This window comes from Arthrobacter mobilis, from assembly GCF_012395835.1.
GTDB lineage: Bacteria > Actinomycetota > Actinomycetes > Actinomycetales > Micrococcaceae > Crystallibacter > Crystallibacter mobilis.
Genome location: NZ_JAAZSQ010000004.1, coordinates 76,212 through 132,131 on the forward strand (window position 1 = coordinate 76,212; position 55,920 = coordinate 132,131).

At 68.7% G+C, this 55,920-nt stretch carries 51 protein-coding genes and 1 riboswitch (1 of these 52 cut by a window edge); of the genes, 23 read left to right on the plus strand and 28 right to left on the minus strand.

The window, feature by feature from the left end:
• Both HGG74_RS06390 and HGG74_RS06395 read right to left on the minus strand, forming a co-directional pair.
• Positions 1-456: ferritin family protein (locus tag HGG74_RS06390; protein WP_246262702.1), on the minus strand; the 456-nt coding region annotated here is incomplete at its 3' end.
• Positions 457-616: 160 nt separating this feature from the next.
• Positions 617-853 (minus strand): SCO4226 family nickel-binding protein, encoded by a 237-nt coding sequence (locus tag HGG74_RS06395; RefSeq protein WP_205761495.1) that lies wholly within the window; start codon positions 851-853, stop codon positions 617-619.
• Positions 854-1,002: 149 nt separating this feature from the next.
• Here HGG74_RS06395 and HGG74_RS06400 point away from each other — a divergent pair, with 149 nt between their 5' ends.
• Positions 1,003-2,241 carry an MFS transporter gene (locus HGG74_RS06400; protein ID WP_168485650.1) on the plus strand — a complete coding sequence of 413 codons (1,239 nt, stop codon included), beginning with the start codon at positions 1,003-1,005 and terminating at the stop codon, positions 2,239-2,241.
• Between the two features lie 21 nt (positions 2,242-2,262).
• Here the strand turns inward: HGG74_RS06400 and HGG74_RS06405 are convergent, their stop codons facing one another.
• Positions 2,263-3,036: a zinc metalloprotease gene (locus HGG74_RS06405; RefSeq protein WP_168485524.1), complete on the minus strand. Its 774-nt coding sequence runs from the start codon at positions 3,034-3,036 to the stop codon at positions 2,263-2,265.
• A gap of 373 nt (positions 3,037-3,409) precedes the next feature.
• Positions 3,410-3,525, plus strand: a riboswitch (SAM riboswitch).
• A gap of 58 nt (positions 3,526-3,583) precedes the next feature.
• Here HGG74_RS06405 and HGG74_RS06410 point away from each other — a divergent pair.
• The 4 genes from HGG74_RS06410 (at position 3,584) to HGG74_RS06425 (ending at position 6,963) form a co-directional block, all read left to right on the plus strand.
• Positions 3,584-4,090 (plus strand): flavin reductase family protein, encoded by a 507-nt coding sequence (locus tag HGG74_RS06410; RefSeq protein ID WP_168485525.1) that lies wholly within the window; start codon positions 3,584-3,586, stop codon positions 4,088-4,090.
• 127 nt (positions 4,091-4,217) lie between these two features.
• The gene (locus HGG74_RS06415) at positions 4,218-5,279 is read left to right on the plus strand and encodes a methionine ABC transporter ATP-binding protein (protein ID WP_168485526.1); all 1,062 of its coding nucleotides are present in this window, start codon (positions 4,218-4,220) and stop codon (positions 5,277-5,279) included.
• Positions 5,276-5,995, plus strand: a complete 720-nt coding sequence (locus HGG74_RS06420) for a methionine ABC transporter permease (protein WP_168485527.1) — start codon at positions 5,276-5,278, stop codon at positions 5,993-5,995. The genes HGG74_RS06415 and HGG74_RS06420 overlap by 4 nt, the downstream gene beginning before the upstream one ends.
• 56 nt (positions 5,996-6,051) lie before the next feature.
• Positions 6,052-6,963, plus strand: coding sequence for a MetQ/NlpA family ABC transporter substrate-binding protein (locus HGG74_RS06425; protein WP_168485528.1), 912 nt, complete (start codon positions 6,052-6,054; stop codon positions 6,961-6,963).
• Positions 6,964-7,043: 80 nt separating this feature from the next.
• Here the strand turns inward: HGG74_RS06425 and HGG74_RS06430 are convergent, their stop codons facing one another.
• The 3 genes from HGG74_RS06430 to HGG74_RS06440 form a co-directional block, all read right to left on the minus strand.
• Positions 7,044-8,495: a DUF2254 family protein gene (locus tag HGG74_RS06430; RefSeq protein WP_312856773.1), complete on the minus strand. Its 1,452-nt coding sequence runs from the start codon at positions 8,493-8,495 to the stop codon at positions 7,044-7,046.
• Between the two features lie 168 nt (positions 8,496-8,663).
• Positions 8,664-9,290 carry a hypothetical protein gene (locus tag HGG74_RS06435; protein ID WP_168485530.1) on the minus strand — a complete coding sequence of 209 codons (627 nt, stop codon included), beginning with the start codon at positions 9,288-9,290 and terminating at the stop codon, positions 8,664-8,666.
• A 107-nt stretch (positions 9,291-9,397) separates the two neighbouring features.
• Entirely contained in the window at positions 9,398-9,949 is a 552-nt protein-coding gene (locus tag HGG74_RS06440) for a TetR family transcriptional regulator (protein ID WP_168485651.1), read from the minus strand.
• Positions 9,950-10,025: 76 nt separating this feature from the next.
• Between HGG74_RS06440 and bioB the strand changes: the two genes are divergently transcribed.
• Genes bioB through HGG74_RS06475 form a run of 7 tightly spaced genes read left to right on the plus strand, consistent with a single transcriptional unit; the run spans position 10,026 to position 17,146 of the window.
• Positions 10,026-11,108, plus strand: coding sequence for a biotin synthase BioB (bioB, locus tag HGG74_RS06445; protein WP_168485531.1), 1,083 nt, complete (start codon positions 10,026-10,028; stop codon positions 11,106-11,108).
• The gene (locus tag HGG74_RS06450) at positions 11,101-12,471 is read left to right on the plus strand and encodes an adenosylmethionine--8-amino-7-oxononanoate transaminase (protein WP_168485532.1); all 1,371 of its coding nucleotides are present in this window, start codon (positions 11,101-11,103) and stop codon (positions 12,469-12,471) included. The genes bioB and HGG74_RS06450 overlap by 8 nt, the downstream gene beginning before the upstream one ends.
• On the plus strand, positions 12,471-13,619 hold the full coding sequence (locus tag HGG74_RS06455; protein WP_312856766.1) for an 8-amino-7-oxononanoate synthase: 1,149 nt from the start codon (positions 12,471-12,473) through the stop codon (positions 13,617-13,619). Before HGG74_RS06450 ends, HGG74_RS06455 begins: the two co-directional genes overlap by 1 nt.
• Positions 13,604-14,668, plus strand: coding sequence for a cytochrome P450 family protein (locus HGG74_RS06460; RefSeq protein WP_168485533.1), 1,065 nt, complete (start codon positions 13,604-13,606; stop codon positions 14,666-14,668). Before HGG74_RS06455 ends, HGG74_RS06460 begins: the two co-directional genes overlap by 16 nt.
• Entirely contained in the window at positions 14,665-15,423 is a 759-nt protein-coding gene (gene bioD / locus HGG74_RS06465; protein ID WP_168485534.1) for a dethiobiotin synthase, read from the plus strand. Before HGG74_RS06460 ends, bioD begins: the two co-directional genes overlap by 4 nt.
• 42 nt (positions 15,424-15,465) lie before the next feature.
• Complete coding sequence (locus HGG74_RS06470) at positions 15,466-15,888, plus strand: YciI family protein (RefSeq protein WP_168485535.1); 423 nt, start codon at positions 15,466-15,468, stop codon at positions 15,886-15,888.
• 31 nt (positions 15,889-15,919) lie between these two features.
• Positions 15,920-17,146 (plus strand): RNA polymerase sigma factor, encoded by a 1,227-nt coding sequence (locus HGG74_RS06475; protein ID WP_168485536.1) that lies wholly within the window; start codon positions 15,920-15,922, stop codon positions 17,144-17,146.
• Positions 17,147-17,177: 31 nt separating this feature from the next.
• Here the strand turns inward: HGG74_RS06475 and xdhC are convergent, their stop codons facing one another.
• From xdhC to HGG74_RS06490, 3 genes are read right to left on the minus strand one after another with little or no spacing between them, the layout of a single operon-like run.
• Positions 17,178-17,987, minus strand: a complete 810-nt coding sequence (xdhC, locus tag HGG74_RS06480; RefSeq protein WP_168485537.1) for a xanthine dehydrogenase accessory protein XdhC — start codon at positions 17,985-17,987, stop codon at positions 17,178-17,180.
• A gap of 1 nt (position 17,988) precedes the next feature.
• Positions 17,989-20,391: a xanthine dehydrogenase molybdopterin binding subunit gene (gene xdhB / locus HGG74_RS06485; RefSeq protein ID WP_168485538.1), complete on the minus strand. Its 2,403-nt coding sequence runs from the start codon at positions 20,389-20,391 to the stop codon at positions 17,989-17,991.
• On the minus strand, positions 20,392-21,906 hold the full coding sequence (locus HGG74_RS06490; protein ID WP_168485539.1) for a xanthine dehydrogenase small subunit: 1,515 nt from the start codon (positions 21,904-21,906) through the stop codon (positions 20,392-20,394).
• Positions 21,907-22,166: 260 nt separating this feature from the next.
• Between HGG74_RS06490 and HGG74_RS06495 the strand changes: the two genes are divergently transcribed.
• Positions 22,167-22,628 carry a hypothetical protein gene (locus tag HGG74_RS06495; RefSeq protein ID WP_168485540.1) on the plus strand — a complete coding sequence of 154 codons (462 nt, stop codon included), beginning with the start codon at positions 22,167-22,169 and terminating at the stop codon, positions 22,626-22,628.
• Positions 22,629-22,684: 56 nt separating this feature from the next.
• Here HGG74_RS06495 and HGG74_RS06500 read toward each other — a convergent pair whose 3' ends face one another.
• Complete coding sequence (locus tag HGG74_RS06500; RefSeq protein ID WP_168485541.1) at positions 22,685-23,074, minus strand: winged helix-turn-helix transcriptional regulator; 390 nt, start codon at positions 23,072-23,074, stop codon at positions 22,685-22,687.
• A gap of 93 nt (positions 23,075-23,167) precedes the next feature.
• Between HGG74_RS06500 and HGG74_RS06505 the strand changes: the two genes are divergently transcribed.
• Entirely contained in the window at positions 23,168-23,770 is a 603-nt protein-coding gene (locus HGG74_RS06505; protein ID WP_168485542.1) for an NAD(P)-dependent oxidoreductase, read from the plus strand.
• A gap of 57 nt (positions 23,771-23,827) precedes the next feature.
• Here HGG74_RS06505 and HGG74_RS06510 read toward each other — a convergent pair whose 3' ends face one another.
• Positions 23,828-24,223, minus strand: a complete 396-nt coding sequence (locus HGG74_RS06510; RefSeq protein ID WP_312856767.1) for a nuclear transport factor 2 family protein — start codon at positions 24,221-24,223, stop codon at positions 23,828-23,830.
• A gap of 137 nt (positions 24,224-24,360) precedes the next feature.
• Here HGG74_RS06510 and HGG74_RS06515 point away from each other — a divergent pair, with 137 nt between their 5' ends.
• Together HGG74_RS06515 and HGG74_RS06520 are read left to right on the plus strand one after the other, a co-directional pair.
• A complete protein-coding gene (locus HGG74_RS06515; RefSeq protein ID WP_168485544.1) occupies positions 24,361-25,215 on the plus strand; it encodes a fumarylacetoacetate hydrolase family protein in 855 nt (284 codons plus the stop codon).
• A gap of 34 nt (positions 25,216-25,249) precedes the next feature.
• A complete protein-coding gene (locus HGG74_RS06520; protein ID WP_168485545.1) occupies positions 25,250-26,836 on the plus strand; it encodes an FAD-dependent monooxygenase in 1,587 nt (528 codons plus the stop codon).
• A 523-nt stretch (positions 26,837-27,359) separates the two neighbouring features.
• Here HGG74_RS06520 and HGG74_RS06525 read toward each other — a convergent pair.
• The 4 genes from HGG74_RS06525 to HGG74_RS06540 form a co-directional block, all read right to left on the minus strand.
• Positions 27,360-28,505, minus strand: a complete 1,146-nt coding sequence (locus HGG74_RS06525; RefSeq protein WP_168485546.1) for a flavin reductase — start codon at positions 28,503-28,505, stop codon at positions 27,360-27,362.
• 9 nt (positions 28,506-28,514) lie between these two features.
• Positions 28,515-29,924, minus strand: coding sequence for an MmgE/PrpD family protein (locus HGG74_RS06530; protein ID WP_168485547.1), 1,410 nt, complete (start codon positions 29,922-29,924; stop codon positions 28,515-28,517).
• 9 nt (positions 29,925-29,933) lie between these two features.
• Positions 29,934-31,433 carry a 4-hydroxyphenylacetate 3-hydroxylase N-terminal domain-containing protein gene (locus HGG74_RS22105; protein WP_168485548.1) on the minus strand — a complete coding sequence of 500 codons (1,500 nt, stop codon included), beginning with the start codon at positions 31,431-31,433 and terminating at the stop codon, positions 29,934-29,936.
• A gap of 143 nt (positions 31,434-31,576) precedes the next feature.
• Complete coding sequence (locus HGG74_RS06540) at positions 31,577-32,668, minus strand: zinc-binding dehydrogenase (RefSeq protein WP_168485549.1); 1,092 nt, start codon at positions 32,666-32,668, stop codon at positions 31,577-31,579.
• 114 nt (positions 32,669-32,782) lie between these two features.
• Here HGG74_RS06540 and HGG74_RS06545 point away from each other — a divergent pair, with 114 nt between their 5' ends.
• On the plus strand, positions 32,783-33,874 hold the full coding sequence (locus tag HGG74_RS06545) for an alcohol dehydrogenase catalytic domain-containing protein (RefSeq protein ID WP_168485550.1): 1,092 nt from the start codon (positions 32,783-32,785) through the stop codon (positions 33,872-33,874).
• A gap of 80 nt (positions 33,875-33,954) precedes the next feature.
• Here HGG74_RS06545 and HGG74_RS06550 read toward each other — a convergent pair whose 3' ends face one another.
• Positions 33,955-35,460 carry a carboxylesterase family protein gene (locus HGG74_RS06550; RefSeq protein WP_168485551.1) on the minus strand — a complete coding sequence of 502 codons (1,506 nt, stop codon included), beginning with the start codon at positions 35,458-35,460 and terminating at the stop codon, positions 33,955-33,957.
• Positions 35,457-37,439: a flavin-containing monooxygenase gene (locus tag HGG74_RS06555; RefSeq protein WP_205761499.1), complete on the minus strand. Its 1,983-nt coding sequence runs from the start codon at positions 37,437-37,439 to the stop codon at positions 35,457-35,459. Before HGG74_RS06555 ends, HGG74_RS06550 begins: the two co-directional genes overlap by 4 nt.
• Positions 37,440-37,622: 183 nt before the next feature.
• Between HGG74_RS06555 and HGG74_RS06560 the strand changes: the two genes are divergently transcribed.
• On the plus strand, positions 37,623-38,336 hold the full coding sequence (locus tag HGG74_RS06560) for a GntR family transcriptional regulator (protein WP_168485552.1): 714 nt from the start codon (positions 37,623-37,625) through the stop codon (positions 38,334-38,336).
• 135 nt (positions 38,337-38,471) lie between these two features.
• On the opposite strand, the gene HGG74_RS06565 is transcribed toward HGG74_RS06560, so the two are convergent.
• From HGG74_RS06565 to HGG74_RS06580, 4 genes are read right to left on the minus strand one after another with little or no spacing between them, the layout of a single operon-like run.
• Entirely contained in the window at positions 38,472-39,278 is an 807-nt protein-coding gene (locus HGG74_RS06565; RefSeq protein ID WP_168485553.1) for an ABC transporter ATP-binding protein, read from the minus strand.
• A 59-nt stretch (positions 39,279-39,337) separates the two neighbouring features.
• Positions 39,338-40,168 (minus strand): ABC transporter permease, encoded by an 831-nt coding sequence (locus HGG74_RS06570; protein WP_168485554.1) that lies wholly within the window; start codon positions 40,166-40,168, stop codon positions 39,338-39,340.
• A complete protein-coding gene (locus tag HGG74_RS06575; protein ID WP_168485555.1) occupies positions 40,161-40,940 on the minus strand; it encodes an ABC transporter permease in 780 nt (259 codons plus the stop codon). The genes HGG74_RS06570 and HGG74_RS06575 overlap by 8 nt, the downstream gene beginning before the upstream one ends.
• A 42-nt stretch (positions 40,941-40,982) precedes the next feature.
• Positions 40,983-41,999 (minus strand): ABC transporter substrate-binding protein, encoded by a 1,017-nt coding sequence (locus HGG74_RS06580; protein ID WP_168485556.1) that lies wholly within the window; start codon positions 41,997-41,999, stop codon positions 40,983-40,985.
• A gap of 124 nt (positions 42,000-42,123) precedes the next feature.
• Here HGG74_RS06580 and HGG74_RS06585 point away from each other — a divergent pair, with 124 nt between their 5' ends.
• Genes HGG74_RS06585 through HGG74_RS06595 form a run of 3 tightly spaced genes read left to right on the plus strand, consistent with a single transcriptional unit; the run spans position 42,124 to position 45,270 of the window.
• A complete protein-coding gene (locus tag HGG74_RS06585) occupies positions 42,124-43,626 on the plus strand; it encodes an aldehyde dehydrogenase family protein (protein ID WP_168485557.1) in 1,503 nt (500 codons plus the stop codon).
• A 10-nt stretch (positions 43,627-43,636) separates the two neighbouring features.
• Positions 43,637-44,407, plus strand: a complete 771-nt coding sequence (locus HGG74_RS06590; RefSeq protein ID WP_168485558.1) for an SDR family NAD(P)-dependent oxidoreductase — start codon at positions 43,637-43,639, stop codon at positions 44,405-44,407.
• A gap of 44 nt (positions 44,408-44,451) precedes the next feature.
• Entirely contained in the window at positions 44,452-45,270 is an 819-nt protein-coding gene (locus HGG74_RS06595; RefSeq protein WP_205761501.1) for an SDR family NAD(P)-dependent oxidoreductase, read from the plus strand.
• A gap of 166 nt (positions 45,271-45,436) precedes the next feature.
• Here the strand turns inward: HGG74_RS06595 and HGG74_RS06600 are convergent, their stop codons facing one another.
• Positions 45,437-47,032, minus strand: a complete 1,596-nt coding sequence (locus tag HGG74_RS06600; RefSeq protein ID WP_168485560.1) for an FAD-binding oxidoreductase — start codon at positions 47,030-47,032, stop codon at positions 45,437-45,439.
• Between the two features lie 148 nt (positions 47,033-47,180).
• On the opposite strand from HGG74_RS06600, the gene HGG74_RS06605 reads away from it, so the two are divergent.
• Complete coding sequence (locus HGG74_RS06605; RefSeq protein WP_168485561.1) at positions 47,181-48,125, plus strand: LysR family transcriptional regulator; 945 nt, start codon at positions 47,181-47,183, stop codon at positions 48,123-48,125.
• 88 nt (positions 48,126-48,213) lie between these two features.
• Here HGG74_RS06605 and HGG74_RS06610 read toward each other — a convergent pair whose 3' ends face one another.
• The 3 genes from HGG74_RS06610 to HGG74_RS06620 all read right to left on the minus strand — a co-directional run bounded on the left by HGG74_RS06610 (position 48,214) and on the right by HGG74_RS06620 (position 52,346).
• Entirely contained in the window at positions 48,214-49,566 is a 1,353-nt protein-coding gene (locus HGG74_RS06610; protein WP_168485562.1) for an LLM class flavin-dependent oxidoreductase, read from the minus strand.
• Between the two features lie 217 nt (positions 49,567-49,783).
• The gene (locus tag HGG74_RS06615) at positions 49,784-51,061 is read right to left on the minus strand and encodes an MFS transporter (RefSeq protein ID WP_246262703.1); all 1,278 of its coding nucleotides are present in this window, start codon (positions 51,059-51,061) and stop codon (positions 49,784-49,786) included.
• Between the two features lie 415 nt (positions 51,062-51,476).
• Complete coding sequence (locus tag HGG74_RS06620) at positions 51,477-52,346, minus strand: VOC family protein (RefSeq protein WP_205761502.1); 870 nt, start codon at positions 52,344-52,346, stop codon at positions 51,477-51,479.
• 211 nt (positions 52,347-52,557) lie between these two features.
• Here HGG74_RS06620 and HGG74_RS06625 point away from each other — a divergent pair, with 211 nt between their 5' ends.
• Positions 52,558-53,343 (plus strand): ankyrin repeat domain-containing protein, encoded by a 786-nt coding sequence (locus tag HGG74_RS06625; protein WP_168485564.1) that lies wholly within the window; start codon positions 52,558-52,560, stop codon positions 53,341-53,343.
• A 5-nt stretch (positions 53,344-53,348) separates the two neighbouring features.
• Here the strand turns inward: HGG74_RS06625 and HGG74_RS06630 are convergent, their stop codons facing one another.
• From HGG74_RS06630 to HGG74_RS06640, 3 genes are all read right to left on the minus strand, one after another.
• Entirely contained in the window at positions 53,349-54,050 is a 702-nt protein-coding gene (locus tag HGG74_RS06630) for a FadR/GntR family transcriptional regulator (protein WP_168485565.1), read from the minus strand.
• The gene (locus HGG74_RS06635; RefSeq protein WP_168485566.1) at positions 54,047-55,327 is read right to left on the minus strand and encodes an MFS transporter; all 1,281 of its coding nucleotides are present in this window, start codon (positions 55,325-55,327) and stop codon (positions 54,047-54,049) included. The genes HGG74_RS06630 and HGG74_RS06635 overlap by 4 nt, the downstream gene beginning before the upstream one ends.
• Positions 55,328-55,526: 199 nt before the next feature.
• Positions 55,527-55,920, minus strand: partial view of an AraC-like ligand-binding domain-containing protein gene (locus HGG74_RS06640; protein WP_168485567.1) — the 3' end only. 593 nt of this gene lie beyond the right edge of the window; only the last 394 of its 987 coding nucleotides appear in the window; its start codon lies off the right edge, out of view; its stop codon occupies positions 55,527-55,529.

Here is a 55,920-nt window from a genome sequence, read left to right on the forward strand (position 1 = left end):
GCCGTCGTGGTGGTGGTGGCCGCCATGCTGCTTCCCGCCGCCGTGCCCGCCATCGTGGTGGTGCCCGCCGCCTTCGTGGTGGTGGTGGCCGCCGTGATGGTGGCCGCGCTGCTGCTCCCCGCCGCCGCGCTGCCCGCCCTCCGAACCGGCTGCGGACTCGGCTGCCGTCCCGTTGGCCACAATGTCGCCATCCTGGAAGAGGATGCCGCGGGCGATCTCCCGCCACTTGGGCTTGGCCCGGAACAGGTACTCCAGCTCCATGCTGAAATGCTTGTATTCTTCGGCCAGCGAATCCAGCATGATGGCCCGGGCCGCCGGATCCCGTTCCAGCGAAATGCGCTGTTCATACCAGCCGATCGCCTCGGCTTCCTCGGTCAGGTTCGCGCACATCCGGGCGAAGGTCCGCGTCTCTGCGGATAGTTCGCCGGCCGGTTCGTGGTATTGCTCAAAGCCCATCTGAAGACCTCCGATGGCGTCACCCGGAACTCGAAAAATACCTTCCGCCAGCGTATAGCGGCGGCCCGGTCAAGGCTACCCCCGGGGCCCGCGGCCGGGAAGAGCGCTGCGGCCCGGGCCGCCGGCAGCGGCCGGCCCGGGCCACAGTTGCGGAGGACGGTCAGACGACCAGCGGGACAGGATGGATTTCGTCCGCGGGATGTCCGGTGCGCTCGTGGACCCGCTTGACAGCGTCCGCGTCCGGCGCCTCGGAGAGGCAATAGACCACACCGGACTCCGGATCCGCCCATGCCTGCTTGAAATTAACGCCCTCCTCGCCCTGGACGGCCAGATCTGCCGCGTGGGCAGCCTTCAGATCCTCCTTGGTGATGCCCACCATGTTGTGATGTACATCCATGAATTCCGGCATTGCACTCACACCCATCTGGTTGATGCGGAATGGATAGGGATATAAAAAACGCTACGCGCGTAGCGGGCCGATAGAAAGGGCATCCTGCACCGGCCTGCTCCCGGCCGGCAGGTACCGGGCGGTAGGCTCATTGCGTGATGCAGCCTGCCGATTCCGGCGCTCCTGTTTCCGGCCCGGTTCCCCACTGGCCGCTGCCCCCGTGGCGGGCGATCATCGCCTTTGGCCTGGTCAGCCTGACCGCGGACATGGTCTACGAGGGTGCCCGCTCGATCACCGGCCCGCTGCTGGCCGGGCTCGGGGCCACCGCGTTGGTGGTAGGGCTCGTCACGGGCGCCGGCGAAGGCATCGCGCTGGTCTTCCGGCTGCTCTTCGGCCCGCTGGCAGACCGCACCCGCCGGTACTGGACGCTGACCATCGCCGGCTATGCGATGACCGCCGTCTGCGTACCGCTGCTGGCCGTGGCGCCGTTCGCCGGCGGCGCCGGCCTGGCCCTGGCCGTGCTGCTGATCCTGGCCGAACGTGCCGGCAAGGCGGTGCGCTCGCCGGCCAAATCCGCCCTGCTGGCCTATGCGGCGGGGGCGGTGGGCCGGGGCAAGGGCATGGCCGTGCACAAGCTGCTGGACCAGCTCGGCGCGTTCGCCGGGCCGCTGCTGGTCGCTGCCGCCGTCGCAGCGACCTCCGCCATCTGGCCGGCCATGGCCCTGCTCGCCCTGCCCGGGGCGGTGGCCATGGCCCTGCTGGTCTGGCTGCGCCGGCGCGTTCCCGACCCGGGCGTCTACGAAACCGGCGGAACGACGGCGGCACCGTCCGCCGCTCCGTCCGCGATGCGGCTGCCCCGGAACTTCTACCTGTTCGCCGCCTCCGCCGGGGCCACCAGCGCAGGCCTGGTCACGTTCGGGGTGATCGCCTTCCATCTCACCGAAGCCGGCCTGGTGCCGCTCGCGGCGGTGCCGCTGGTGTACGCGGGGGCGATGCTGGCCGAGGCAGCCGCCGCCCTGGCCACGGGCTGGGCCTATGACCGGCGCGGGGCAGGCGTGCTGCTGGCGCTGCCGGTCCTGGTCGCGCTCGTGCCGGGGCTCGCCTTCTCCCCCGGCCTCTGGGCGGTGCTGGCCGGCGTCGCAGTCTGGGGCATTGCCACCGGCATCCAGGATTCGACGGTGAAGGCGCTGGTGGCGGACCTCGTCCCAGCGGAGCAGCGGGCCACCGCCTACGGCGTCTTCGCCGCCATCCAGGGCGGTGCGGCACTGGCCGGCGGCGCGCTGGCCGGCGGGCTCTACGGCCGTACGCCCGTCCTGGTTGCCGCGGTCGGGGCCCTCCAGCTGACGGCGCTGGTGCTGCTGGCCGTGGCACTGCGGACACGGACGACGCCGCGCTGAGAACGCTCCGGCGCGGGCCGGTCAGATCCGGGGCGCGCAGGGGCCGGTGCCCAGGGCGGCCAGGCCCACCAGGTCCCCGGCGCCGAACTCGGTCTGTCCGGTGCTGGTCGCGGCCATCAGCTGCGAGGCGTCCGAGGTGTGGCCCAGCCCGACAATATGCCCCAGCTCATGCTGGATGGTGGCCCGGACCGCCGCGGCACCGCCGGGATCGCGCAGCCTGGCCCCCAGCGCGGTGGCGTTGAGCCGCACCTGCCCGGTCACCAGGACGTCCGCGGAGCCTTCCCGGGAGACCGGAAGGGCCCGGGCGTCCCCCAGCCGCGTCGTGCCGCCGTGGGCCTCGGCCAGCGCGAACACCGGCTCCTCGGCGGTCGTCACCCAGTCGATCAGCACCGGTGCCCACCGGTCCCCGTAGCGCTCCGGCTGGTACGGTTCCCGGTCCGCCGAAGCCCGTTCCGACGTCGTGCCGTCGGCCACGAAGCGCAGCCCGGTCGCCTTGGAAATGCGGGACACCGCGTCACTGACCAACTGCCCGCCGCCGGGCGGCTGGTGGCGGTTATTGACCACGTAGTGGACCGGGCGGCACGGGCTGAAGGCGACAAACGGCCGGTCGCCCACGCCTGCGTAGTTGAAGGTGTAGGAGCCGCTGGACATCGTAGGCGGCGCGGGTGCACCCAGCGGCCGGGCTGCTTCCTCGTAGCCGGCGAGCGGGTGCTCCCGCAAGGCCGGCGGCGTGAGCAGGTCCACGGGCACGAACCGGGTCCACAGATCCCCGCCCACGACAAGCGCCAGGACCACCGCCACGGCAATGATGCGGCCGCTGGACCGGCTCCGCCCGCGCCGCACACGAGGCATCCGCCGCCGCGTCCGCCTGCCGGCCACGCTGAAACTGCCCCCGTGCCTGCCCTGCTGTGGGCGCGCGCCGGCGCCCGTCCCCCAATGATCGGTCATCCCCCAATGGCCTTTCAGCGATATTCATCTGTGCCGGGAACACCGGTGCAGCCAGACGGTGTTTCCTTTGCGTTCCCCTGTTTGCCTGATGTTCCCTGCTGGATCATTCCATACGGCAGGGACAGTGGGAAGGGCGGGACAGGTGCGCTCCTGCCGCGAACTTTACGAACTGTTGCCGGAAATTGACCGCAGCGCCCTCCAGCTTCTAGCTTTGTTACGGAATCAAGAGTGCCAACGCGAAGCCCTGGCTTGTTGGCCGGCAACCCTCCCGCAGTAGCGGGGTGCTCCAGGTGAAGATTCGGCCCGCCGGAACAACCGGCGCGGCAAGTACCGCGCTTCGGCGGCCCTGCACGGACACGGGCTGCCGATCGCCTGACGGCAAAGGAACACCCCCATGCCCCTCAGCGATGACCTGCAGCCTGACTCGCTCCGCCAGGCCTTCGGACGTTTCCCTTCCGGCATCGCTGCCCTCTGTTCCCTGGTCGACGGCGCCCCGCAGGGCATCGTCGCCTCCTCGTTCACGGTGGGTGTCTCCATGGACCCGCCGCTGGTGATGTTCGCCGTCCAGAACACCTCCCGCACCTGGCCGCTCGTCCGCCGTTCCGGACGCATCGGCGTCTCGGTCCTGGGCACCGGGCACGACGGCGTGTGCCGCCAGATCGCGTCCAAGACCGGGGACCGTTTCGCCGGCCTGCGCCTGCACACCACCGACGGCGGGGCCATCCTGCTGGGCGAGGCCGCCCTGTGGCTGGAGTGTTCGGTGGAACAGGAAATCCCGGCCGGCGACCACCATGTGGTCCTGCTGCGGGTCCACCGGCTCGACCGGCACCAGGACGCACACGAGCCGCTGATCTTCCACGCTTCCGGCTTCACGCGGCTCGAACAGCCCTCCTACGTCTAGCGGCTTCCTGCCGTACCGCTGACGACGCCGCGGAATCTTCGCGCGGCGCCGCCACCTTGCCTTCACCCTGCTTTACCCTGCCCTGCCCCTTCCGTTCTGCCTCCCGGCACTACAGAAAAGAACCGACATGATCCGTCTCGATCAGCTGACCAAGGTCTACGGCCACGGCGCCAACGCCGTCACGGTCCTGGACAAGCTGGACTTCGCCGTGGACAGCGGCGAGATCTTCGCCGTCGTGGGCCCCAGCGGCGCCGGCAAGAGCACCCTGGCCCAGTGCATCAACCTGCTGGAGCGGCCCACCTCCGGCTCCGTCGTCGTCAACGGCGAGGACCTGAGCAGCCTGCCGGAAAAGCGCCTGCGCGAAGCGCGCCGGCGCATCGGCACCGTCTTCCAGTCCGCGAGCCTGTTCAGCCGCCGCACCGCCGCCGGGAACATCGCCATGCCGCTGGAATACCTCGGCGTCGAACCCCGGGAAATCAAGGCCCGGGTAGGCGAGCTGCTCGAGCGCGTCGGCCTGGCGCACCGCGCCAACCACTACCCCTTCCAGCTCTCCGGCGGCCAGCGCCAGCGGGTGGGCATCGCCCGGGCCCTGGCCCTGCGGCCCTCGGTGCTGCTCTCGGACGAGGCCACCTCGGGGCTGGACCCGGACACCACCCGGTCCGTGGTGTCCCTGCTGCGCGAGCTGCGGGACGACCTGGACCTGGCGGTCGTGTTCATCACCCATGAGATGGACACCGTGCTGCAGGTGGCCGATTCGGTGGCCAGGCTCGAGCACGGCCGGATCATCGAGTCCGGCCGCGTGGTGGACCTGCTCACCGACCACGACTCCGCGCTCGGCCGGGCCCTGCAGCCACACCTGACCCCGGCGGTGCCGGAGGAGGGCGCGCGGCTGTGGGAGGTCACCTACGACTCCCACGACGTCCCCCATGACTGGCTCCAGCGGATTTCGCAGGAGCTGGGCGAACCGGCCTCGCTGCTGGCAGCCACCATCCAAACCATCAACGGCGTCGGCACCGGCCGGGCCACGGTCGGGCTGCGCAGCGGCTCCCCGGCGCTGGTCCAGGACGCCTTCGCCCGGCTCGGCCTGCGGGCCGAGCCCGGCACCCTGGCCGGCACTGGCGGACACGACACAGTCCGGAACGACACCGCGCGCGAGGACGCGCCTGCACCCTTGGAGCACGCACAATGAACCTTCCCCTTGCCACCGCCGTCATCGTGCCCCGCGCCGGGGACACCGCCCTGGCGGATCTGCCCGGGCTGCTGGTCCCGGCCTACGGCGAGACCCTGACCATGGTCGGCATCGTCATGGCCATCGTGGTGCTGGCCGGCACGCCGCTGGGCGTGGCCCTGCACAACATGGCCCCGGGCGGACTGTTCGAGAACCGCGCCGTCTACGCCGTGCTCAGCTGGGTGGTGAACATCGGCAGGTCCCTGCCGTTCCTGATCCTGATGGCCGCCATCGTGCCGTTCACCCGGTTCGTGACCGGCACCAACATCGGCATCCCGGCCGCCGTGGTGCCGATGTCCCTGGCCGGCATCCCGTTCTTCGCCCGGCTGGTGGAGAACTGCCTGCGGGACGTGCCGCGGACGGTCACCCAGGCCGCCCGTGCCTCGGGCGCCTCCCCGCTGCAGATCATCCGGACCGCCCAGCTGGGCGAGGCGGTGCCGGCGATCATCGGCGGCCTGACCATCAACACCATCGCCATGATCGAATATTCGGCGATCGCCGGCACCATCGGCGCCGGCGGCATCGGCTACGTGGCCGTTACCTACGGCTACCAGCGCTTCGACCAGACGGTCATGCTCGCCACGATCGTCATCCTGATCCTCACCGTTGCCCTGGTGCAGCTGCTCGGGGACCGGCTGGTCCGGTTCACCACCCCGGCCCTGCGCCTGCACCGCTGACCCCTGTACTGCTTGTTCCCCTCCCCTCCCCCACTGCAAGAGATAAGGCAATTCACATGACCATCACCGAAGACAAGACCGGCTCCTCGCCGCAGGACCACGGCTTCACCGTCCGCAAGCGCCGCAAGCTGCCCTGGCTGCTCGGCGCCGGCGCCGCCGTCGTCGCGGCCGGTGCGCTGATCGGCACCAACGTGCTCGGCGGATCCAAGTCCCCCAACGAAATCCCCGGCGCCACGCTCACCGTGGTCACCGCCGAAGGCAACCACGCCGAGCAGGAACTGGTGGAGTTCGTGGCCGAGGAAGTGGCTCCGAAGTACGGCATCAAGGTGGCGTTCAAGGGCCTGAGCGACAGCAACACGCTCAACCGCGCCGTGAGCACCGGCGAAGTCGCCGCCACCGTCTACCAGCACAAGCTGTGGCTGGCCCAGGTCCTCGAGGCCAACCCGGACTTCAAGGAAACCGCCGCGACGCCGGTGTTCCGCTGGGGCTTCGGCGTCTGGTCCGCCAAGCACAAGTCCATCGAGGAGCTGCCCGAGGGCGCCGTCGTCTCGCTCTACTCCGATCCTGCCAACGAGGCCCAGGGCCTGTGGCTGCTCGAGCGGGCCGGCCTGATCAAGCTCAAGGACGGCATCAACAAGTGGCAGGCGACGCAGAAGGACATCGTCGAGAACCCGAAGAACCTCGAGTTCAAGCTGCTGGACTTCGCCGCCCAGTCCCGCGCGCTGCCTGACCTGGACGCCGCCGTGGGCTACACCGAGTACTATGTCGCCGCCAAGGTCCCGCTCGAGCAGCAGATCTACGCCCCGCCGGCGCCGGACGAGTTCGCCGGCCAGCTGACGGTGGGCAGCGACTACCTGGACACGGAGAACATCCAGAACCTGATCAAGGCGTTCAAGGACCCGGCCGTGCAGGACTTCCTGCGGACCGATCCGGACGTCAAGGGGCTGCTGCTGCCGGTGGACAACTGATCCAAGTCCGTCGCCGGACCCGCTGTGCGTGGATCCCGCGTCCCCTTCCGGGGCGCGGGATCCACGCGTGTCCGGCCGCCCTAGTCGGGGTGGACTGCCTCGGGTTCGTCGGACGGCTTGGGCATGAGGCGCCGGCTCGCTTCAGCGAGCAGGCCGCGTGTCTCCGCCAGCCGGGCAACGTCGTGACCGGCCTGTTCCAGGACCTCCTCCAGGTCCCGCAGCGAATCGCGCAGCACAGGCAGTTCGGCGTGCTGGATCAATGCGGGCAGCGCGGAGTCGAGGACCTCCTCGAACACCGCCTTGTCCTCCTCGCGCAGGCGCGGAGCGATCCGGGCGAAGGCCCGGATGATTTCCGCGCAGGTTTTGGCCTGGCGTGATTCCGCGCTGCCCACCACCAAGGTGGCCAGCGCCCGGATGCCCTGCTCCACGGCCCCGTCCAGGTAGACCACCGGCAGCTCCTCGGGCTGCTCCGCCCGGTCCGAACGGTCCCGCTCACCGGCGATCAGCCAGCGGCCGAGCAGGTCGCTCAGGGCACGCACGGCGACGGCGGCCGTCTGCGGGCTCTGGGCCGCGCTCGTGGCGGTTTCCCAAGCGATGTTCTCCAGCTGGTCGATGGCGTACCCCGACTCGATGGTGACGTCCCTGAAGTCGTCCATGCCGAATGCGGCCAACACCTCTTCGTCCCGGGAGTCATCGTCCGGGTCGACCCCGACCAGCCGGGCGACCACGTCGCCGAACACCAGGTACTTTCCCAGCTGCCCCTCGACCAGGACCTCGACCCCGTTCCCGGCAGAGGCAGCGATGTCGGCAAGCTTGTCCACATGGACGGTTACGACATAGCCGCTGTCCAGCACGCATACCCGGCGTTCCGGAGTACCTTCGGGAGTGGTCCGCTTCATCCGTGTCCGGCCCAGGAGCACCAGCTCGCGTTCCCGGGCACGCAATGCCAGTTCGTGGATGGACCTGACTACCGACTCGGGGCGCATCTGGTCAATGCTGCTGTGGATCAGCAGCAGCAGCACCACCAGCGCGGTGATGGCCAGCAGCAGTGTCAGCGCGGCACCATGGACCGGCGCGGGTTCCTCGCGGGCCAGTCCCAGGATGATGAAAGTGAAGGCGGACGCCCCGACAAAGAAACCGAAATAGGCCTGGTTGGCACGGCGGCGCAGGAACTGGTCGAATACCACCGCGGTCAGCGAGCTTGCGGTCTGCTGCACGGCGAGCAGCAGCACGGAGAACGTTATGGAGGTCACCGTCAGCAGGCTGGTGGCGACGGCGGTAATAAATTCCACTGAGCCTCCGTCTGGCACTACGGCTGCCGCCAGCCGCCGCGAGGGGGCCGCGCCCTCAGCGGCGTCCAGGACGGACACCAGCACCGCGGCCGCGCAGAAAACGGCGGTGATCACCAGGGGGAGCCGGAGGAATTCGGCAACGCCGCGGCGGAAGCGGCCCGCCTCGTGCAGTCCGCCCGAGCTGCGCAGCGGGTCCCTGAATACCGCATCCTGCAGCGTGGGCTTTTCCCGCCGCGCTATACCTTCCCCCTCCGCTCCGTCCCTCCGGTGGGCCGGCCTGCGCCGGACCCGCCGGTCCTACCCAGACTGGGGACCCGGATGGCCGCCGTCAAGCCCGGGAGCGCCTTTTGCTTTTCGGGCGGCCCTGCGCCGGTCGGCCGGTCCGGCTGAACCGGTTCAACAACATCCCTAGCGCGGAGACAGGGCCACCGGCACGCTGCGCTCGCCCTCGAGGAACTTGATCCGCAGCACCGCCTCGCGGGTGGAGTCCGGTACCCTGAAGGCGACCTCGCCGGTTTTGGTCGAATCGCCCGCGACCAGTTCGTTCAGTCCGGAAACCGGTGCGATGCTGTCCCCGCCGATCTGGAGCCGGAAGGTCGAGTCCCAGAAGTTCAGGTCGTAGCGGTCGTGGTTGATGCACTTGATCGTGAAGGCCACCGCCAGGTAGCCGTCCGCATCCGGGCGCACCTGCGCCCCGGTCACGACATATTCCACGGTGCCGGAACGGATGGGTTCCCCGGTGGGCACGGTCGCTTCCCATCCCCCGCTGCCCGCCGGCTTATCCGGACCGGACGCGCCGTCCCGGCCGGACGTTCCCGCAGGGGTTTCGGCGGGGCCGGGCGCTGCCGGCGACGACGCCGCGGGCCCCGGTTCCGGCCCCGGCCTGCCCAGCAGCCCGGCCTGGGCCAGCCCCACCACCAGGCCGGTCACGGCGGTGATCAGGGCCGCGGCCGCGGTCAGTATGCCGGGCATGGTCGTCCACCAGCTGGCCGGCTTCCCGCCGCCCGTCGTGTCCCCTGTGTTGTCCTCGGCCATGCCGGCCACCCCGGATCGGTCCGTGCTGACGCCTGACGCTTCGAATTCTACGCCGCCTGCCCCGGCAGCTGCCGGAAAACCGCGGCCGGGCCCTCCCGGGTCCGGCCTCAGCGCGCTTCGGGCAGCAGCCCCGCCAGCAGCGTATCCACCCCGAACAGGAACGCCTCGGCGTCGTCCTGCCCGCCGGGCGGCAGCAGCCCGGCGCCGGCCAGTTCGGCATGCGTCTGCTCCTCGGCCACCGCGCCGAGGATGTAGTGGATCAGCGTCCGGGCGCCCCAGCGCGCCTGCTGGACGGTGAGCGGCCCGGCGGCCAGCAGCGCCTCGAGTTCGCGCAGCGGCAGCAGCAGCTCGGGCCGGAGCACCTGCGCCAGGGAGACGACGTCGGCCGCCCCGCGCACGGCCAGCAGCGCGGCGCGGATGTCCTGGGCCGCCTGCCGGACGCCGGCGCGCGCGTCCGCCGCCGAATCCACCGACACCGGGGCCAGGATGCGCTCGGCCAGCACGGTGAGCAGGTCCTGCTTGTTCTTCACATGCCAGTACAGGGCGCCGGGCTGGACCTCCAGCTCCTTGGCCAGCCGGCGCATCGACAGGTCGGCAAAACCGTAGCTGTTCAGGATCGACAGCGCGGCCTCGACGATCTGCTCGCGCGACAGGGCCATCGCCACTCCCCCTTCAGGTCCGGACTCCATCATGCAACACGTTGACAACCCTGCCCGCGCCGCACACCATTGAACGGTGTTCAATTCCTTTCACGACCTGGCCGACCAGCAGCTCGCCGGCGGCACCCTGACCCGCGGGCAGGCCCGCACCATCCTCGACTCCGGCGACGACGAACTGCTGGACCTGGTCGCCGCCGCGGCCAGGCTGCGCCGTGCCCACTTCGCCGACACCGTCAAGGTCAACTACCTCGTCAACCTCAAGTCCGGCCTCTGTCCCGAGGACTGCACCTACTGCTCGCAGCGGCTCGGCTCGGCCGCCGAAATCCTCAAGTACACCTGGCTCAAGCCCGAGGAGGCCGCCGAGCAGGCCGCCAGCGGCATCCGCGCCGGCGCGTCCCGGGTCTGCCTGGTGGCCAGCGGCAAAGGCCCCACCGACCGGGACGTGGACCGGGTGGCCACCATGGTGGCCGGGCTCAAGCAGGAGCACCCCCAGGTGGAGGTCTGCGCGTGCCTGGGCCTCCTCAAGGACGGGCAGGCGGACCGGCTCAAGGCCGCCGGGGTGGATGCCTACAACCACAACCTCAACACCAGCGAATCCAACTATGCCGACATCTGCACCACCCACGACTACGCGGACCGGGTGCGCACCGTGGGCAAGGCCAAGGACGCCGGCCTGTCCCCCTGCTCCGGCCTGATCGTGGGCATGGGCGAGACCGGCGAGGAGCTGATCGACGCGGTCTTCGCCCTGCGCGAGCTGGATGCGGACTCGATCCCGGTCAACTTCCTGATGCCCTTCGAGGGCACCCCGCTGGAGGGCACCTGGCTGCTTACGCCCGCGCACTGCCTGCGGATCCTGGCCCTGGTCCGCTTCGCCTGCCCGGACACCGAGCTGCGCATGGCCGGCGGCCGCGAGATGCACCTGCGCTCGCTGCAGCCGCTGGCCCTGCACGTGGCCAATTCGCTTTTCCTGGGCGACTACCTGACCAGCGAGGGCCAGGCCGCCCAGGCGGACCTGGACATGATCGCCGACGCCGGCTTCGTGGTGCTGGCCCCGGCCGGACCGGTCCCGGCCGCGTCCGGAAACGACGGCGGCGCCGCCGGCGCCGGGATTGCCATCCGGCGCCGCGGCGCCGGCACGGAGCTTGCCCCCAATGCCTGAGGCGGTACCGGCCGGCACCGGGCTGGTTGATGCTTCGCTCGCCGCCCGCGACCGCGGCCTGCTCTGGCACCCCTATGCCCCGCTGGACGGGCCCGCCCCGTATGCGGTCACCGGGGCGGAGGGCGTCCGGCTGCAGCTGGAGTCCGCCGCCGGGGAGCGGTTCGAGGCGGTGGACGCGATGAGTTCCTGGTGGGCCGCGATCCACGGCTACCGGCACCCGGTGCTGGATGCGGCGGTGCGGGACCAGACCGGGAAGTTCAGCCACGTGATGTTCGGCGGACTCACCCACGAGCCCGCCGTCCGGCTGGCCGAACAACTGGTGGAGCTGGCCCCGGCGCCGCTGCGGCACGTGTTCCTCGCCGACTCCGGCTCGGTCTCGGTGGAGGTGGCGCTGAAGCTGGCCATCCAGTACCAGGCGGCTGCCGGGCGCCGGGGGCGGCACCGGTTCCTGGCCCTGCGCGGCGGCTACCACGGGGACACCTTCGGCGCGATGAGCGTGTGCGACCCGGTGGACGGCATGCACTCGGCCTTCCCCTCCCTGCCGGCACAGCACTTCCTGCCGAAGCCCCCGGCGGCGCGGTGGTCCGCCGGACAAACCTCCGGCGGCGAGCTGCGGGCCGATCCGGCGGCCGTCGCCGCCTGGACCGCCGGGCTGGAGTCCGCGGTGGAGCAGCACGGCCGGGAGCTGGCCGGGATCATCGTGGAACCGGTGCTGCAGGGTGCCGGCGGGATGCACGTCTACGCACCCGAATGCCTGCAGGCGCTCCGCCGGACCGCCGACGAGCACGGGCTGCTGCTGATCTTCGACGAAATCGCCACCGGCTTCGGCCGCACCGGCAGGTTCTTCGGCAGCGAGTGGGCCGGCGTCGTGCCGGATGTGATGTGCGTGGGCAAGGCCCTGACCGGCGGGTACCTGACGCTGGCCGCGGTGCTGTGCTCGGCCGACGCCGGGGCGGTGATTACTGCCTCGGCCTCCGCGGCGGGCCGTGCCCTGCTGCATGGGCCCACCTTCATGGCCAACCCGCTGGCCTGCGCCGTGGCCTCCGCCTCGCTGGACGTGCTGGCCGGCGCCGGCTGGCAGCAGCAGGTCCGGCGCATCGAAGCCGGCCTCCGGGAGTCCCTGGCCCCGGCCGCGGGCCTGGCCTCGGTCCGGGACGTGCGCGTCCTCGGGGCGGTCGGCGTCGTCGAACTGGCCGGACCGGTGGACGTCCAGGCGGTCACGCGCGCCGCGCTGGAACACGGGGTGTGGGTGCGGCCGTTCCGCAACCTCGTCTACACCATGCCGCCGTACATCTGCTCCGGCGCGGACGTGGCCGCCGTCGGGGCAGGGATCACCGCCGCCGTCCGGCAGGTGCACGGCTGATGGGCAGCATGCAGGACTGGCTCGCCGCCCAGGCCCGGGTGCGCCGCCGGCGTGGCGTCCTCCGGCAGGCCATCCCGCGCACCGCGGGACGTGCGGTGCTGGACCTGGCGTCCAACGACTATCTGGGCCTGGCCGCCGATCCGCGGCTGCAGGCTGCCGGCATTGCCGCCGTCGAACGCTACGGCACCGGAGCGCGGGCCTCCCGCGTGGTCACCGGCACCCAGCCGGTGCACGAAGAGCTCGAGGCCGCACTTTGTGCACTCACGGGCCAGCCCGCGGCGCTGGCGTTCTCCAGCGGCTACACCGCGAACCTGGGCATCCTCACCGCCCTGGGCGGCCCCGGCACGCTGATCCTCGCCGATGAGCACATCCACGCTTCGCTGATCGACGCCGCGCGGCTGTCCCGTTCCCCCGTCGGAATGTTTCCCCATGCGGACCTGGATACGCTGGCGAAGCTGCTGGCCGCGCGCACCCAGCCGCGCGCCGTCGTCGTGATCGAATCCATCTATTCGGTGCTCGGTGACGCCGCCGACCTGGCCGCCACCGCCGCACTCTGCGCCGGGCACGATGCGCTGCTGGTGGTGGACGAGGCCCACGGGATCGGCGTCGCCGGAGCGGGACGCGGCGCCGTGCACGCCGCCGGGCTGGCCGGGGCCGGGCATGTGGCAGTCACCGCCACGCTCTCCAAGGCCCTCGGCGCCCAGGGCGGGGCCGTGCTCGGCTCCGCCGCGCTGCGCGAGCACCTGGTCAATACCGCACGGACCTTCATCTTCGACACCGGCCTGGCCCCGTGCTCCGCGGCAGCAGCTGCCGAGGCCTGCCGGATCATCGCCGCCGAACCGGACCGGGTGGCAGCCGTCGGACGCAATGCGGCGCTGCTCGCCGCCGGGTGCGGGATCGAGCAGGCGGCCGGCGCCGTGCAGCCGGTGCCCGTGGGCCCGGCGCAGCGCGCCGCAGAACTGGCCGCCCGGCTGGAAGAGGCGGGGGTCCTGGCCGGCTGCTTCCGCCCGCCGAGTGTGCCCGACGGGATCTCGCGCCTGCGGCTGACCGCCCGTGCGGACCTGGCCCCGGAACAGCTCCGCTGGGCCACGGGCCTGCTCAGGTCCCTGCTGTCACCCACGGAGGCCGCCGCATGGGCTACCACGTAGTCCAGGATCCGGAGCAGGTCCGCGAGGTCCTGCGCCGGGTCGATGATTTCCTGCCCACCAATGCGCTGACCTCGGTGGTGCCGCTGAGCCCGGCAGCGCTGCGGATCCTCAGCCGGGCCCGCTTCGCCCTGCCGCCGGTGCTGGCCTCGGCCACCGGTCAGCTGCACCGGCAGGTGCGCTCCGTGGTGGCCGGCTTCTTCACCCCCGCCAGGGTTGCCGCCACCGGTCCGCGGGTGCGCGAGCTGGCCCGCCAGCACGCCGGGGCCGCAGCGGCGGAGCTGGCGCACGGGCCGGTGGACCTGGCCAGCGCCGTCGCGGCGCACATCCCGCCGGTGATCATGCAGGAGCTGACCGGCTTCCCGCTGCCGGAGGCCCAGGTGCTCAAACGCTGGAGCCGGGACTCGCTGGAGCTGTTCTGGGGCTGGCCGGACGAGGACCGCCAGCTTGAACTGGCCGGAACCGCCGCCGAGTTCTACAGCTGGCTGCGCGCGGAAGTCATCGCCAGCCGCGGCGGCGACAACCTCTTCGGCGCCCTGTATGCGGCCGGCCTGGGCACCGCCGAGGTCTGCTCGCTCGGTTACTTCCTGCTGATCGCCGGACAGGAAACCACGGCGCTGCTGATTAGCACCGCGCTCTACCGTGCGCTGGAGGATGCCCGCCGCTGGCGTGCCCTGGCCGAGGGCGGTTCCGGGGCCGCACTGGTCCGCACGGTGCTGGCCGAGGAGCCCTCGGTGCACACCTGGCGCCGGGCCTGTCCCCGGGACACGGAGCTGGGCGGCACCACGCTGCCGGCCGGCGCCGAGATCCTGCTGGAACTGGCCGGGCACCACGGCCAGGATGCCGGACCCACCGCCTATTCGCTGTCCTTCGGCTACGGCCTGCACCGCTGCCTGGGCGCGAAGCTGGCCGAACTCGAAACCGTCCTGGCCCTGGAGGAGACCGCCCGTACCCTGCCGGACGTACGGCTGTGCGGGCCGGAGCCGGGCTGGCTGCGGCTGCTCTCCTTCCAGGCCCCGCTGGCCGTCACCGTCGAACGGGAAAACCCATGACCCTTGACCTTGCATCCCTGCCGCCGCTGCTGTTCGTGACCGGAACGGACACCGGCGTCGGCAAGACCGTCACGACGGCGGCCCTGGCCGCCGCCCTGTCCCGGGCCACCCGGCCCCGGGCCGGCTCCCGGGGCCGGGTGGCCGTCTACAAGCCCACCCAGACCGGGGTCCTTGGCCACGAACCCGGCGACGTGGACGAAGTGCAGCGGCTGGCCGGCACCGGCGCCGTCTTCGAGGGCATCCGGCTCCAGGCCCCGATGGCTCCGCCGCCCGCCGCGGTGCTGGAGGGCGCGCAGCTGCCGCCCCTGGCCGGGCACATCGGGCGGATCAGCACGCTCGCGCGCAGCTACGGCCACGTGCTCATCGAAGGCGCCGGCGGGCTGCTGGTGGAACTGGACGCCGCCGGGCATACCCTGGCCGACCTCGCCGCCGCCTTCCCCGGCCGCGCCGGCACGGTGGTGGTCTGCCGCAGCGGACTCGGCACCCTCAACCACACCCAGCTGACCCTGGAGGCTCTGGCCCGCCGGGGGCTGCCGGTGGCCGGGCTGGTCATCGGCTCCTGGCCGAAGGACCCGGACGAGGTGGAACTGTCCAACCTGGAGTACCTGCGCGCGCTGCCCGTCCCGTTCCTCGGGAAAATCCCCGCCGGCGCCCCGGCCCTGGCACCGGAGGAGTTCGCGGCCGGTGCCCGGGGATGGCTCGGAAATTTTTTCGGCAGCGATGTCGATCCGGCGCTCTCCCGCTCGACGCGTTAGTGTAAGGACGCACCCGGCGGCCTGGCAACGAAGGAGAACACCGTGAAGTACATGCTGATCATGCGCACCACCGACGCCGCGCTCGAGGCCATGAAGGAGGCCGACTTCGAGCAGATCATCAACGCCATGGGCGAGTACAACGAGGCACTGGCCAAGGCGGGGGTGCTGCTCGCCGGCGAGGGGCTCGCCGGCGCGGACGAGGGCTTCGTCGTGGACTTCGACTCGGAGAAGCCGATCGTCACCGACGGCCCCTACGGTGAGACCCACGAACTGTTCAACGGCTTCTGGATCATCCAGACCGCCAGCAAGGAAGAGGCCATCGAGTGGGCGAGCCGCTGCCCGCTGGGCCCCGGCAACAAGCTCGAGGTGCGCCGCGTCACCGACATGAGCGATTTCGAGGATTTCGCCGACAACGAGCACATCCAGAAGGAAGCGGCCTGGCGGGCCGAGCACGACCAGGTCTGAGCGTCCGCGGCCTGCGCATCCGGTGACCCCCGTGACGGACATCCGGCGCACTGTCGACGCCGTCTGGCGGATCGAAAGCGCGCGCATCGTCGCGACGCTCGCCAAGATGACCGGCGACGTCGGCCTCGCGGAGGACCTGGCCCAGGAAGCCCTCGTCGACGCGCTCACGCAGTGGCCGGAGTCAGGCGTCCCGCGGAACGCGGGCGCCTGGCTCACGGCCGTGGCCAAGCGGAAGGCGATCGACCACTGGCGCCGGCAGGAGCGGCTCGACGCGCGCTACCGCACGCTGGCGCACGACCTCGAGGAGGCCCGCGACGACGAGTGGCAGCCGATCGACGACGACGTGCTCCGGCTGGTCTTCACCGCCTGCCACCCCGTGCTCTCGCGCGAGGCGCAGGTCGCCCTGACCCTGCGCATCGTCGGCGGCCTGACCACCGAGGAGATTGCGCGGATGCTGCTGGTGCCGGTCGCGACCGTGCAGCAGCGCATCGTGCGGGCCAAGAAGACGCTCTCGGCCGCGCGGGTGCCGTTCGAGGCGCCGGACCCGAATGAATGGGGCGCCCGGCTGGGTGCGGTGCTCGGGGTGGTGTACCTGATCTTCACCGAAGGGTACGCTGCGACATCGGGTGACCGGTGGATCCGCACCGAGCTGGCGCATGAGGCGCTGCGGCTCGGCCGTGTCCTTGCCGGGCTGCTGCCGCGCGAGCCGGAGGTGCACGGGCTCGTGGCCCTGATGGAATTCCAGTCATCGCGCTTCGCCGCGCGGGTCGCGCGCGACGGCACCCCTGTCCTCCTGGCCGACCAGGACCGTTCGCGCTGGGACCGCTCCGCCATCTCCCGGGGCCGCGCGGCGCTCGAGCGGGCGGATGCGGCGGGCCGCGGACGGGGCAGCTACGGCCTGCAGGCGGCCATTGCCGAGTGCCATGCGGCCGCCCCGAGCATCGATGAGACCGACTGGGACCGCATCGTGCTGCTCTATGAGGCCCTCGGGCGGCTCGCGCCGAGTCCCATCGTGGAGCTTAACCGCGCCGTCGCGGTGTCGATGGCGGCCGGCCCGGCCGAGGCGCTGCGCATCGTCGACGGGCTGGCGTCCGACGGCGCGCTGCGCGGCTCGCATCTGCTGCCGAGCGTGCGGGGCGAACTGCTCGCCAGGCTCGGGCGCACCGAGGAAGCCCGCTCCGAGCTGCTTACCGCCGCCGGCCTGGCCGCCAACCAGCGGGAGAGCGCCGTGCTGCGTGCCAAGGCCGCTGCCCTCTGACCCGGAGCGGTCCCCGGCACCGCGGAGGTGGTCAGAGACCGGTCTTTGCCTTCGCCAGGGCTTGGAGCAGATTGGCTGCAACGCTGACGGCGATGATGGCGGGATCCTTGCCGGCGAGGCCGGGGAGCCCGATGGGGCAGCTGATGCGTTCGAGGGCGGCGTCGCCATGCCCCTCGGTGCGCAATTTCTGCCGGAACCGGGACCACTTGGCCCGGGAACCGATCAGGCCAACCGAGCCCAGGTCGGCCCGGCGCAGCGCGGCGTCGCAGAGCAGGAGATCCTCGGCGTGGTCGTGGGTCATGATGAACACGTGCGATTCCGGCGGCAGTTCACCGATGACGGAATCCGGAACAGGGCTGTGCCGGGGAAGGACGTCGGCCGGCCCGTCCAGGACGTCGGCGAGCTGCGCAGGGCCCAGCTGGCCGGCCCTGCTGTCCACGAGGTACAGGCGGACCGGCAGCCGGGAGAGGATCCGGGCCAGCTCGTGCCCGACGTGGCCCATCCCGAAGACGGCAACCGTGGGACGGGCGGGGAACGGCTCGAGGAAAACGCTGACAATGCCCCCGCAGCACTGCCGCCCGTGCCGGGTGGCGGCATGTTCGTTGAGCGGGAAGGCCAGGTTTTCGGGGTCCGCGGTTCCGGCCGCCAGCATGGCCCGGGCCCGGTCGATGACCGTCGCCTCCAGGTTGCCGCCGCCGATGCTGCCCCAGGTGGCTTCGGCGCCCACGAGCATCTTCGCCCCGGCTTCCCGCGGGGCATGGCCGCGCACCTCGGTGACCGTGGCCAGCACGGCCGGCAAGCCATCCGAGCGCAACTGTTGGAGCGCCTGCAGCCAGTCCATCTCAGTGCCCGGAACTGGAGGCCCGTGACGGCACGGGACCCGCCCCCGCCTGAGCGGAGGCCGGCGGAACCGGCATGGCCTCCCGGGCCTGCCGGATCGCCCAGAAAACCGCTTCGGGGGTGGCCGGGCTGGCGAGCTGGACCTCGCGGCCGGCGGGACCGAAGGTGGCCACCGCCTGCCGCAGGGCTTCCCGGACGCTGAAGGCGAGCATCAAGGGCGGTTCGCCCACCGCCTTGGACCCGTAGACCACGCCGCTTTCGGTGGCCTGCTCGAAGAGGTGGACGTTGAATTCCTCGGGCATTTCGGAAAAGCTGGGCAGCTTGTAAGTGCTCGCGGACTGGGTGGCCAGACGCCCCCGGTGCGGCCCGTCGGAGACGTCCCAGCGCAGGTCTTCCAGCGTCAGCCAGCCGACACCTTGGACGAACCCGCCCTCGATCTGCCCGATGTCGATCAGCGGCGACAGGCTGTCGCCGACGTCGTGGACAATATCGGTGCGCAGCTGGCGGTACGCGCCGGTGAACGCGTCGACCTCGACTTCGGAGACCGCGGCTCCGTAGGAGAAATACTTGAACGGCTCGCCCTGCATCCGGGCGCCGTCCCAGTGCAGACCTTCGGTGCGGTAGTACCCGGCCGCCCAGAGCGGGATGCGCTGGAAATAGGCGTCATGCACCAGGTCGGCGAAGGCGATGTCCTGGTCGTGGAAGCCGATCCCGGTGACCGTGCCGTTGGCGAACCGGACGTCGTCGGGGTGGATGTTCAGCTTGCGGGCCGCCACCTCGGCCAGGCGCGCGCTGATCTGCTCGCAGGCGTCCTTGATGGCCCCGCCGTTGAGGTCGGCGCCCGAGCTGGCGGCCGTGGCCGAGGTGTTGGGCACCTTGTCGGTGCGCGTCGGTGCCAGCCGGATGAAGCTCAGGGGCACGCCGAGTGCGGTGGCAGCCACCTGGCGCATCTTGGTGTGCAGCCCCTGGCCCATCTCCGTGCCGCCGTGGTTGATCAGGACCGAGCCGTCCTTGTAGACGTGCACGAGCGCCCCGGCCTGGTTGAAGGCCGTGAGGTTGAAGGAGATGCCGAACTTCACCGGGGTGATGGCCAAGGCGCGCCGGGTGTGCGGGTGGGCGGCATTGAAGGCGGCGATCTGCTCCCGGCGGCGTTCGACGTCGGCGCGTTCGAGCACCTGCTGCCAGATGGTGTGCAGCCGCTCGGCATGGCGGACGGGCTGGCCGTAGGGCGTGCTCTGCCCGGGAAGGTAGAGGTTGCGCCGGCGCAGCTCAGCAGGGTCCAGGCCCAACAGCGGAGCGCAGCGGCCCAGGAGGTCCTCGATCACGAGCATGCCCTGCGGACCGCCGAAGCCGCGGAAGGCGGTTTGGGAGGTCTTGTTCGTCTTCGCGATCCGGCCCTGGACGTGCACGTTGGGGATCCAGTATGCATTGTCGATGTGGCACATCGCCCGGGCCAGGACCGGCTCGGACAGGTCCAGGCTCCACCCGCCGTCGCTGGTCAGTGTGGCCTTCAACGCCTGCAGGCGGCCGTTCTGGTCAAAGCCGGCCTCCCAGCGGGCATGGAACGGGTGGCGTTTCCCGGACAGGGTGATGTCCTGCGTGCGGTTGAGCCGCACGCGCACCGGCCGGCCGGTCAACACGGCGCCCAGGGCCGCAATGGCGGCGAAGCCGTGCGGCTGCATCTCCTTGCCGCCGAACCCGCCGCCCATCCGCAGGCACTGCACGGTCACCTCGTGGTTGTGCAGGCCCAGGACATGGGCCACGATCTCCTGCGTCTCCGAGGGGTGCTGGGTGCTGCTCTGGACGAAGACCTGGCCGGCCTCGTCCACATAGGCGAAGGAAGCGTGGGTTTCCAGGTAGAAGTGCTCCTGGCCGCCGAACTCGATCCCGCCGCTGAACCGGTGGACGGCAGTGTCCAAGGCGGCGTCGGCGTCGCCCCGGCTGACGGTCGGCTGGTGGCCTTGGAAGCTTGCCGCCTCGATGGCCTCGGTGAGGGTCAGCAGCGACGGGAGCGGCTCATAGCCAACCTTGACTGCCCCGGCTCCCAGCCGCGCGGCTTCGAGCGTCTCCCCCAGCACCCAGCAGACGGCATGGCCGTGGAACATGACCTCGCTGGGGAACAGCGGCTCATCCTGCTTGGTGCCCGAATCGTTGACACCGGGCACGTCCGCGGCGGTCAGGACCCGGACCACTCCCGGAACCTCCAGCGCCGGCCGGCCGTCCAGGGAGACCACCCGGGCGTGTGCGTGCGGGGCCTGGACCGGCCAGGCATGCAGCACCTTCCGGTTCCGGACCAGGAGGTCGTCGGTGTACAGCGCGGTGCCCGTCACGTGGAGGGTAGCGCTCTCGTGGGCGACCTCCACCCCTACGACGGGATTGACGGGACGATCGGCCAGCGATTTCACTTACGCCACCTCCGGACTGAATGCGGACTGTGTCTCCGCGTAGAACCTGAGCACGGATTGTTCGAGCATGGCCGAACGGTAGCGGGCACTGGCCCGCAGGTCGTCGATGGGGGTGCCCTCGGTGGCCATCACGGCGGCGGCGGCCGCGGCAGTCTCCTCGGTCCACGGCCGGCCGGCCAGGGCCTGCTCGGTCTGCAGTGCCCGGAGCGGTGTGGCGGCCACTCCCCCAAGGCCGATGCGCACCGAGGAGACGCTGCCGCCGTCGAGCTGCAGGGCGAACGCGACGGCGACGCTGGAGATATCGTCGAATCGCCGCTTGGCGATCTTGTAGAAGGCAGTGCTCTCGGCCAGCGGCAGCGGGATCCGCACGGCACGGAGGATTTCGCCGGGCTTCCTGACGCTCCGGCGGTATCCGGTGAAGTAGTCCGCGAGCGCCACTTCCCGCTCCCCGGTCCCGGAGGCCAGGACCACCGATGCGTCCAGGGCCAGCAGCACCGGGGCCGAATCGCCGATTGGTGAACCTGTCCCGAGGTTGCCGCCAAGGCTTGCGGCATTGCGGATCAGCCGCGAGGCGAACTGCGGAAAGAGCCGGCTCAGCAGCGGCACCCGTCCGGCGAGTCCGCGCTCGACCTCCGTGAGCGTCAGGGCGGCCCCGATCTCGATCCGGCCGCCTCCGACGTCGAGCACCCGCAGCGGCTCCAGCCGGTCGATGGCCAGCGTCAGCGGCGGCCGCTCGTGCCGGAGGTTCACCTCGACGCCGAGGTCGGTGGCACCGGCCACCAACCTGGCCTCCGGATGCTGTTCGAGCCGGTCATAGAGCTCCTCCAGGGTTGCCGGCCTGATGAACTGTGCATCGCCGGCCGTCAGCTGGGTGGGCCGGGCCGGCGGAGCAGGACGACCCTGCCGGAGGAACAAAGGATCGGTTTCAGCAGGAGCGCCGAGCGCGTAGGCCGCGTCCCGGATGGGCCGGTAGCCGGTGCACCGGCAGAGGTTGCCGCTCAGGGCATGCAGGTCAAAGCCGTTCGGGCCGCTTTCGTGGTCGGCGGCGTGGTCCTCCCCCACCACTGCAGGTCCGGTCTGCACTCCGCCCTGCCCCCGGCGGCCGGAGCCTTCCCGCTCGGGACGGTAGTATTCGGCGGCCATGGAGCAGACGAAGCCCGGGGTGCAGTAACCGCACTGGGATCCTCCCCGGTCCGCCATCTGCCGCTGGACCGGGTGCAGGTCCTCGCCGACGCAAGGTCCCGACGGAGTGCCGAGGCCTTCTGAGGTGATGATTTCCTGACCGTCAAAGGCCAGGGCAGGAGGCAGGCAGGCGTTCACCGACGTCCACCGGCTGCGGCCGGGCCCGTCCGGACGGGCCACCAGCACGGCGCATGCTCCGCACTCGCCCTCGGCGCAGCCTTCCTTGGCTCCGGTCAGCCCTTCCGCCCTCAACCAGTCCAGCAGCCGGGTATGCGGGCCAGCGCCGTCGCCACTGCGGAGCTGACCGTTGACCGTGATCCGGACACCGTCCATGCCTCATCTCCTCACTTCGCCCAGGCCGGAGCCGGCATGCGCGCGTGATCCACGTCATATCACGGTACTGCGCGCCATGGAACCTCCGGCACGGCAGGGCGCCGGCGGGTTGAAGTCTTACCACACAGCAGTTGCTCCAGGACCCTGCCCGAAGGTTTTCCCAAGGTGGGGCTCGAAGACTTGGGTGCCTTGGTGCTGGCTCCCCTCAGTACCGACGGGCCACACCAAGATCGAAACAGCAACAACCAAAGGGGCTCAAAATGAAAAAATGGCTGATTTCCACTGCCTTGGCCTCCAGCATCGCCGGACTGGCGGGACCGGCGGTGGCCGCCGCACCGACACCGGTCGATTCAGACTTGCCGAAATTCATACAGAACGCCTGCAAGGGCTTCAAAATTGAAGGCGAGATCACTGGCGAGGAAAAGGTCCTCGCATTTCCTGATGGAGGATTTATCGTTATCGCGCCTAATCAGGAAGTAACACTCACGGCCAACGGCAACACGTTTACCTCCGTCATCACGGGTTCGTTCCACGTTTCGACCGACGCTGAAGGGAACACCGTCTTCACCGGGACTGGAAGGAATCTCCTGACGCGCAGCAACGGGCTCTTCCTCACGATAGGCAACATCTCGTTTACCTTCGACGAGAAGGGGAAACTGGTGGAGGAATTCGCCCTCGACGGCCCGGGGCAAGTTATCGACGTCTGCGCGGCACTGTCCTAGCACGCTATTACAGGCGTGACGTATTGCGGGGCCCGCTGGATCCAGCGGGCCCCTGCTCACGGCAGTTGAAGGGAATCTGCCTGCGCGTCGTAGTCCTCGCGGGCCTGCAGGATCTTGGCTGCGTGTTCTTCGGCCCAGACCCGGACCGCATCCAGCGGTTCCAGCAGCGTCTCCCCCAGCGGCGTCAATGCATACTCGACCCGCGGCGGCACCTCCGCATAGATCCGCCGGCTCACCAGGCCGTCCCGCTCCAGGGTGCGCAGGGTCTGGGTCAGCACCTTGGGCGTGATGCCCTGGACGGCACCGCGGATGACCGAGAAACGCTGCGGCCCGTCCTTGAGGACCTGGAACACCAAGGTGGTCCACTTATCGCCGATGCGCTGCAGGACCACCCGGGACGGGCAGTTCAGGCTGAGCACGTCAAAGGCCGGACTGGAAGTATCCATGAGGTAACTGTATTACGTTGAGGTACTCGGTATCTAATTGATACTTTCACTTCGACGCCGGAACGCGGCGGCAAACCGTCGAAGGGAAACTCAATGAAGATCGCTGTCTACGGGGCAACCGGCATGGTCGGATCCGAAATCACTGCCGAAGCACTGCGCCGCGGCCACGAAGTCACCGCTGTCACCCGCAGCGGGTCCGCCGCGGAGGGTGCGTCCGCACGCACTGCCGAACTGTCCGACCTGGACGCCTTCCAGGAGCTGGCTGCCGGGCACGACGCCGTCGTCGTTTCCGTGGCGCCGGACCGCACCGGCCAGCCGCACGACTCCTTCATGGCGGCCCACCGCGCCATCGCCGGCACCTCCGTTCCGGCCCGCGTGTTCGTCGTCGGCGGCGCCGGGGCCACCGAGGTCGACGGCGTGCAGCTCAAGGACCTGCCCGGGTTCCCCGAGGCGTACAAGCCCGAGGCCACCACGATGGCGGAGGTCCTGGACCTGTACCGCACTGCGGCCGGGCTGGACTGGACCATGCTGGCCCCGGCCCCGGTGATCGCCCCCGGCGAGCGGACCGGCTCCTACAAGACCGGGCTGGATTCCCCGGCCGGGGATTCGATCTCCAGCCAGGACTTCGCCATCGCCGTCCTGGACGAACTGGAAGAGCCCAAGCACCGCAACCGCCGCTTCACTGCCGCCAACTAGCGTTCGCCGCCTGCACCGTCGGAGGGCCGCCCGCCATTGTGCGGGCGGCCCTGCCGCTTAATCGGCCCGGGTTGTGGTGTGGAACGCCAGCAGCTTCCAATCGCACCCGGGACGGATCCAGACGGAGGTGGTCAGCGTGTCCAACTGCCGCCGCTGCCCGCGAGACGTAATCTCGGCGCACATCCGCCCGGAAATCCAAGCGCCATCGCCAACCTGCAGCACCTCCTCAAGGTCGTGCTTCATCCGGTGGTAGCGAACCGTTCCGCTGCGCAGGGATTCCAGCAGGGATTCCTTGCTGTCGCGCCGGCCCACTGAGTGGGTATAGACCAGCCGGTCGTCGCAAAGCTGCGCGAGGGTGGCGAGATCCCCCTCGATCAGTGCCTGCACCCGGCGGGACTCTGCGATCCGCAGGGATCCTTCAAGGTCACCCGGGCACGCCCCAACTGCATCCACCTTGTTCCGCCCTTCCTGGAGTTCTGCGCACTCGGCTCTAAATTATATATTCTTCATTGACAAATGCACTATGTGCTTCGTAGGCTGTGATCAGGTGCACAGTGCATAAGCGTTCCGGCGCTGCGAAAGGAATCATCATGAAATATGCAAGCTTCACTGCCGCCAACGGTTCACCCACTTGGGGCGTGGTGGTCGGCGGAACCGCCTTTGATCTTGGCCCTTCCGGTGCCGATCTGGCCCCCACTATGCGCGCCGCCGTCGAGGAGGGCATTTTCGGCAGCGTGACCGAGGAACAGTACATTGCCGCTCCGGCCGCGCCGGAGGCCGACATCGAGTTCCTGCCGGCCGTCACCAACCCGGGCAAGATCATCTGCATCGGGGTGAACTACAAGACCCACCAGGAGGAGTCCGGCAAGACCGGCCAGACCGCCCCCACGGTCTTCACCCGCTTCGCCGACACCCAGATGGGGCACCTGGCCCCGGCCATCATGCCCCGCAGCACCACCAAGTTCGACTACGAGGGCGAGATGGCCCTGGTGATCGGCAAGGAGGCCTGGCATGTGGCCGAGGAGGATGCCTGGGACCACATTGCCGGCTACGGCGCCTACAACGACTTCTCCGTCCGCGACTGGCAGAAGGCCGCCTCGCAGTGGATCCCGGGCAAGAACTTCCCGTCCACCGGAGCCTTCGGCCCCTACCTGGTCCCGGCCGCGGACCTGGGCAGCACCGACGCTCTGACCCTGGAAACCCGGGTCAACGGCGAGACCCGGCAGAAGGCCTCCGTGGCGGACCTCTACTTCCCCATCCCCGAGCTGATCAGCTACGTCACCGGGTTTACCCGGCTCAGCCCGGGCGACGTGATCGTCACCGGCACCCCCGGCGGCGTCGGCCTGTTCTGGGGCGAAGGCGGCCTGCTCTCCGAAGGCGACGTCGTCGAGGTCGAAATCACCGGCCTGGGCACCCTGCGCAATACGGTCGAGCTGGAAAACTAAGCGCAGACCGCGGGAAATCGGGAAGGACGGGTAGATGAACACTGTCATCGATACCGACGTTCTGGTGGTTGGCGCCGGTCCCATCGGCCTGGCCGCGGCCTGCCTGCTGGCCGACCAGGGCGTACGGGTGGTCTTGGTAGAGAAGCGCGGAGGCACCAGCGACGAGCCGCGCGCCATCAGCATCACGGACGAATCCCTGAGGGTCCTCCAGCAGATCGGCATTATGGACCGGTTCGCCGACGACGTACTCCTTAATACGGGAGCACGCTACTACGGTCGCAAGGGGCAACTGCTGGCGCAGGTCCGCCCCGGCAGCCCGCGGCTGGGCCAGCCAGGCAAGTCCCAGTTCGACCAGCCGGTCCTGGAGTCCCTGCTGCTCCAGGCTACGCAGGAACGCGGGCAGATCGACATCCGCTTCAACACCGAGGCCTTCGGGATCACGGACGGGCCGGACCAGGTCGAGACGGTAGTGATCAACGAAGCCGGCAAGCATGTGGTCCGCTCCAAATGGGTCGTTGCCTGCGACGGCGGACGCAGCCCTGTCCGTGCCCAGCTGGGCATCCCGATGGAAGGCTCCACCCAGGTGCAGAAGTGGATCGTCGTCGACGTCATCAATACCCCGGGCGAGCCGGAGAAGTTCGCGGAATTCCACTGCAACGGCAAGCGCCCCGCAGTGGTGGTGCCGGGGGTCAAGGGCCGCCGCCGCTACGAATTCATGCTGCTGCCCGGCGAAGACGCCAAAACCGTGACGGCACCGGAGGCAATCACTGCCATGATTGCCCCGTTCCAGCAGATCGTGGCCGGGGATATCCGGCGGGCCGCCGTGTACGTGGCCCACCAGCGGGTGGCCCTGAACTACCGGGTCGGACACGTGCTGCTCGCCGGGGACGCCGCGCACATGATGCCGCCCTTCGCTGGGCAGGCGCTGAATGCCGGCATCCGGGACGTTGCCAACCTGGCCTGGAAGGTCGCCGCCCACGTCCGCGGTCATGGCACCGACGCGCTGGTCAGCACTTACCAGAGCGAGCGCCGACCGCACGCAGTGGACATGGTGCGCCTGTCCCAGCGGATCGGCAAGGTGGTCATGAACGTCAACCCGGTGCTGACCGCGCTGCGGGACGGAGCCCTTGCCGCGCTGGGCATCGTGCCGGCGGCCAAGAACTGGCTGACCGGGATGAAATTCCTCAAGCAGCCGCACTTTACCGACGGGTGCGTGATCGCCCCGGCCCCGGACGTCGCCAAGCCTGGGGCCGGGTTGGTAGGACGGTCGTTGTCCCAGCCGAAGGTCCAGCTGGACACCGGGGACGCTGTTGCGCTGGACACCCTGCTCGGCTCCGGCTGGGCCGTGCTGCGGTTCCGCGGCGGCGCTGCCGTCGACATCCGGCAACTGCCCGGCGCGGAGGACCACAGCAGCGGCGGCCCGGTGACGGTCACCGACACCGAGGGCGCCTTTGCCCCGCTACATGGCACGGGCACTGTGCTGATCGTGCGCCCGGACCGTTACGTGGCCGCTGCTGCCACCGGGGCCGGTGAACAGGCGGCACTCTCCGCGCTGTCGTCCTGGGTGCCGGGCCTTGGGGTGCAGCCAGCAGCCGCCCAGCAGGTCAGCGGCTCCTCCTAGGTCCCAAGCCGCTGACCGTTGTCCGGTGGTCCGTTCCCGGACCACCGGAGCAAGTACCGAGGACCCCGACGGCTCCCGCCGGCGGGGTCCTCGGTCGTGTGCGGCAACCAACCGCCGAATCCCCGCCATAGTCAAGACGTGCCGCGAAGATCAGTTTTTTGGACGACGGTGGACGATCCGGTTTACGGTGCTCCTGCCAGGCTGCCGAGAATTTGAGGGATACGTTCGTCATGCGGATCATGGACATTCCCGAGCAGCCCTCCGGGCAACACAGCCAAGTACCCGATGCTTGTCGAAGGCCTGATTGAGCGTACGGATACAGGAAGTTCCAAGCGATCGTCAAGGACGACATGTTCCATGAATTCATGAAGGAACTCACCGAAGACGACGCTTAAGGCATCGACCCGGTCCAACCGGACCTCGACCACTTGGAACCGGCCGGACAGGGCCGGCACGGACGACGGCGGGGCCGCACCTTTCGGTGCAGCCCCGCCGTCGTCATGAGTGGCGGTGGAGCAGTTACTCAGACCGCTCCCCCGTGGCGGTCGATGACCTCGGCGGCCAACTGCTTGCCGAAGGCGGTGTGCGCCTGAAGCGCCTCCACGGCCTTGGCGGCATCGCGGGCCTTCAGTGCCTTCGTCAGGTCGACGATGTGGCTGTGGTCCATCTGCCGGGCCCACTCGTCCCCGGCCAGCGCCTGCCGCCAGACGGTGCCAATGCCGAGCCGGCGGAAGGCATCGGTCAGCTGGGCCGAGCCAGCCACGCTGACCAGGCGATCGTGGTACATGACATTGACTTTCAGGAATTCGTCCAGTGCGTCCTTGCCGCTGGCGCGCAGCCGCCCGAGCTCGTCCGTCAGGGCCGCCAGGGCGGCGACGTCTTCGTCGGTGAACTTGTCGAAGTGGCTGGCCAGCACGCCCAGCTCGATGGTGGCACGGCCGTCATACACGCTGTCCATCAGCCCGCGGGTGATCGGCGTCGGCAGGAACTCCGCCTGCCTGCCGCGGGTCACGAGGGCTTCTGCGGTGAGCTTGACCAGGGCGTTGTGGACGTGGTTGGGGTCGGCCTTGACCTCGGCGGCGATGGCCGCCGGGTCCAGTTCCTGGCCCAGCGGGGTCCGGCGGTGCAGCACCCACTCGCGTACGGCGTCGTAGGCGGCCAGTTCCTTGACCCGCTCCAGGCGTCCGAAGGTGCCGCGGTAGTAGGCCAGCGGCTCGGCGCCCTCGCGGGCGCTGGCCTCGGCGACCAGGCCGAAGAAGACCGTGTGCGTACCGCCGGTGGGGGTCTCCTCCACCTTGCAGACGATCTGGGCCAGTGCGCCGTCCAGCAGCGGGACGCCGCCGTGCCCGGAACGGGTCACGGAGACACCCTCGAACTTGTCCCCACCCTTGCGTCCGAACTTCATGGCGAGGCCGCCTTGGTCCTCGGCGAGGATGTTGATGCCGAACCAGCCGGCCTTGACCACGGCGTCGTGGGTGCTGCTGGAGCGGTTCAGGCAGGCCAGCATCATCGGCGGCTCCATCGACAGGGACGAAACAGCCGAGGCGGTGGTGCCGAACAGCTCGCCGTCGACCACCGTGGTGATCACGGTGACGCCGGAGGCGAAGTGGCCGACGACGTTGCGGAAGACCAGCTGGTCCACGCCGAACTCGGTGGTGTTGGTGCTCATTGCTATCTCCTAGGTCTGCGCCGGCGTGAACAGCTTCACGAGCGCGGTGATGTCCCCGAGGGACTCCAGGTTATTGATGGTTTCGACGGCCTCTTCGGCCGTGGCGCGGCTGATGCGTCCGCCGAACTCGACGTTGGCGTAGTACTTGTCCAGGATTTCGGCCTCGGACAGCGGAGCGGCGTAGATGTCACCGCGGGGCACGTCCACCCGCGAGCACAGCCGCGAGCCGCCCTGCAGCAGCAGTTCGACCTCCGCGGTGAGGTACTCGTGCGGCGGCAGCGAGTCGACCAAGGTGATCTTCCCGAGCAGCGCCCGCAGCTGCGGATCGTTCATGTGCTCAATGCTCAGGTGCTCCGGACGGACCGTGCCGTACATCAGGGCCGTCGCGGCGGTGAACCGGATGCTGAACGCCCCGGAGACCTCCGGGCACTCCCCGATCTCGAAGGGCTGTCCGACGAATCCGGCCAGGGTGCGGGGGGTGACGTGGATGCGGATCTGGTCGATCGCGTCCAGGTCCACCTGGTTTTCGGTGACCAGGCGCACGCAGGCGTCCAGCGATGGATGGCTGGCCCGGCAGGAGGCCCACGGCTTGATCACGCAGTCGGCGTAGAACTCCTCGCCCAGCCGGTAGGTGATCTTCTCCGGGGCCGGTTTGGCACAGTACATGTCCAGGAACCCGTGGCGGCCGCCAATGGCGTCGACCGGGCCGGTGAAGCCCAGCCCGGCCAGTTCCGCCGAGACGATGGCGTTGCGTGCGGCGAACGCCATCGGCAGTTTGAATGCCAGGGTCTGGTCGAAGATGTTCGCCACGGTTCCGGCCAGCTGGTTCTCCACGATGCCCAGTGCATTGCGCAGCTGCCTGGCGTCCAGCCCCATCAGCTTGGCCGCGACCGCCGTGCCGCCGAGGCCGTTGATGGTGCCGGTATTGTCGCCGCCGCTGTAGACGTCGAATCCCGAGGCGACGCCCAGGCGCGAGGCCAGGTCATCCCCGAGGATCAGTGCCGCGAGCAAGTCCTTGCCGCCGGCCCCCTGCTGTTCGGCCACGGCCAGTGCGACCGGAACGGTGGTACCCGAGATGTGGGCCGCTACCTGAGTGTGGTCCGGTCCCTCGGCGCCGATCGCCTCGAAGTCGTAGGAACGCATCATCACCGCATTGACCATGGCCGCCGTCTGGGCCGGCACCCGGAGTCCGTGCACCAGCACGGTGGATTCCGGCGCCCCGCCCCAGCGGGCCGCCAGCTGCACGACGGCGTCGTTGCCCTGGGCGCGGTGGCCCGCCGCGATGTTGCCCAGCGAATCGATCAGGCGCACCTTGGCCCGCTGCACCGTCCGCGCATCGATGGCCTCGAAGCCCGTTCCGGTGACGTGCCGGGCCACCTGCTCGGTGAGCGTGGCGGTCGTTTCGGTCGTGGCAGTCATGCCCGCCCCCTAGATCCGGGCGCCGATGGGCTGGCCGGGCACGAAGACGTCTTCCTCCTGCAGGGCCGGAGCCACGCCGGCCTCGTCAAACATCGCCCGGTAGGCGCCGGTCTCTCCCTTGGCCTGGGCCTTGCGGTGGTCCAGCGCACGGGCACGGCCGACGGAGCCGAGGTAGAAGCGCTCGTAGAGCTCGATCCGGCTGCCCAGCGCCGAGCCGGCGAAGTCCCAGGCGGTGCGGAAGATCCGGGCACGCTCCTGGGCGGAGATGCCGTTGGCACCCGGCAGGTACTTTTGGAGCAGCGGGCCGAGGCGGGGGTCCTGGAACGCGGCCTGGGTTGGGGTCGCGAGCAGGTTGTGCGAACCCATGGACTTGATGATGTCGTTCACCCGGGCCATCCAGACCGGCATCATGGTGCGCAGCGCGCTGATGTCGTCATGGCAGAAGAAGGCCCCGCCGCCCCAGTCGGAAGCGTTCACCTCGGCCGAGTGGACCACTGCACGGGCGATGCGCAGGTACGAGTAGATTTCGCCGAGCATCGAGGCCACGTCCGGCTTGGATTCGGTGCCGGTGACCTTGGCCATCTGGGTGCACAGATCGTAGGCGAACTCGAGCTTCACGGTGGCCCGGATCGCGGTCTGCTGCTGGGTGTTGCCCGTGGCGGTGCCGGCATTGAGGGAGTTGTAGACATCCAGGTTGCCGTCGATGAAGACACGGTGCCACGGCACCAGCACGTCGTCGAAGATGATGACGGCGTCCTGCTCGTCGAAGCGGGAGGAGAAGGGCTTATCGGCGACGTCGGCGTCGATGCCGTAATGGTCGCGGCAGACTGCCACGACGCCCTCGGTGGCTACCGGGATGGCGAAGGAGAGGGCGTACTCCTCGAAGCCCTTCTGGATCGGGGTGGCCGGGTAGACGTAGAGCTCGTCGGCAATCGGGCCCAAGGTGGCGAGCATCTTGGCGCCGCGGACGACCAAGCCCTCCTCGGTGCGCCGGACCACCCGCAGCGTCAGCTCCTCGTTCATGCCCTGCAGTTCGCCCACGCTCTTGTCGATGGCGGCGTGGACAATGGTGTGGGTCAGGGCCAGGTCCTTCTCGATGACCTCGCGGTGGTAGGCCGCCAGGCGCTCATGGAAGACCGGATCGCCAGAACGGTCGAAGATGTCCTTGCGCGAGACATGGCCGGCGAGCACCACGTTCACGTAGTCGGGGGTCCGGCCGAGCATGCCGTTGGAGTAGCGCGCGAGGCGGTCGAAGGCACGGTGCCGGGCCGCGATGTCCTCGGCGTTCTTCGGCAGCATCAGGCTGACATTCATCTGCCCGCCGGTGACGGGGTCCACCGTGAGGCAGTCCGCGGCGTACTTGTGCTGGTAGTCGAAGTAGGCGGCCATTCCCTCGATGGAGCCCCGGAAGGCCGGGTGCTCCAAAACGTTGATCCGCTCTTCGCCCAGCCACACCTCGCGGCCGTCGGCCAGGCCCTGCTTGTATTCGGAACCGGTACGTGCAGTCACGGCAAACTCCTTCGGGAAGTCTCCGCGGCAGGCTCTGCTGCCGCATAATCAGGAAGAAAATATATTCTTTAGATGATTCTATAAATCTCTCGCCGGATTAGCAATACCCTGCGTGACACACACCACGCCCCGCTTGCGGCGGCTTAGAAGCTGGTGATGACGCTGCGGGCGATCGCGCCGGATTCCTGCAGCCGGTAGGCATCATTGATCCCCTCCAGAGGGATCTCCTGGGCCACGAGATCGTCCAGGTTCAGGCGTCCCTGCAGGTAGAGCTCGGCATACAGCGGAATGTCCCGGCGAATATTGCTTGATCCCATATAGACCCCCTGCATGCTGCGCTGGCCGGCAATCAGGCTCTGGAGCACATCCACCTCAAGCGGGGCACCGGAGCCCGGAATGCCGATGAAGTAGGCACCTCCGCCGACCCGGGTCATCTCGACAGCCTGCAGCTGGGTCCGGGCCAGCCCGATCGCTTCGAAGGAATGGTGGACCCCGCGGCTGCTAATCTCGCGCACCCGCGCCACCACATCCTCTTCGGCGGAGTTGACGGTGTGGGTGGCACCGAACTTCTTCGCCAACTCGAGCTTGTCCGGATGCACGTCGACGCCGATGATCGTGGCCGCGCCGGCAATGCGGGCGCCGGAGAGCACATTCAGGCCGATGCCGCCAAGGCCCAGGACGGCGACGGTTTCACCCGGGCCCACTTTCGCGGTATTAATGGCCGCGCCCACACCTGTGGTCGCCGCACAGCTGAGCACCGCAGCCTGCGGGAACGGCACCTCCCGGGGGACGCGCACGAGGGAGTTGGCATGGCAAAGGGTGTATTCGGCGAAGGCCGCGATACCGAAGGCCTGCACCGCCTCGGCGCCGCGGCTCAGCTTCGGCCGCTCCGATGCCCTGCGGCCGGCCGCCTCCCCCGGATTCAGGCAGCGGTACGAATGGCCGGACAGGCATTCCTCGCAGTAACCGCAGAACTTCACCTCGGACCCCACCACGTGGTCACCGGCGGACAGGCCCCTGACTGCCGAACCGACGGCAACCACCACGCCGGCCATCTCGTGGCCCACCACCATCGGCAGCGGCCGGCCCCGGTCCACCGAAGCCACCAGAAGGTCAGAATGGCACAGGCCGGCAGCCTTCACCTCGACCAGCACCTCGTGGGCCGCCGGTTCGTCAATGGCCAGCTCCTCGACATCGAAACGTCCGTTGATTTCATTAATTACTGCTGCCTTCATGGCGAACTCCTTCAAATAGATACACAACGTCTTTTTGCAATATTCTCAGTACTATATATTGTGTGACTGTCGTCACGCATCCCGGAGGGATAGCCAGGAAGGGAAAGACTAGATATGAAAGCAGCAGTCCTCGAAGGCACCGGCCAATCATTCACTGTCCGGGACGTCCAGATCGCCGATCCGATCGGCCGGGAAGTCCTGATCGAGGTCCGGGCCAGCGGCCTGTGCCACAGCGACCTGCATGTGGCTTCCAGCGGTGCCGGCTTCCCCATGCCGGCCCTGCTCGGCCATGAAGTCGCCGGCGTCGTCGCGGCCGTCGGACCGGAGGTCACCGAATTCAGTCCCGGTGACCACGTCGTGGCCTCCCCGATCAGCAGCTGCGGCCATTGCACCGGCTGCCTGACCGGCCGCCCGTACCAGTGCCGTGCCCCCCAGGAAACCCAGCGCACGCCGGACCAGGCACCGCGCATCAGCCTTGGCGGCCAGGCGCTGACCCAGTTCATCGGCATCGGCGGCTTCGCCGAGCAGGTGCTGGTGCATGAGCGCCTGGTCGTGGGGGTCAGCCGGGACATCCCGTTCGACCGGGCGGCGCTGCTGGGGTGCGGCGTGGTGACCGGCGCGGGGGCGGCCATCAATTCCGCACGCATCCGCCCCGGCGACACCGTGGCCGTCATCGGCTGCGGCGGCGTGGGGCTGAACGTCATCCAAGGGGCCGTCCTGGCCGGGGCACGGCGCGTGGTCGCCGTCGACCTGCAGCCGGCCAAGCTTGGGCTGGCGAAGGACTTCGGTGCCACCGATGCCGTCAACCCGGCCGACGGCGATGCCGTTGACGCCGTCAAGGATCTCACCGGCGGCGGCGTGACCCATGCCTTCGAGGTCATCGGCCTGCGCCGGACCGCCATGGACGCGGTCGCCATGCTGGACGTCGGCGGCACCGCCTACCTCATCGGCGTCCACAAGCCCGGCGCTACCATCGAGGTCACCCCCTTCGGTGACCTGATGGGCAAGCAGAAGGGCATCCGGGGTGTCGCCATGGGTTCAACGAACCTGAAGGTGGACATCCCGTTCTACGCGGACCTCTACCTCCAGGGCCGCTTCAAGCTCGACGAGCTGGTCTCCCGGCGCATCAGCCTTAATGAGGTCAATGACGGCTACGAGCTGCTCCGCGGCGGTTCCGTGGCCCGGTCGGTAGTCACAACGTTCTAGCCCGAGGTTTTAGTTTTAAAGGAGCGAGGCGGCCCTCCTGCAGGCAGGAGGGCCGCCTCTTCGCACCCGGATGGTGCCTGTCAGCGCCGTGGCGCCAGGTCTGGCTCCGCGGGGATGAATCCGGCGCCGTCCGCGCCGATCCGGTAGGCCTGCGGGAGCGCCGGATCGAACGACGGCAGCACACCGCCGTCGTCCGTCCTCGCCCTGCCGTCGGCCACGAAGCCAAGCAGCAGGCCGCGCAGGGCCGCACCCGCTTCCTCGAACACCGCCTCCGGGACGCCCAGCAGCATCGGAGCGTCCGCCCACTGCTCCCGGTTGCCGAAGAGGAACGGGACCTCGAAGCAATGCGCGCTGCCGGCCCCCTCCAGCGGGCTGGCCACCGCGAAACGTGCCACGGATGCATCCACGCCGGCGGCGCGGGCGTGCCCGGCGAGTTCGAACGCCGCCAGGCGCAGCTGGTGCAAACTCATCGCCTCGACCAGCTTCGCGTGGCAGGTGGCTCCGGGCAGCTTTTCCTCCAGCCAGGCCAGGGTTGCCGGCGCATCCTCGAAATGTCCGGCGACGAAGCCGGCCAGCTGCCCGGGCGTCACGGCAGCCACGGGCACCGCCTTCAGGAAGGCGGCGGCCTCGTCCTGGGTGGTGCTCAGCAGCAGCTCGGACACGTGCAGGCGCCCGGCAGCTGCGGCGAAATCGAACAAATCCGCAGGCACCGTGGAGTCCGCAGCGGGCATCAGGCCCAGTCCGCGTCCGGCGTAAGCCTTGGAGACCGCCCCCTGGGCCCGCAGCAGGGCGCCGGCCGGCACCTCCGCCAGGCCAGGCGCGTCCTCGCCGAGCGCTTCAACCAGCAGCCGGTAGCGTTCGGCGTATTCGGCGGGCGTCAGCGGCGGCTGCCAGGCCAGGCTCAGCAGGGCGGTGCGCCGGAACAGGCCCTTGGCCTGCGGCAGCTGGCTGAGCAGGTAGGCGTAGAACGCGCCGGCCGACTGCCCGGCCAGAGTCACCTGTGCCGGGTCCCCGCCGAAACGGCTGATGTTTCCCTGCACCCAGCGCAGCGCCTGCAGGATGTCCCCGACCGCCAGGTTCGAGGGCCGCTGTCCATCACCGATGAGCCCGAGCGCGCCCAGGCGGTAGTTGATCGTGACGACGACGGCGCCACCCTCCCGGGCGAGCCGTTCGCCGTCGTACCAGCGGACGGTGCCGGCGCCGCTGATGAACGCGCCGCCCGGCAGGTAGACCAGCACCGGGGCGTCCCGGGCGTCCAGCGGGGCCCACACGTTCAGCTGGAACGCGTCCTCGTGCTGCGGCAGCTCCATCAGTGCCGGACCAAGCAGCCAGTCCAGGGATCCGGGGGCCTGCGGGAACGCCGCCGGCTCGGACTGGACCAGCTCCGGGGACGGGCCACCAAGAGGACTGAAGCGGTCAGCCGCGTCGAGGCGTGCACCGTAGTGGATGCCGAGGGCCCGTACGGTGCCGCCGGAGACATCCGCGGCCAGGCCTGCCACGCGGGTAGCGGGCCGGACGCGTTGGCTGACGGGCCCGACACCCGGTCCGGTGCCGGGTCCCGCAGCCAGTCCGGTAGTGCCGCTCATGCCAGCTTGTTGTAGTCGTCGAGCTTGACTTCGCGGGTGATCTTCCAGAAGTCCAGCACCGGGTACGGCCAGACCTGGGAGACCCTGCCGAACTTGTTCTTGTACCAGGTTTTCACGCTGGGATGGCCCCAGGCCTTGGTGGCGCTGGCGGCGTCGAGGTCCGCCACAAAGGCATCCAGGACCTCCTGCCTGAGGTCCAGGCCCTTGAGGTTCTCCGCCAGGATGATCCGCAGCGCCTCGAGGATGTACTCCACGCCGTACTCGATCATCGAGTAGAGGCTGCCGTTGACCACGTGGCCTGTGTTCGGACCGGTGATGATGAACAGGTTGGGGAAGTTCGGCACCGTCAGCCCGGCAAAGGCCTTGGCGTCGCCGCCCCAGTACTCGTGGAGGTCCGTGCCGTGCCGGCCGGTGACCTTCAGCGGCTCGAGGAACTCCGAGGCCTGGAAGCCGGTGGCGTAGATGATCATGTCCACCTCATGGAGCACGCCGTCCTTGGTGACGATGCCCTCCGGGACCATCTTCTCCATGCCTTCGGTGACCAGGGTGGTCTGCGGCTTCTTCAGCGACTGCGCCCAGACACCGTTGTCGCGCAGCATGCGCTTTCCGCCGACGATATAGTCCGGGGTGACCTTCGCCAGCAGGTCCGGGCGGTCCTCGTACTGCCTGGCCAGCAGCGCGGTCAGCTGCTGGCGGACCCGCTCGTTGACGGCGGAGACGCTGCCCGGCTTGCCCCAGCCGGGATCGGCGACAGTGGTGTGCTGGCGGCCCTCGACGCCGAGCCAGTGCTGCCAGAAGCGCAGCCACTGACCGTAGTGCGGCAGCTTCCGCACCAGCCACTGCACGGAGTCCGGCATGTCGTCGTAGTAGCCCTTGGTCGGCAGCATCCACGGGGAGCTGCGCTGGAAGACTGTGAGCGAAGAGACCTGGTCCACGATCGCCGGCACGATTTGGTAGGCGCTGGCACCGGTGCCGATGACGGCCACGCGCTTGCCGGTGACGTCGACGCTGTTGTCCCATTCGGCCGAGTGCATCTGGATCCCGCCAAAGTCTTCGCGTCCGGGCACGTCCGGGTACTTGGGGCGGTCCAGCTGGCCGACGGCGGAAATCACCGCGTTGAACCGGCGGGTTCCGGTGTTGCCGTCCTTGTCGACGGTTTCCACGTTCCAGAACCCACTCGCCTCGTCGTAGGCGGCGGAGGTGACCTCGGTGTTGAAGACGATATTGTCCGTGATCCCGCCGCGGCGGGCGACTTCACAGGTGTAGCGGTAGATCTCCGGGCCTTGGGAGAACTGCTGGGGCCAGTCGTCGCGCTGCGCGAAGGAGAAGCTGTAGGCGTAGTTCGGGGTGTCCAGCCGCACGCCCGGGTAGGTGTTCTTCCACCAGGTGCCGCCGACGGTGTGGCCCTTCTCGAACACGGTGTACGGAATTCCTGCCTGCTTCAGCCGGTATGCCGCGGCCATCCCGGAGACGCCCGAGCCAATGACGGCGACGCTGAAGTCGCGGCCCGCGGACACCTCGGCGAAGTTCCAGTCCGGCCTGCCGCTCCTGCCCTCGACGAGCGCCATATCGTGCATGAGCATCGGGTGGTATTCGGGGTTGGCCGCATTGGTGATCCAGGTCAGGATGTCTTCAGCCTGTTCCTCGGTCAGCAGGCCCACGCTGGTGAGCTGCTCGTCGCGTACACGTTTGAGGGCATCGAAGGCCAGCTCCCGGGCAGTGGCCTGCTGCCCGGGGCTCATGCCGCCGTGCGGCTCGCCGATGATGTCGGCCGGCGGCTGCGGCGGCCGCAGATCCTCGCGCAGCAAGGAGAAGTCGCCGGTAACCGCGGCCAGCGCCACCATCAGCGCGGGAAGATCGCTCGTCTCCACGATCCGGCGCAGGAACGCATCATCTTCGGTGATGGGCTCGTACCGGTCCCGCCAATACAGGTCATCGACGGCGTCCTCGACGCGCACTTCGGTAAGGGAGCTGGTCACGGCTGTTCTCCTTGGTCTTGCGGATGGATCGGCATGGAAGCGGCAGGACCCGCCCGTCCGGCTGTGATCCGCATCTCTTCATGGGGCCTGCAACCAGTCTAGCCAAAGGTTTGCATAAGTCAACAGATAATGCATAATCGCTGCCCTAAGCCGTGCGTCAATAGGAGAATGTAGAATCATCCCATGGCAAAGCGCACTGACTCCGAGACACTGAGCAAGCACATCAGGGATGCGCTGCGCAGGGACATCCTCGGCGGCCGCTGGTCCCCCGGGGAGAAGCTCCAGCTGACCGCGCTCTCGGAGCATTACCAGACCAGCAGCACCGTCATCCGGGAGGCACTCACCCGGCTGGTCGGCGACCGCCTGGTCCAGCTCAAGCCCAACCGCGGCTTCTTTGTCCCCCCGATTTCGCTGGCCGAGCTCGAGGACATCACCGAACTCCGGTGCGTGAACGAGGAATTCGGCATCACCCTGGCGATCCAGCGCGGCGACCTGAACTGGGAGTCCGAGCTCATCGCCGTCCACCATACGCTGGAGCGCACCCCGCGCCGGCGTGCCGAGGACCCGTCCCAGCACACCCAGGAGTGGAACAACGCCCACCAGGCGTTCCATGCCAAGCTGATGGAAGCCTGCGGCGTACCCGTCCTGATCGACCTCACCTGCACGCTCTCGGACATCGCCCAGCTCTATGGGCGCTGGGCAGGTGTCGCCACGCGCGAAGCCAAACGGGACATCGAGCAGGAGCACCGCGACATTCTGGCCGCCGTCCTCAAGCGGGACGCGCCCGCTGCCGCCAAGCTGCTGCGCCGCCACTACGAGACCACCATGGACGCCGTCCGCAAGGCCGGTGAGGTCGGACTCGAAAAGGCCGTGGGCACAGTGCCTGCGGGCGCCTAGGGGCAATTAAAGGGCCTGCCTCCACCGGACGTGGTTCCGGCGGAGGCAGGCCTCTGTATGAAGCCACCAGGAGTGGGGCAGCGGGGTCCCTGCGTGGCGTGCCAGCGAGACGCAGGGCCTGCCCCAACCCCTACCCTAGTGGTCCCGCAGGCGGTGCAGGATGCGGGCACGCGCCTCGGCAAAGCGGGGATCGGCCTTGGTCTCCACCTGGTCGCGGACCTCGCCGAAGTTGGTCTCGATGACGTCGACGACGGTGGCCGGCTTCTCGGCGATCACCACTACCTTGTCCGCCAGGTAGAGGGCCTCGTCGATGTCGTGGGTCACCAGGATGACCGTGACCCCGAGGTTGGTGTGCAGGTCGATGACCAGGTCCTCCAGGTCGAAGCGGGTCTGGGCATCCACGGACGCGAAGGGCTCGTCCATGAGCAGCACCTTGGCGTTGTAGGCCAGAGCCCGCGCGATCGCGACACGCTGCTGCATCCCGCCCGACATCTCCCACGGATACTTGTCCCCCTGCCCGGCGAGCCCGACGGCGGCCAGGTTCCGGTCCGCGAGCGCGTTCCGCTCAGCCTTGCCCATCCCCTTGCCCTGCAGCGGGAAGGCGACGTTCTCCCGCGTGCTCATCCAGGGCAGGAGTGAGCGGCTGTAGTCCTGAAAGACCACCGCCAGGTCCGGGTGCGGCCCGGTGATCTGCTGGCCGCCCACGGAGATGGTGCCCGCCTTGGGCGCCAGCAGGCCGGACAGGCAGCGCAGCAGCGTGGTCTTGCCGACACCGGACGGGCCGACAATGGAGACGAACTCCCCGGCCCTGACGTCCAGGTCCAGGTCCTGCAGGATCTTGTTCTCCGCGGCTCCGGAGCCGTAGCTCATGGTCAGCCCGCGGACCTGCATCAACTGTTCCGTGGCTCGCCGGGCCGGGCTGTGGGCCGTCTGCAGGGACATGGAAGCTCCTAGTTGCTCAGATACTTGCTCGGAATTTGGCCCGGAGGCAGTTAGCTTGCTCATTTGGCACCCGACTTGATGTACCAGCGCAGGATGCGCCGCTCGCACAGCACGAATGCCACCGAGAGGATGTAGCCGATGACGCCGACGAAGAGCGCCCCTGCCCAGGTTTCGGGCACCTGGAATGTTGCCGATGAATTCAGGATGTAGAAGCCCAGTCCGCGGGTGGCGGCGAACAGTTCGCTGACCACCATCACGGTAATGCCGATCGGCAGGGCAACCCGGACGCCGGCCACAATCTGCGGCAGGGCCGCGGGCAGGACCACCCGCCGGAAGTAGAGGCCCGGCGGAATCCGGTACACCTTGGCAAACCGCCGCACCGTCGGCTCCACACCCAGGACGCCGTCGATGGTGTTGAGCAGGACGGGCCACATACAGGCGAAGGCAATCGTATAGATCTTGGGACCCTGCCCCATGCCGAAGGCGCCGATGATCAGCGGCACGAGGGCGGCCTGCGGAACCGAACGGAAGAAGTGGATGACCGGGTCCACGACCTGCCGCAGCCGGTTGGCCTCGCCCAGGATGAGTCCCAGAACGATGCCGACGGCCACCGCCAGCAGCAGCCCGGCAGCGAGATTGGTCAAACTGTAGGCCGCCCCATCCGGGATCACCCCGCTGGACAGGTCACGGGCCAGCACCGCGAGGATTTCCTGCAGCGAGGGCACAAAGAAGTTCGTGCTCCGGGCGGACAGGACCCACCACAGGATAAAGACGACGGCGATCAGCCAGCTGCGTTCGAGCAGCCGCGCCGCGGGCGAGGTTCCCGTGCGGACCGTGCGGGTCCGGCGCCGGGCGTTGTCCGGTCTGGTTGATACTGCGGTCTCAGCCATTGGCCTGCCTGTTCCACTTGAGGAGTCGTGCTTCGGCGGTCTGAAGCAGCAGGGCGATTCCCCAGCCCACCAGCCCGGCGAAGAACAGGTATGCAAACGCCTTGTCCCAGTGCTGGGCCTGCTGCGCCAGGGTGATCTGCCGCCCGATGCCGGGTGCCTGGCTCAGCACCTCCACACCTACCGCGACAAGGATGGAGATCGAGGCCGAGATGCGGATGCCGGTGGCGATGAACGGCATTGCCCCGGGCAGCAGGACGCGGCGGAACCACAACAGCTTCGGAATCCTGAAGGTCCTGACGGTGTCCACAACCGCCGCCTCCTGGCGCCGGGCCCCGTAGATGGTCTGCACCAGCACGGGCCAGAGGCAGGACAGCGCGACGACCACGATTTCCATCCGGGTGTTGGAGCCGAGCATCATGATGACCACCGGCATCAGCGCCAGCACCGGGAAGGAACGTCCGAAGTCGATCAGGATCGACGAGGACCGGTCCAGCCGGGGAAGGGACCCGACCAACAGCCCCAGGCCGGTGCCAGCGGCGACAGCGATCAGCCAGCCGCTCAGGGCCGCCAGCATGGTCTTGCCCAGGGAGGCCCAGAAGACGGCGGAGGTGATGGTGCTGCCGATCGCCGCCGCGATTTCGACCACGCCCGGGGTCATGGACGGCAGCACGCCGCTGAAAACCACCACCTGCCAGACTGCCAGCAGCACGGCGACTGCCAGCAGACGCTGCAGAGCCAGCCCCGGATCCACGGTCCGCGCTTGGTTACTCATGGGTGTCCCCCATCGCTCTTTTGCGTGCCGGTTGCCGGTACGTCACTTCGAAGTCCGGGGGGCTTTGTCCCACAGGAGCTCCTCGGCGGTGATCGGATCCTTGACGAGGCCGAAATGCTCCATCGCGTCGATTCCGGCCTGGCCTGTCGTGGTGTTGACGGCCACGCTGACCGGGACGTAATTGCCGGCATCGACCTGGGATACGTCCACCTGGTTCACCTCCGCGGTCAATGCCTTGACCTCGTCGATGTTCGCTTTGTCGGAGTAGAACTCTGCGGCCTTCTCCATGGCGTCGTTGAACTTTTCCGCCGTCCCGGGGTTGGCGGCAACCCATTCCTTCGTCGCCGTCCAGACCGTCACCGGCATATTCGCCTGGTAGTCGAGGACCGGATTGGCAATGCTCGTGTAGCCGGCATCGATCATCTGGTGGTAGAAGGTATCGGCGGGCACCACTGCATCGACCGTCTTCTGCTCGATCGCCGCCTGCATCCCGGAATAGGGGATGGCCACTTCCTTGATGTCCTCCACCTTCAGGCCCGCATCCTCGATGGCCTGCAGCACCGGGATGTCGCTGCCGGTCTTGACCCCCACAACACCGATCGTCTTGCCCTTGAGGTCGGCGATTGTCTTGAGGCCCGAGTCCGGATTGACCAGGATGCCGGAGTTGGCCGTCTCCGGATCGACGATGCCGTTGCCGGAGATCACCGTGACCGGGACGCCCTTGGAAGCGGAGGTGGCCACCGAAATCCACGAGCCGGTGGTGATATCGGCTTCGCCGCTGACCGCCATGGCCAGGTTGGCCGCCGGATCCGCACCGGTCACAATCTCCACGTCCAGCCCGGCTTCGTCGAAGTAGCCCTGCTGCTCGGCGATGTAGGCGGTCTCGAAGTGGATCGGCGCCACCACCAGCCTGATCGAGGACTTTCCGCCGTCCTCGCCGGCGCCTGCTGCACCTGCGCCCGGGGAACCCTCGCACGCGGCGAGCGACAGGGCCGCCATGGCGGCGACAACCGGGGCCAGGATGCGTGCCTTGCGGTAGCTACGGAACTTCTTTTCCATCGAGGATCTCCTCATCGAGCTGGTTCATGAATGCACAATTCCAAAAACAATGTATCTTTGTGTTCATCTTGTGGCAAGCGTCACAGAAAATATTGCTTGCGACCGCTTTCCTGAAAGGGCTCCCATGTCCGTTGAACAGACCCTGACGTCCGCTCCGACTCCGGAGGTTCTCAGCCGCCCGCTCCGCCTGCTCATCGACGGGGAATGGGTTGAAGGCACTGGAGAACCGCTGTCCGTCGTCGACCCGTCGACGGGAGAGGCCTTGGTCGAGTCCGCGTCCGCAGGCCAGGAGGACGTCGACCGGGCGGTGGCAGGGGCCCGCCGCGCCTTCGATGAGGGGCCCTGGCCGGCGATGGCTCCTGCGGAGCGGGCGAAGCTGCTCTGGAAGCTGGGCGAAGCCGTGGAGGCGGCGGCGGACGAGCTGGCCATGCTGGAAACGCTCAATACCGGCAAGCCGCTCGGTATCGCCAAAATGTTCGAGGTGCGCGGGGCCGCCGAGTCCTTCCGCTACAACGCCGGCTGGGCCACGAAACTCAACGGCGAAACCCGCGAGGTCTCCCTGCCCGGGGACTGGCATGCATACACGCTGCGGGAACCTGTCGGCGTCGTCGGTTTGATCGTGCCGTGGAACAGCCCGCTGGCCATTACCGCGGCAAAGCTGGCCCCGGCCCTGGCCGCCGGCTGCACGGTGGTGCTCAAGCCGGCGGAGCTGACCCCGCTGACCGCCGTGCGGTTGGGCGAACTGGCCCTGGAGGCGGGATTCCCGCCCGGCGTGCTGAACATCGTCCAAGGGCTGGGCGCCGTCGCCGGCCAGCGGATCGCCGACCACCCGCAGGTGGACAAGATCTCCTTCACCGGTTCGACCGCCGTGGGCAAGCACCTGCTGGCCTCCTGCGCCGGGAACCTCAAGCGCGTCTCGCTCGAACTGGGAGGCAAGTCCCCGGTGGTCATCTACCCCGACGCCGACCTCGAGCGCGCCGTCGAGGGCGCGGCCATGAGCATCTTCGGCAACACCGGCCAGGTCTGCGCCGCCGGATCCCGGCTCTACGTCCACGAAACGGTGGCCGACGAGGTCCTCGCCGGAATCGCGGCCAAGGCACAGTCCCTGAGGATCGGCCCCGGACTCGACCCGCAGACCCAGCTGGGACCGGTCATTTCCGAGCAGCAGCGCAACCGCATCCTCGGCTACATCGAGAGCGGCCGCGAGCAGGGCGCCGACGTCCTCACCGGGGGCGCCGCCGTCCCCGGTGGGGGCTTCTTCCTCCAGCCGACCGTGCTGGCCAACACCACGCACGAAATGACGGTGGTCCGCGAGGAAATCTTCGGCCCGGTGCTGTCCGCCGCGACCTTCAGCGACGACGAAACCGTCACCGCCGTCGTCCGCCGGGCCAACGATACGATCTACGGACTCTCCTCCACCATCTGGACCCGGGATATCGCCAGGGCCCACCAGTTCGCCCGCCGCATCAAGGCCGGAAATGTACGCGTCAACGCCGCCGGCGGCATGGACGCCAACATGCCCTTTGGCGGCTTCAAGCAGTCCGGCTGGGGCAAGGAGAACGGCCGCGAGGGCGTGGAGGCCTACACCGAGATCAAGTCCGTTGCCATGAACATCAGCGGTGCGTAGGCCAGGCGGCATGCCGCATCGTGACGGGCTGTTCCAGGACAGGACGGTGCTGGTCACCGGCGCCGGCAGCGGGATCGGGCGTGCCGCGGCCGTGGCCTTCGGCGCCGAGGGCGCCCGGGTGGTGGCCTCGGACGTCGACCCGCAGGCGGCGGCAGGCACGGCGGAACTGATCGACGCCGCCGGCGGGACCGCTGATTCTTTCGCCGCCGATGTGAGCGCCGAATCCGATGTGGAAGCGCTCATCGGGTTCGCCGTTGCGCGCTTCGGCGGACTGGATGCCGCCCTGAACAATGCCGGGGTCCCCGGTGCCGTCGGTCCGCTGGATGAGCTGGACAGCGTTGGCTGGGAACGGGTCCAGAACACCAACCTGCGCGGGGTGTGGCTGTGCCTGAAGTACGAGGTCGGCCACATGAAGAACCACGGCGGGGGCGCCATCGTCAATGTCTCCTCGGTCGCGGGGATCGTCGGCAACCCGGGTTCAGCCGCCTACACCGCCGCCAAGCATGGGGTCGTCGGCCTCACCCGGGCCGCGGCTGGTGAGTACGGTGCCGCCGGCATCCGGATCAATGCCGTCAGCCCGGGGCTCACCCGGACTCCGCTGATCGAGGGCCTGAAACGCGACAACCCGGCGCTGGCGGCCTCACTTGGCCGGAACATTCCGCTGGGCCGGGCAGCGGAACCGTCCGAGATCGCTGAAGCCGCTCTCTGGCTGGCTTCCGCCAAGGCCAGCTTCGTCCACGGCCACACCCTGGTCGTGGACGGCGGTTTCAGCGTCCTGTAGCACCCGTCCCGCCGTTGAGCACCGAGCACAAGGAAGTGATGCATGTGAAGAAACCGCCCAAGCGGATCGAAGACCTCCGGGACCGGACAGCCGTCGTCACCGGAGGGGCCTCGGGCATCGGCAAGGCCATCGCGGCCGAACTGGCCGAGGCCGGCGCCCGGGTCGTGCTTGCCGACGTCGACGAACAGGCCCTGCAGCAGGCCGCCCAGGAACTGGGCGCCGTCGGACTCCCAACCGATGTGACGGACCTGGAGAGCATGGAGCGGCTGGCCGAAGCAACCGTAGCCCGGTTCGGAGCCGTCGACATCCTCGTGAACAACGCAGGGGTTGGGCCGCTGGGGTACTTCGGGGACCTGCCCCTGACGGACTGCAGGTGGGTGATGGACATCAACTACTGGGGCACGGTGCACGGGATCACCGCCTTCCTGCCGCTGCTGCGGCAGAACCCCGGCGGCGGCTACATCGTCAACACTGCCTCCCTGGCCGCCTTCGCCCCGGCACCGGCCACATCGGCCTATGCCGCCTCGAAGGCCGCCGTCGTCGCGCTCAGCGAGGTGCTGGCCGAGGAGCTGGCGGAGGAAGGACGGATCCGGATCAGCGTCCTAGCCCCGGCCATCGTGCGCACGAACATCAACGCCAATGCCGGCCGGCGCCCCGGCCACTACCCCGGCGCACCGCAGCCGCGGGACTTCTCCCCGCCGCTGCGCGTGATCGAGCCGGAGGACGTGGGCCGGCAGGTGGTGCGGGCCATCCGGGAGGGCGGGCTGTACGTCTTCACCCATCCGGAAACGCTGCCGGACGTGGCCGCGCGGTTCGAAGCAGTACAGGCCGCCTACAGCCGCGCGGCCGCGCACCCGGCTTAGCCGGCCGGCTTGGCAGGCACTACCGGCGATAAAGGGCCGGCCGCTGGTGTGAACTGCTCCCCTGGAATCGGAACTGAATTCCTCAGTCCAACTTCCGGGGAGCAGTTCAGTGGAAGCCAGCGGCCGGCCTTTTTGCGCAGTGCGTGCGCCAGGGGTGTCCGGCGTGTTACCGGGAGGCGGCCGAAGCTTCGGCCTCATCGGCAGGAACCGCCGCGGCGATTTCGCGGTAGCGGCGCGGCCAGATGCCCTGCTTGCCCGGGGAAATCACCCCGGCCGGGTCCAGGGCGTCCTTGAGCTTTTCCTGCAGCCGGCGGGCCGCATGGTTGTTGTAATCGAAGCCGTCGGCAATCGTGTCCATATAGTCCACATGGCTGCGGTAGGGCGCATAGCCGCGGCGGCGGGCCGCCTGCAGCAGCTTGACGTACAGCTCCCGGGCCCGGGCCAACTGCTCTTCGTTGTCGTTCTCGAAGAAGATCATGGTTACGTGCACCATGTGGCGCGGGTACAGGTGGTAGCCGATGTAGAGATCGAACCCGTACTCGCGGTAGAGGGCCTTGGCCTCCTGGTAGAAGTCCCAGACCTCCTGGCCGCGGGCCGGAATGATCGGGGCGGCGTCGATGTGCCCGCCGTTTTCGGCCGCCCAGGCCACCGTCTCCAGCGGTTTCAGGGTGGGCACGCCGGCCATCTGCGTCCGGTCCTGCGGGGCAATGTCCTCGTAGGCGACCGGGGCACCGTCCTTGCCCTCGTAGACGCGCGCCCTGACCTCGAAGCCTTCCAGCTCCGCGAAGCGCTCCCGGATGATTTCCAGCCGGCGCAGCGCCAGGCCCTTGTCCCCGTAGATGGCGAACTTGGCGTTCCACTGGCCGATGCCCATTTCGTGGCGCATCTCTTCGAGCCGCTCATCCGGGATCGAGCCTTCCCCGGTGTACCAGCGCGAGCGCGGGCCGTTCATGGTGGCGGCACGGACCACATTGCCGCAGAGGGCGTTGTTCTGGATGACGTCCAGCCGGCGCAGTTCGGTGAGGATGTCGATCAGCTGCGGCATGTCCTCCTCACGCTCGACCAGCACGTCGCCGGAGATGAAAACATCCGGCCACGGCATCAGCCACAGGCCGATCTTGGTGACCACGCCGAGGTTGGACTGGGTGAACAGCCCGTCCAGGGTCGGGCCGAAGCCGCCCTGGAAGAGCGGCCCCAGGTCGGTACCCTCCATCGCCCCCATGCCGGTGCGCACCAGGTCGCCGTCGGGCAGGACCACTTCCATGCCGCACAGGGACTTCACGTGGTCGCCGTTGGGGGTCATGCCGTAGCCGCGGTCCAAGGTGTTGCCCAGCACGGAGCCCCAGCCCAGCGCCGGGACCGAGATCCAGACCTTCAGCCCGCGTTCCTGGATGTACTCGAAGAGGTCGAAGAAGGTCACGCCCGGCTCCACCACCGCGTAGCAGAGCTTGTCGTCGACCTCGATAATACGGTTCATGCGGCCCAGGTCCAGCGCCACCATGTCCTGGGTGCGCGGCTCCGGACCACCGTAGCCGAGGTTCTTTCCGCGGGAGAAGGTCCACAGCGGCACGCCGGTGTCGTTGGCCAGCCGAACCAGTGCCTGCACCTCCTCGACGTTGGCAGGGCGCACCCCGGGCCACTTGTTCCGGCCCGGGTTCAGCGGATAGGGGTCGATGTAGCCGGCGCCCTTGCCGGCACGCACGACGTTCTCCTCGCCGACAATGGCCGCCGCCTGGTCGAGGAACAGCTCTCGGGTATCCATGATGTACTTCGCACCTTCCGCACAATGCCGCCCAACCTGCAGCGGTCAACCGGGCCAGTCCGTTACGGCCCGCCTTTCCATCTTGGCAACCCGCTCCGCTCAAGTAAATTGTCGATTTCCGCTCTTTATTGTCAGTAGAATTGACAATATGAACCTGAACAGCCACCCGGCCATCACGCTGCGCCAGATCTGGCACTTCGTGGTCGCCGCGGAGACCGGAACCATGAGCGAGGCGGCCCGCCGGCTGCACATGGCGCCCTCGGCCATCTCGATGTCCATCTCCGAACTCGAACGCATTATCGGCGCCGAGCTGTGCATCAAGCGCAAGTCCAAGGGCCTGACACTCACCTCGACGGGGCGGGCGGTTTTGCTGCAGGCCCGCCAGCTGCTGGATCTGGCGGACGAGATCGCCTCGCTGTCCAAGGGCGACCGCCCGAATGTGCGCGGCCCGCTGACCGTCGGCTGTTACATGACGCTGGGCCCGACGATCATCCCGCCCATGCTGGCCGAGTTCGCCAGGCAGTGCCCGCACGTGGACGTGGACTTCGTCGAGGGCTACCACGAGGACCTGCAGGAGCGCCTGCTGGACGGCTCGATCGATGCCGCCTTCCTCTACGACCTGAACATCTCCCCCGCCATCCGCACCGCCGCGCTGCTCGCGGCCGATCCGTACATCCTGCTCTCCGCCGGCCACCGGCTGGCCGCGGCAGACGAGGTGGGTCTGAAGGACGTCGCGGCGGATCCGCTGATCTTCTTCGATGCCCCGCCGATTTCCACCCGCATCCTGGAGATGTACCGGGAGGCCGGCCTGGCCCCGGACGTACTGCACCGCTCCCGCAGCTACGCGACCGTCCGTTCGCTGGTCGCCACCGGCCGCGGCATCGCCGTGCTGTTCCAGCGCCCCCAACTGGAGGCCCCCTACGGGGAGCTGGGCGTGGTGCTCAAGCCGCTGGCCCAGCCGCGCTCCGCCGCGCGGAGCCAGGCCATTGTCTCGCTCGCCTGGCCGCGCAGCACCCGGCTGAACGCCCGGGCCCAGGCCTGGGTCGACGTGGCCACCGAACGCTTCAGCGCGGACCCGCCTGACGTGCTGTGAGCCCCCGGTCTTCGGCGGCGGCGCCGGAAAAGGTACGACGGCGGCGGGACGCTCCCGCCGCCGTCGCACCTTCGTCCCGGAACCCCGCTTAGCCGACGGCGGCGTAATCTGCCCCGGCGGCCTCCGCCACTGCTGCCGGACGCGGCAGGCCGAGGTTGTCGCGCAGGGTGGTGCCCTCGTACTCCTCGCGGAAGTAGCCGCGGTCCTGCAGTTCGGGCACCAGCTTGTCGCAGATCAGCTGGAAGCCTCCAGGGTTGAACGGTGAGTTCAGGTTGAAGCCGTCGCAGGCCTTGGACTCGAACCAGTCCACCATCCGGTCCGCCACCTGGCCCGGAGTACCGGCCATCCACTGGTGGCCGGTGGAGCGGGCGAGATCGACGATCAGCTCGCGCAGCGTCATGCCCAGTTCCACGCTTTTCTTGCGGTAGATCTGGTAGCGGCTGCCCAGCCGCGGATCATCCGAGAACCACTCGGCGGGAATGCGCTCGTCGTAGTCCAGCTCGCCCAGGTCCATCTTCAGGTCCGCGCCCACCTGGATGCGGCCGTTCTCGAGGTGGACGTGGTTGGCCAGCTCATTGGCCAACTGCAGGGCTTCCTTCTCGGTGTCGCCCAGGATGGGCAGGATGCCCGGGATGATCTTGACCTCATCCGGGTTGCGGCCCTTATCCGCGGCCATCTGCTTGAACCTGGCATAGAACTGGACGGAGGGCTCCTTGAAGGGCTGGGCGGTGTAGATCCCGTCCGCCACCGAGGAGCCCAGCTCCATCCCCGGACCGGAGGAGCCGGCCTGGACCAGCACGGGGCGGCCCTGCGGGGAACGCGGCATGTTGATCGGGCCGGCGACCTCGAAGAACTCGCCCTTGTGGTTGATGGGGTGGATCTTCCCGGCGTCCACGTACCAGCCGGACTGCTTGTCGTTGATGACGGCGCCGTCCTCCCAGCTGTCCCACAGCCGCTGGACGACATTGACGAATTCGGTGGCGCGGCGGTAGCGGGTTGCCGGATCCGGAGCCTCCTTCATTCCAAAGTTCTGGAAGCCGTCGGAGGAGGTAACGATGTTCCAGCCGGCACGGCCGCCGGACATATGGTCGAGGCCGCACATCTGGCGGGCGACGTTGTACGGCTCGCTGAAGGAGGTCGAGACGGTGCCGATCAGGCCGATGTTCCTGGTGCGGGCGGCCAAGGCGGCGAGCACGGTCATCGGCTCGTAGAAGCCGTTCATCTTGATGTCCCCGCGCATCACGGTGTTGGCGTGGACAATGTCGCCGAAGAACACGGCGTCCAGTTTGGCCTTTTCGGCCATGACGGTCAGGTCCGCCACGAACTCCAGGTTGGCCAGTTCCTCGGAACGGCTGCCGTCCATCCGCCAGCTGTCCTTGTGGTAGCCGGCCGGCAGCATGAACGTCGTGAGCACCATGTGCTTCTTCGGCTTCAAGCTCATTGCTTGGGTTCCTTTCGTGATCCGCGCCACTCCAGGGCGCCTGCTCCTTCCATCATCACAGCACCGACTTATTGCGTAAATAACAAGTTTTCGGGCTAACGCATCAAATTTTTTGATTAAGTGCGGCTGGCCCGACTCGGCAGCCCGCACGGGCGTTAAACACCGGAGGCGGTGCACCGCCAGGTGCACCGCCTCCGCAGAAGGCTCCGCCGGAAGGTCAGGCCGGGCGCTTCTGCCTGAGCTCGGCGCCTTCGCGGCTCATGCGCACCGCAACCAGGCCGATCGCCAGGACCGCGATCCAGAAGGCTCCGACCAGTGCATAGCCGCCACCTCCGGCCAGCACCAAGGCGGTGGCAATCATCGGGGTGAAGCCTGCACCCAGGGTCGAGGCGCCCTGGTAGGCCAGCGAGGCTCCGGTGTAACGGACCGGGGCCGGGAACTGTTCGGAGATGTACGCGCCGATCGGCCCGGCCAGGATGCCCTGGATGACGCCGTTGCCGACGATGACGGCCAGGGCAAAGCCCCAGGCGGTGCCGTTATGCATCAGCTGCAGGGCCGGGAACGCCCAGAGGACTCCGGCGATGCCCCCGACCGTAAGCACCGCACGGCGGCCGAACCTGTCACTCAGGCGGGCCGCGGCGAAGCAGACAACGATCGTGACGACGGCGGCAACACCCTTGATGTTCAACACCGCCGAACGGTCCACACCCTCAGCCACCGCCACGGAGACGCCCCACGTAGTCAGAATGCCCTGCATCGCATAGAAGCCCAGCGACGCCACGAGAGTTACAACCACTACGCGGGGGTGCAGGCGCAGTACCTGGCTCAGCGGGGTTTTCTGCTTTTCACGGCGTTCCTCGGCCATGGCTTCAAGCTCTTGGAAGACCGGGCTCTCGGCGACCTTCAGCCGGACAATCATGCCGATCAGGATCAGCACGGCGGACAGCAGGAACGGGATGCGCCAGCCCCACTCGAGGAACTGGCTGCCCGTGGCGGCCGAGACACCCGAGACGACGAAGGTGGCCAGCAGGCCGCCGGCGGGACCGCCGGCGTTGGCGAACGCCGCCGCAAAACCGCGCTTGCTTGCCGGGGCATGCTCAAGGGCCATCAATGTTGCCCCGCCCCATTCGCCGCCGACGGAAATGCCCTGAATGAAGCGCAGGCTGACCAGGATGATCGGGGCCGCGATACCGATCTGCGCCGTGGCAGGCAGCAGGCCGATGGCCACCGTAGCGCCGCCCATCATGAGCATGGACAGCACCAGCATCTTCTTGCGGCCGATCCTGTCGCCGTAGTGGCCGAAGACGATGCCGCCCAGCGGCCGGGCGATATAGCCGACGGCGAGGGTGCCGAAGGAGGCAAACAGCGCGACGGCGGGACTGAGGTTGGAGAAGAAGACCTTGTCGAAGATCAGCGATGCGGCGGTCGCATACAGGATGAAGTCGTAGTACTCGATCACGCTGCCGATCAGGCTGGATCCCAGGACGCGCCGCATGTCCCGAGTATTCAGGGACTGCGGGGCAGACCCTGCAGCCGGTTCGGCGTCGTGGAGCATCTCCGGACCACTGTCTGTCCGGGCGGTATTTGGTTTCGGCATAGGATCTTTCACTCTGTGCACACTGGCTTCGGCAAACGCAGATCGACCGAAGCCACTGGAAACTTTCAAGGGGGTCCCATAGCTCCCGGCGCCAGGCATCCGGGGGCGTGGGCCCCATCACTTATTGGCTTCCTCAAGCATGGCGGAAATCACACGAACTGGCTAGGGTTTTGCGCATTTTTATTTAAGAAATATTTTCTGTCGTCGCTATTGCATGATTGCTTCGGGCCTCGGCCACCCCTGCCTGCAAGCACAGAAAAGCCGCGCGCCGGGCACCCTGCCCGGCGCGCGGCTTGGCCGCAACGTCGTGTCCCTAGCGCAGCACTGCCATCCGCGCCGGGGATTCCACCGGCGCCAGGCCGAAGTTGCGGAAATCCGTGGGACGGTAACTGCTCCACATGTTCCACCAGTTCTCGTCCTCGCCCCAGATGACCGGAGGGCGGGAGTCGTCGTAGATCTGCTCCAGGTCCGTGTAGAGCTCCACCACGGCCCCGGAGGTCTCCACGAAGTAGGCGGCGATGTTGTGGCCGGCACCGTGGCGCACCGGCCCCCAGATCAGTTCGCGGCCGAGCCTGTTCAGGCGGTCCCCGAGCTTGCCCAGGTCGACGATGCTCTGCGCCTGCCAGGCATGGTGGTGGAGGGTGCCCTGGCCCTTGACCAGAGCAATGCCGTGGTGGTCCGGATTGCAGCGCATGAAGTAGGCAAAGTCGTCGCCGATCACGTCCGAGAGCCGGAAATCCAGCACGCGCTGCAGGAATTTCATCATGCCCGTGACGTCGCGGGGATGGAAATTGAAGTGCCCGTAGCGGTCGGGGCCGAAGGAGAGCTGTGCCGCCTGGTTCTCCTGCATGCCGACATACACCTCGAAAACGAAGCCCTCGGGCCCCACGAAGGAGAAACCATCCTCGATGCCGGCCCCCCTGGGTTTCTCGCTGATAATCGGCAGGTTCTCCTGCTCGACGCGGCGGCGGATCTCGCGCAGGGCGTCGCCGTCGCGGGCGACAAAGCCGAAGCTGTCGACGCCGTCGACGTCGGACTCAATGTAGACGAGTTCGTGGTGCACATTCGCCGCCGCAAGGTAGACGGCGTCCGAAGTCCTCTCGGTCTCGCGCAGCCCCAGGAGCTGTGTCGCGTCAAAGACGGACTCCTCCAGCTTCGTGGTCTGGATCCCGACGTGTCCCATGGCAGTAATCAATCCCCAAGACATCCCTGTCTCCCGTCCCTTTGTTCATCGACCCAAGAGCAGCCGTAACTGCAATCTTCCTATAAGAAAATACTATCTTGCACAGAATCGATTATCTAGGGTCACTTTCGGCCAAAGGGCCCACACGCTGGGCATAGGCTGTGCAGGTACCGGCATCTGCTCCGCCGCCGGTCACAGCAACGGAGGAAAAATGCCATCATTCAGGATCCACCGGGTGGTCCCGTTGTCAGCGCTGCTGTTCCTGTCCGCCTGCACGGCCGGCCAGCCGGAGGACGGCTCCACCGCCGCGCCTCATACTCCTCCCCCGGCAACAAGCCCGGCGACCGCGACGACGTCGACGGCACCTTCCGCCCGTCCCTCGCCTGATGCCAGGGAACTGGCCCGCCTCAACGCCCGGCTGCAGCAGGCCGCCGCCAACAACGACGCCGCGGAAATCAAGCAGCTGCTGGCGCGCGGCGCGGACCTGGAATTCCGCGACGGCAACGGCCGCACCCCGCTGGTCACCGCCACCAAGGCCAACAACATGGAGGCGGCCCGAGTCCTGATCGAGGCCGGTGCGGACGTCAATGCCAAGGACAACATCGAGGACTCGGCCTTCCTCTACGCCGGTGCCGAGGGGTTCGACGAGATCCTGCTGCTGACCCTGCAACACGGGGCCGACCTGGACAGCACCAACCGCTTCGGCGGCACCGCCCTAATCCCCGCCTGCGAGCACGCCCACACCTCCACGGTGCGGATCCTGCTCGAGGCCGGGGTGGATCCGGACCACGTCAACGAGCCCGGCTGGACCTGCCTGCTGGAGGCGGTCATCTTCGGCACTGGCGGCCCGGACTACCAGGACGTTGTCCGCCAGCTGATCGCCGCGGGGGCGGACCTGAACATCCCTGACACCAACGGCGTAACCGCCCGGCAGCATGCCGAGGCTCTGGGGCAGCAGGAAATCGCCGGGCTGCTGGCCCGGGCCGGGGCCCGCTGAGGCGGCTATCCGTGGCTGGAGCCGTCCCTGCGGGGCATCCATTCCATGCAGTAGGTCAGGTTGGCATTGACGGTGCGGACCGCGGCGTCCTCGTCGCCGGCCTCAATGGCGTCCACCAGGGCTTCATGCCCGTCGGCGAGGCAGCCGTCGAACCCGTCGCGCAGCCGCTGGGCCATCTTGGCTCCGTGGAACACGTCGCCGAAGCTGGCGTAGAGCTCGTGCAGCAGCGGGTTGCCGGAGGCTGCGGCCACCTGCAGGTGGAACTCCCAGTCCGCGGCGATCCACTGTTCCAGGTCCTGCCCGGCCCAGGCCTGCCGGCGCCGGGCGAGCAGTGCCCGCAGCGCGGCGACGTCGTCGTCGCCTGCGAGCCGGGTGGCCAGCCGGGCCGCCTGGGTATCCAGCGCGAAACGCACCTGCAGCACGTCCTCGTCCGCGAATTCCCGGTAGGCCTTGCGGGCGGTGCCGCTGATCTCGCTGGTGGCGCGCACGTAGGTGCCGTCGCCGCGGCGCACCTCCAGCATGCCCGAATGTGCCAGCGCCTTGATCCCCTCGCGCAGTGTGCCGCGCGAGACGCCGAGCTGTTCCATGAGTTCCGGTTCGGGCGGGATGCGCTGCTGCAGCGGCCACTTTCCGGAGACGATGGCCTCGCGCAGCCGGCTGGTCACTTCCTCGGCCAGCGGCGGGCGGTTGACGGTTCCGAGGCTCATGACTGTTTCCTGTCGTTGGCCGTACCATCGGCCCGGCTCCGGCCGGAGCCGCTGAGCCAGTAAGCAAGCACCATTTGCAGCACCGCGACGGCCACCAGCAGCACCAGCGGCAGCGTCCAGCTGCCGCTGGCCGCATGCAGCAGGCCGAGCCCGAACGGGCCCAGCGTCGCGATGAAGTAGCCCACCGACTGGGCGAGGGTCGACATGGCCGTGGTCTCGGCGGCGTTGCGGCCGCTGCGGCTGATGACCATCAGCACCAGCGGGAAGACAGCAAAGCCGACCCCCAGCAGCAGCGCGGGCACGGCGACCAGCTGGATCGGGAGCAGCAGCAGCCCGAGCAGTCCGGCCAGCAGGGCTGCAGTGGCGAGCATGAAGGCCGGGCGCAGCAGCCGCGGCCGGGAGGCCATTGTCAGCAGCACGACCACTGCCGGGATATTGACGATCTGCATGATGGCGAGCATGAGCCCGCTCTGGGCCGCGTCCAGTCCGCCGGAGATCAGGATGTAGGGCAGCCAGCTGAACACTGCATAGCCCAGCAGCGCCTGCACGGTGAAGAAACCGGTGATCAGCAGGCCCTTGCGCGTGGCCAGCAGCGGCCAGGGTGAGACGGCCGGGCCGGACTCCGCAACCGGGACCGGCCGGGCGGCAGCCGCCAGCGGCAGAAACGCCAGCAGTGCGACGGCACCCAGCAGCGCCCATGCGGCCAGGCCGAGCGTCGGCGCCTGCAGCTGCATCGCCAGCGGCACGCTGGCCGCCGCGGCTGCCGTGGCCCCGATGGACATGGTGATGGTGTAGACGCCGGTCATGGCAGAGGTGCGGTGGGCGTAATGCTTGCGGATGAACGAGGGCATGGCGACATTGCAGATCGCCAGGCCGGACATCCCGACCACTGTGCCCAGCATGAGGACGCCCACCGAGGGGACGGCGCGCACCACCAGGCCGGCGGTGAGCAGCAGCAGCGCGAAGGCTATGGTCCGTTCCAGCCCCACGCGCCGGGTCAGCCAGGCGGTGGCTGCGCCGGCGATGGCGAAGCAGAGCGTGGGAATGGAGGGCAGCACCGCGGCGACCAGCGGCCCGTAGCCGAGGACCTGCTGCAGGTCGTGGTACAGCGCCGCGGCGCTGGCGATTCCGGCCCGCAGGTTCAGCCCGATCAGGATGACGGCTGCCACTGCCAGGACCGCGTGCCACCGCCGCCGCACGGATGCAGCAGGAAGGTGCCTCTTACGTTCGGGGGCGCGCGACTGCTCCAATACCTCGCCGAGGGTTTCCGATGCCATGCCTAAACATTAGACGTTTGATGTTTGTCTTGGCCAATCGGAGGGGCGCCGGAACTGCTTAGGTAGGGACGATCCGTGTTGGAAGCGAGTGCCAGCCGCCCAGGGTGTTGTGCAGGAACGGGGCCGCCTGGGACACCATGATGATCTGCGTCTCCCGCTGCAAGGGCAGGCGGCTGGTGCTGGATATCTGAGCCGGCCGTCAGCCTTGGAGTCGTTCGTGCCGCAGCCGCTGCCGGAATTCGGTGGGCGACTCCCCGTACGCCGCCTTGAACAGCCGCGAGAAATGGGCGGCGTCCATCAGGCCCCACCGGGCTGCCAGGGCACCGACCGGGAGGGCATCACAGGCCTGGTCGGCCAGGTCCCTGCGGCACATTTCCAGCCGGCGGCCCCTGATCCAGGCGGCCACGCCGGTCCCTTCCGTGCTGAAAATGGTGTGGAGCTGGCGGACGGAGATGAAATTCGCGGCGGCGATCTGCTGCGGATTCAGGGCGGGGTCGAAGAGGCTTTCCTCGATGTAGGCCCGGATCTGCTGCAGCAGGTCCTTCCGGCGCTCCGGCGCGGAGGCCGCCGGGCCGGCCCCGCCCAGCGCATCC

What these genes read in the sequence shown, in the direction of transcription:
- bioD (WP_168485534.1), top strand. Translation starts at nt 14,665, where the DNA reads ATGACCCTTGACCTTGCATCCCTGCCGCCGCTGCTGTTCGTGACCGGA.
- HGG74_RS06520 (WP_168485545.1), top strand. Translation starts at nt 25,250, where the DNA reads ATGAACACTGTCATCGATACCGACGTTCTGGTGGTTGGCGCCGGTCCC.
- HGG74_RS06580 (WP_168485556.1), bottom strand. Translation starts at nt 41,999, where the DNA reads ATGGAAAAGAAGTTCCGTAGCTACCGCAAGGCACGCATCCTGGCCCCG.
- HGG74_RS06450 (WP_168485532.1), top strand. Translation starts at nt 11,101, where the DNA reads ATGCCTGAGGCGGTACCGGCCGGCACCGGGCTGGTTGATGCTTCGCTC.
- HGG74_RS06525 (WP_168485546.1), bottom strand. Translation starts at nt 28,505, where the DNA reads ATGAGCACCAACACCACCGAGTTCGGCGTGGACCAGCTGGTCTTCCGC.
- HGG74_RS06565 (WP_168485553.1), bottom strand. Translation starts at nt 39,278, where the DNA reads ATGTCCCTGCAGACGGCCCACAGCCCGGCCCGGCGAGCCACGGAACAG.
- HGG74_RS06460 (WP_168485533.1), top strand. Translation starts at nt 13,604, where the DNA reads ATGGGCTACCACGTAGTCCAGGATCCGGAGCAGGTCCGCGAGGTCCTG.
- HGG74_RS06455 (WP_312856766.1), top strand. Translation starts at nt 12,471, where the DNA reads ATGGGCAGCATGCAGGACTGGCTCGCCGCCCAGGCCCGGGTGCGCCGC.
- HGG74_RS06600 (WP_168485560.1), bottom strand. Translation starts at nt 47,032, where the DNA reads ATGGATACCCGAGAGCTGTTCCTCGACCAGGCGGCGGCCATTGTCGGC.
- HGG74_RS06545 (WP_168485550.1), top strand. Translation starts at nt 32,783, where the DNA reads ATGAAAGCAGCAGTCCTCGAAGGCACCGGCCAATCATTCACTGTCCGG.
- HGG74_RS06500 (WP_168485541.1), bottom strand. Translation starts at nt 23,074, where the DNA reads ATGGATACTTCCAGTCCGGCCTTTGACGTGCTCAGCCTGAACTGCCCG.
- HGG74_RS06490 (WP_168485539.1), bottom strand. Translation starts at nt 21,906, where the DNA reads ATGGACGGTGTCCGGATCACGGTCAACGGTCAGCTCCGCAGTGGCGAC.
- HGG74_RS06615 (WP_246262703.1), bottom strand. Translation starts at nt 51,061, where the DNA reads ATGCGGCGCGTCCTGGGATCCAGCCTGATCGGCAGCGTGATCGAGTAC.
- HGG74_RS06635 (WP_168485566.1), bottom strand. Translation starts at nt 55,327, where the DNA reads ATGGCATCGGAAACCCTCGGCGAGGTATTGGAGCAGTCGCGCGCCCCC.
- HGG74_RS06610 (WP_168485562.1), bottom strand. Translation starts at nt 49,566, where the DNA reads ATGAGCTTGAAGCCGAAGAAGCACATGGTGCTCACGACGTTCATGCTG.
- HGG74_RS06395 (WP_205761495.1), bottom strand. Translation starts at nt 853, where the DNA reads ATGGATGTACATCACAACATGGTGGGCATCACCAAGGAGGATCTGAAG.
- HGG74_RS06515 (WP_168485544.1), top strand. Translation starts at nt 24,361, where the DNA reads ATGAAATATGCAAGCTTCACTGCCGCCAACGGTTCACCCACTTGGGGC.
- HGG74_RS06425 (WP_168485528.1), top strand. Translation starts at nt 6,052, where the DNA reads ATGACCATCACCGAAGACAAGACCGGCTCCTCGCCGCAGGACCACGGC.
- HGG74_RS06435 (WP_168485530.1), bottom strand. Translation starts at nt 9,290, where the DNA reads ATGGCCGAGGACAACACAGGGGACACGACGGGCGGCGGGAAGCCGGCC.
- HGG74_RS06560 (WP_168485552.1), top strand. Translation starts at nt 37,623, where the DNA reads ATGGCAAAGCGCACTGACTCCGAGACACTGAGCAAGCACATCAGGGAT.
- xdhC (WP_168485537.1), bottom strand. Translation starts at nt 17,987, where the DNA reads ATGGACTGGCTGCAGGCGCTCCAACAGTTGCGCTCGGATGGCTTGCCG.
- HGG74_RS06400 (WP_168485650.1), top strand. Translation starts at nt 1,003, where the DNA reads ATGCAGCCTGCCGATTCCGGCGCTCCTGTTTCCGGCCCGGTTCCCCAC.
- HGG74_RS06505 (WP_168485542.1), top strand. Translation starts at nt 23,168, where the DNA reads ATGAAGATCGCTGTCTACGGGGCAACCGGCATGGTCGGATCCGAAATC.
- HGG74_RS06415 (WP_168485526.1), top strand. Translation starts at nt 4,218, where the DNA reads ATGATCCGTCTCGATCAGCTGACCAAGGTCTACGGCCACGGCGCCAAC.
- HGG74_RS06630 (WP_168485565.1), bottom strand. Translation starts at nt 54,050, where the DNA reads ATGAGCCTCGGAACCGTCAACCGCCCGCCGCTGGCCGAGGAAGTGACC.
- HGG74_RS06575 (WP_168485555.1), bottom strand. Translation starts at nt 40,940, where the DNA reads ATGAGTAACCAAGCGCGGACCGTGGATCCGGGGCTGGCTCTGCAGCGT.
- HGG74_RS06620 (WP_205761502.1), bottom strand. Translation starts at nt 52,346, where the DNA reads ATGGGACACGTCGGGATCCAGACCACGAAGCTGGAGGAGTCCGTCTTT.
- HGG74_RS06440 (WP_168485651.1), bottom strand. Translation starts at nt 9,949, where the DNA reads ATGGCCCTGTCGCGCGAGCAGATCGTCGAGGCCGCGCTGTCGATCCTG.
- HGG74_RS06540 (WP_168485549.1), bottom strand. Translation starts at nt 32,668, where the DNA reads ATGAAGGCAGCAGTAATTAATGAAATCAACGGACGTTTCGATGTCGAG.
- HGG74_RS06410 (WP_168485525.1), top strand. Translation starts at nt 3,584, where the DNA reads ATGCCCCTCAGCGATGACCTGCAGCCTGACTCGCTCCGCCAGGCCTTC.
- HGG74_RS06605 (WP_168485561.1), top strand. Translation starts at nt 47,181, where the DNA reads ATGAACCTGAACAGCCACCCGGCCATCACGCTGCGCCAGATCTGGCAC.
- HGG74_RS06495 (WP_168485540.1), top strand. Translation starts at nt 22,167, where the DNA reads ATGAAAAAATGGCTGATTTCCACTGCCTTGGCCTCCAGCATCGCCGGA.
- HGG74_RS06625 (WP_168485564.1), top strand. Translation starts at nt 52,558, where the DNA reads ATGCCATCATTCAGGATCCACCGGGTGGTCCCGTTGTCAGCGCTGCTG.
- HGG74_RS06530 (WP_168485547.1), bottom strand. Translation starts at nt 29,924, where the DNA reads ATGACTGCCACGACCGAAACGACCGCCACGCTCACCGAGCAGGTGGCC.
- HGG74_RS06550 (WP_168485551.1), bottom strand. Translation starts at nt 35,460, where the DNA reads ATGAGCGGCACTACCGGACTGGCTGCGGGACCCGGCACCGGACCGGGT.
- HGG74_RS06420 (WP_168485527.1), top strand. Translation starts at nt 5,276, where the DNA reads ATGAACCTTCCCCTTGCCACCGCCGTCATCGTGCCCCGCGCCGGGGAC.
- HGG74_RS06570 (WP_168485554.1), bottom strand. Translation starts at nt 40,168, where the DNA reads ATGGCTGAGACCGCAGTATCAACCAGACCGGACAACGCCCGGCGCCGG.
- HGG74_RS06590 (WP_168485558.1), top strand. Translation starts at nt 43,637, where the DNA reads ATGCCGCATCGTGACGGGCTGTTCCAGGACAGGACGGTGCTGGTCACC.
- HGG74_RS06585 (WP_168485557.1), top strand. Translation starts at nt 42,124, where the DNA reads ATGTCCGTTGAACAGACCCTGACGTCCGCTCCGACTCCGGAGGTTCTC.